The organism is Streptomyces lanatus (assembly GCF_014655715.1).
In the GTDB taxonomy this organism is placed as follows: domain Bacteria; phylum Actinomycetota; class Actinomycetes; order Streptomycetales; family Streptomycetaceae; genus Streptomyces; species Streptomyces lanatus.
On the sequence record NZ_BNBM01000011.1, the window covers coordinates 1 to 56,307 of the forward strand.

Sequence of the window (56,307 nt, forward strand, 5' to 3'; positions counted from 1 at the left end):
CGAGGCCGGACAGCTCCAGCTCAACGCCTTCGAGCCGATCATCCTGCACTCCCTCTCGGAGAGCATCACGCATCTGCGCAACGCCTGTGTGACCCTCGCCGAGCGCTGCGTGGTCGGCATCACCGCCAACACCGAGGCGCTGCGCCGGACCGTGGAGAACTCCATCGGCCTCGTCACCGCCCTCAACCCGCACATCGGGTACGAGGCCGCCACCGACATCGCCAAGGAGGCACTCTCCAGCGGCCGGGGCGTGGCCGAACTGGTCCTGGAGAAGGGCCTGTTGCCCGCCGAGGCCCTCGCCGACCTGCTGCGGCCCGAGGTCGTCGCGGGCAGCGGCCAGGCACTGGCCTGATCCGTCCCCCACATCCCTGAAGCGCACCGGGACCGGCCGGGAGGCACAATGGTGATCATGGCAGCGCCGACGTCGTCACTGACCTTCCAGCCGATCCTGGAGCGCATCGCGGAGGAGATCGGGCGGACCCCCGGCCGTGGCCGGCCCGCCGACTACATCCCGGCGCTCGCGGCCCGCGACCCTCGGGCCTTCGGCATGGCCGTCGCGGAACTCGACGGCACGGTGTACGGCGTGGGGGACTGGCGCGAGCCGTTCTCCACGCAGTCCATCACCAAGGTCTTCACCCTCGCGCTCGACCTGGCCCGCGAGGGCGACGCACTCTGGGAGCACGTGGGCCGCGAGCCCTCCGGCAACCCCTTCAACTCCCTGATCCAGCTGGAGTACGAGAACGGCATCCCGCGCAACCCGTTCATCAACGCGGGCGCCCTCGTCGTCACCGACCGCCTCCAGACCCGTACCGGAGACGCGGCCGGGGAACTGCTGGCCTTCCTCCGCGCGGAGAGCGGCAACCCGACCCTGGACTTCGACCAGGACATCGCCGCCTCCGAGTCGGCACACGGCGACCGCAACGCCGCCCTCGCCCATTTCATGGCGTCCTACGGCAACATCGACAACCCCGTGCCGGCCCTGCTCGACCAGTACTTCCGCCAGTGCTCCCTCACGGCATCCTGCGCCGACCTCGCCCTGGCCACCTCCTTCCTGGCCCGCCACGGCGTCCGAGCCGACGGCACCCGCCTCCTCACCAGAAGCCAGGCCAAACAGATCAACGCGGTGATGCTGACCTGCGGGACGTACGACGCGGCGGGCGACTTCGCGTATCGGGTGGGTCTGCCAGGTAAGAGCGGGGTGGGCGGCGGAATCATCGCGGTGGTACCGGGGCGGTGCACGCTGTGCGTATGGAGTCCGGGTTTGGATGAACGGGGCAATTCGGTGGCAGGGGTGGCGGCCCTGGACCGATTTACGACGTTGACGGGCCTGTCAGTGTTCTAGATGGGGGCGTTGAGGTGCCTTGAAGGGCACGCAGTCGATCACGCGCCGGACACACCAAGGACCCCCCTCAGAGAGACGGCCGTCAACTGACGGCCACCCGTCGTTGACACGCTGACCGAGTGTTGGCCATGGCTTTCCCCGTCGATCTCCGCCGCTGTCAGATTCTCGGTCTGGCCGGTACCGCCTTTCTCGCCCTGGGCGGTGAGACATCCGGCGCGCTGCCGGTCCGGGAACTCCTGGCTCCGAGCTCGGTGCACGCCGCCCTCGGCCTGGTCGGCGTGTACTTCGGCGTCGTCCTGCTGATAGCGGCGTGGCTGCTGCTGGGCCGGCTCGTGCGCAGCGCCGACCCGCCGTCCCCGCGTGCCCTGCTGCTGGTGCTGGCCGTCTGGGCCACCCCGCTGCTGATCGCGCCGCCGCTGTTCAGCCGGGACGTGTACAGCTACCTCGCGCAGGGCGCCATGGTCGACGCACACATCGACGTGTACGCGTACGGCCCCTCCCACCTCGGCGGCCCGCTCGCGGACGAGGTCGCCCCGCTCTGGCGGCACACGGCGGCCCCGTACGGCCCTGTGTTCCTCGGTGTCGCCTCCGTGCTGTCCGGCGCGACACGCGGCGAACTGCCCGCCGGGCTCCTCGGCATGCGGCTGATAGCGCTACTTGGGGTGGCGCTGATGGCGGCCGCGCTGCCGCGCCTGGCACGGCACAGCGGAGCCGACCCGTCCGCCGCGCTGTGGCTGGGCGCCCTGAACCCGCTCGTGCTGCTGCACCTGGTCGCGGGTGCCCACAACGACGCCATCATGCTGGGTCTGCTGGGCGCGGGCCTGGTGGCGGCACTCGGCCGGTGGCCCATGCTGGGGGCCGTACTGGTCACGCTGGCCGCGCTGGTCAAGGCGCCCGCCGCGCTGGGCCTCGTCGCCGTCGTCCTGCTTCAGATGCGCGCCGGCCACCACCCGGCGAAGGCGGTCCTGAGCACGGCCGCCGCGTCCGCCGCCACCACGGTCGCCGCCACGGCCGTGGCGGGCACGGGATACGGCTGGATAGGCGCCCTGGACACACCGGTCTCCGCGCAGAACTGGGCGCTCACCAGCCTGCTGGGCCGGGCCACCGCCTCGATGCTGGAGCGGGCCGGCAGCGATCTGGCGCCGCTGGCGGTCCCGGTGTGGCACACCTTCGGCCTTGTGCTCACGGCGGTCCTGGTGGCCCTCATATGGTGGCGCTGGCGTCCGCGCCCCGTGTACGCGCTCGGCCTGAGCCTCGCGGCCGTGGCCGCCTTCGGACCGGCGATCCGCCCCTGGTACGCCCTGTGGGGCCTGTTCCTGATCGCCGCCGCTGCCCCCAGCACCTCGGTACGGCACCGTGTGGCCGCCCTGACGGGAGTGCTCGCGCTGGCCGTGCTGCCCAGCGGCAGCTCCGCCGACGTCGGGCAGTTGGTGCTGGCGGTATCCGGTGGCGTGCTCGCGGTGGTCGTCCTGTGGCAGGCGCATCTGGCGGCGCAGGCCCCGGCGATGGAGCGCACGGCATGAGGCTTCCCCGCACCGACCGCGGCCGGCTGGCACTGGTCCTCGTCCTCGCCGCCGCCGTGACCGTCTTCACCGCCACCGTGCCGCTGCTGCGCGACTGGTTCGACCTGCGCGTCTACTACGGCACCATCGACAGCTGGATCCACCACGACGGCCGTATCTACGACTACCACGTGCCCGGCACGACCTACGGCTTCACCTACCCGCCCTTCGCCGCCGTCGTCATGCTGCCCATGGCGCTGGTGGACCTGCATGTCGCCATCGCGCTCGCGCTGCTGCTCAATGTGGCGGCGCTGGCCTTCGCGCTGCGGGTGCTGGCCGGGCAGGCCTGGCGGCGGTACGGCTGGTACGGCTGTGCGCTCGCCGTCTGCGGGCTTGCCCTGTTCGAACCGCTGCGGGACACCTTCAGCTTCGGGCAGGTGAACATCCTGCTGCTGGCCCTGGTGCTGCTCGACTGCTGGCTGCTGAGCACGGGGCGGGAACGCTGGGCCGGTGTGGGCATCGGCCTCGCCGCCGCGATCAAGCTGACCCCGGCCGCGTTCATCGGCCTGCTGCTGGTGGCCCGGCGCTGGCGTGCCGCCGGTGTGGCGACGGCCGTGGCCGCAGCGGCGACCGCGGTGGCGGCCTGGGTGGCGCCGGACGCGTCCCGGTTCTACTGGACGCACGCGATGTGGGACACCACCCGGGTGGGCCGCCTCGACTATGTCTCCAACCAGTCCCTGCAGGGCATCCTCGCCCGCCTCGACGTGACCAGCCGGGCCGTCTGGGCGGTCGTGGTCCTTGTCGTGCTGGGTGTCTGGGTGGCGCGCACCCGCCGTGCGGTCGTCGCGGGGGACTGGACGGCGGCGTTCGCACTGACCGGGCTGACCGCCTGCCTGGTCAGCCCGATCACCTGGGTCCACCATCTGGTGTGGCTGCTGCCGTCCTTCGCCGTCCTGGTCCGTCGCGGACACCGCCGCGTCGCCGCCGCTCTGTACGCGGTGCTGTGCACCAGTGTGGTGTGGCTGTGGTTCGACGATGCCTCCGGCGTCGACGGCTTCCTCGGCAGCAACATCTACGCCTGGATCACGCTCGGTCTGCTGCTGTGGCTGCCGGTCGGTCAGTCGGACTCCGACGGCTCGGTCCTGCCCCGGGTCACCAGCGACACCGCACCGGCCCCCACCCCCGCGGCACCCGCGATCGCGCAGGCTGCCGCCCAGCCGACCTCGCCCTCGGGCGCGACCGCAGCCGCCACCGGTACCGCCGCGGGCCCCGGCTTGGGCCTGGCCCGCAAACCGTCGAGCGACCCCACTGGATCCACCCGCCCGGCCGCCCCGAACCCCCAGTCGAGCAGCTCCCCGGCCTCCTCGTAGACGGCGAACCCGCCCGCCTGGGGGTTGAGCACCGTCACCACGAGGGTGCGACCACCCCGGCGGGCGGCGGCGACCAGGGTGTTGCCGGCCTCGCTGGTGTAGCCGTTCTTGACGCCGATCAGCCCCGGATAAGGCGTCACGCCGTCCGCACCGGTCAGCAGCCGGTTGGTGTTGCGGATCTCGTACTGCCAGCCGCCCCCGCCCGGGAACATCGCCTCGGCCGTGCCGCAGTACCGGGCGAACTCCGCGTTGCGCAGCCCCGCCCGGCCGAACACCGCCAGGTCGTACGCCGACGACACCTGGCCGGGCGTGTCGTAGCCGTCCGGCGACAGGACACGCGTGTCGAGGGCGCCCAGCGCACGCGCCTTGGTCTGCATACGCTCGGCCGTGGCACGCCAGCCGCCGTTGAGCGTGGCCAGCACCCGCACGGCGTCGTTGCCGGAACTGAGGAACACCCCGCGCCACAGATCGGCGATCCGGTACGTCCGTCCCTCGGCGACGCCGACCATGCTGCTGCCGGGCCCGATCCCGGCCAGGTCCTGCGCGCGCACGGTGTGCGGGACGCCGGCGGGCAGCGACGGCAGCAGGGTGAGGGCGAACAGCGTCTTCAGGGTGCTGGCGGGCGGCAGTCTGCGGTGCGCGTCGTACGCGGCGAGGACCTCACCCGAGTCGGCGTCCGCCACCAGCCACGACAGTGCGGAGAGCCGCGGAATCCGGGGCGCCCCGGAGTGCGGCCGAACCTGGAGGCCGGACCGGTACAGCAGCGAGGGCCGTGGGGTCGCCGCCGCCCGTGGTTCGCCGGGCGGTGCGGGGTCGTGCCCGGTGCGGACGGCCGCGGCGGCGGGCGCGATCGCCAGCAGCCCGGTCGCGCAGAGCGCGCAGACGGACACAAGGGCCCGGGAAGTAGATCCGATCTTCATATCGCCAACGTAGGAACGGACCCGCCCCGGGCCACGCCGGCCGGGCCGTTCGGGGCGCGTCGGCACCCGTACGGGCGATGCCCCGGCGTGTCACTCGCCGGGCAGCGTCGGCTGGATGCGTCGGAGGAAGGTGGCGTTGTCCGGTGTCTCGCGCATCCGCTCCAGCAGGGTTTCCAGGTTGGTCTGGCCGTCCCGGGTCTGCAGGGCCCGGCGCAGGCCGCGTACGGTGGTCAACTCGGCCGGGGGCAGCAGGAGTTCCTCGCGGCGGGTGCCGGAAGGGTTGATGTCGACGGCCGGGAACACTCGGCGGGAGGCCAGTTCCCGGTTCAGCCGCAGCTCCATGTTGCCGGTGCTCTTGAGCTCCTCGAAGTAGAAGTCGTCGGCGCGGGAGCCGGTCTCCACCAGAGCCGTGGCGAGGATGGTGAGCGAACCGCCCTCCTCGGCCAGGCGCGCGGCGCCGAAGAACCGCTTCGGCCCGTGCAGCGCGGCCGCGTCGACGCCGCCGCTGAGGGTGCGGCCACCGGACGCGGCCGCGTTGTTGTGGGCCCGGCACAGCCGGGTCAGGGAGTCGAGCAGGATCACGACGTCCTCGCCCGCCTCGACGAGCCGCTTGGCCCGTTCGATGACGAGCTCGGCCAGCGCGATGTGCTGCCTGGGCGCCCGGTCGAAGGTCGAGGCGTACACCTCGCCGCGCACCGAGCGCCGCATGTCGGTCACTTCCTCGGGGCGTTCGTCGAGGAGCACCACCATCAGGCGGCACTCGGGGTGGTTGCCGGCGACGGCGGCCGCGATCTGCTGCAGCAGGACCGTCTTGCCGGTCTTGGGCGGCGCCACGATCAGACCCCGCTGCCCCTTGCCGACGGGTGCGATCAGATCGGCGACCCGGCCGGTCAGACCGGACGCCGGGTGTTCGAGCCGGATGCGCTCACGCGGGTGAAGCGGCGTCAGATCGCCGAAGCGGCGCCGGTTCCGGTCGGGATTGCGGCCGTTGACGCGGGCCACTTCGGTGAGGGCGCGCTGGGTGCCGCGTACGCCGTCGACCAGGTCGCCCTTGCGCAGGCCGTGGCTGCGGATCAGCGCGGGGGAGACCTGAAGGTCGGTGGGCGAGGGCAGCAGGTTCTCGGCGCGCAGGTGCCCCTTTCCGTTCGCGTCGATGTCGAGGACACCGGTGACGGCGCGGACCGGGGGCTGCTGCTGGGCTGTGGGATGTTCGAGTGTGGTGGTCATGGTGCTGGGTCCTTTCAAGGACGGAAGGCATGAGACATGCGGAAGGAAGGGGAGTGCCGCGGACATCGGGAAGGCCGACAGAACGCCTTCGGGCGGCGGGAAACAGCACCTCGGGTACGGCGAAACCGCTGGTCACGAGGTGGTGAGGAGAAGCCGGTGCGACGACCGGCGAACTGAAGGAGAACTGGCACCGGCGCCCCGGAAGGGGCGTACACAAGTGCTGACGGGACCGTACCACGGCGATTCGGCGCGTGGCGAGTGGTCTCTCGGTAGGGGGAACGCGCCCGGGGCTTCCACTATTCCGTGCGTCCCGGGTGTCGAGTCCGGCCGGTCCTGTTCGTCGGTGGAGTGTAGGAAGCTCAGGACGACCGGGAGGAACCGATGAAGTACATGCTGTTGGTCTGCGGCGACGACACAGCCGACGCCTCGGGCATGGCCCCCGTCGAGCCGTGGGTGACGGACCTCGACGACCGCCGGGTACGCCTGCACGGCCACCGGCTGGCGCTCCCCGCCCAGGCTGTCACCGTGCGGGTGCGCGACGGCGAGGTGCTGCGCAGCGACGGTCCGTTCGCGGAGACGAAGGAGTATGTCGCGGGGTTCGACATCCTCGAGTGCGACAGCCTGGAGGAGGCGATCGAGGCGGCGGCCCGGCATCCCGTGGCCGCCATCGGGGCCATGGAGGTACGGCCGTTCTACGAGGACGAGGACGCCGAGGGGGAGATCCGCGCGCTCGACGCGGAACTGACGGCGGCAGCGGCCGAGGGGGACATCGACCGGATGGTGGCCTGCTACGCCCCGGACGCGGCGGTCTTCGTCAACGGCCGTGAACACCGAGGCGTCAGCGCCCTGCGCAAGCGGCTCAGCGATGTCACCGGCCCCGTCACCCGCGAGGTGCCGGACTTCCAGGTCCAGGTCGACGAGAGCATCGCCTTCGGCCACGCCCTCGTACGCGTCACCGGTTCGGACAACCTGTTGCACATCACCCGCGGCTACCGCAACATCGGCCTGCGCTGGCTGATCGCCCACGAGCACGTCTCTTCTGCCACCTCATCCGACACCGAGGAGCGGTCATGAAGTACGCCCTGTTCATCTGCACCCCCGTCGACGGCGAGGAGCTCAGCCCCGAGGAGATCGCCGCCGACCCGCGCTTCACCGCGTACATCGAAGAGGTCCGCAGCCGCGACATCGTCAAGGGCGGGGCCCGGCTGCGGCCCTACACCGACGCCACCACCGTCCGCGTCCAGGGCGATGAAGTCCTGCTCAGCGACGGGCCGTTCGTGGAGTCCAAGGAGTACGTCGCCGGCATCGACATCATCGAGGTCGCCGACCTCGACGAGGCCATCGCGCTCGCCTCCCGGCATCCGGCCGCGCTGGCCGGTGGCTCGGTGGAGGTGCGGCCGGTCTGGGAGTGAACGAAGTGAACGACGTGCAGGGCGTCGAGGAGGCCGTCGCAGCCGCCTTCCGCGCCGAATGGGGCCAAGTCGTCGCCACCCTCATCCGGGTGACCGGCGACTGGGACCTCGCCGAGGAGTGCGCCCAGGACGCCTTCGCCCAGGCCCTCGACCGGTGGCGGCGCGACGGAGTGCCGCGCCGCCCCGGCGCCTGGCTGACCACGACCGCCCGCAACCGCGCCCTGGACGTACTGCGCCGGGAGGCGGTGGGGGCGGCGAAGCTCCGGGAGGTGGCCGTGCGGACCCGCGACGAACCGTCGTACGACTCCGAGGACGACAGCGGCGTCCAGGACGACCGGCTGCGGCTGATCTTCACCTGCTGCCATCCCGCGCTGCCCATCGAGGCCAGGGTCGCGCTCACCCTGCGCACCCTCGCGGGCCTGACCACACCGGAGATCGCCCGCGCCTTCCTCGTCCCCGAGACGACGATGGCGCAGCGTCTGGTGCGGGCCAAGCGGAAGATCCGCAACGCCGGAATCCCGTACCGGGTACCGCCCGCGCACCTTCTGCCCGAGCGCACCACGGGGGTGCTCGGCGTGATCTACCTGCTGTTCAACGAGGGGTACGCGGCCACCGCGGGCGCCGATCTCGTCCGCACCGGCCTCTGTGCCGAGGCGATCCGGCTGGCCCGCGTCCTGGCCCGCCTGATGCCCGACGAGCCCGAAGTCCTCGGCCTGCTCGCGCTTCTGCTGCTGCACGACGCCCGCCGGGCCACCCGGGTCGACGCGGCGGGAGAGCTGGTCACCCTGGAGGAACAGGACCGCACGGCCTGGGACAGAGGGGAGGCCGAAGAGGGCAGTGCCCTCCTTCAGACCGCTCTGCGGCGCGGTCGCCCCGGGCCGTACCAGATCCAGGCCGCCATCGCCGCCTGTCACACCGAGGCTTCCAGCGCCGAGGACACCGACTGGGCCGACATCGCCGCCCTGTACGGCGAGTTGGCCCGTCTCGTGCCCTCCGCGGTGGTCCGCCTCAACCGCGCGGTGGCCGTCGGCAAGGCCGAGGGTACGGACGCGGGCCTCGCCCTGGTGGCGGAACTGGAGGACGAGGGCGAGCTGGCCGGGTACCACCTGCTGGCGGCCACCCGCGCCGACCTGCTGCGCCGCAGCGGCCGTACGAAGGAGGCCGCCGAGGCCTACCGGCGGGCACTGGAGCTGGTGGAGAACGACGCGGAACGGAGGTTTCTCGAAAGGCGGCTCGCGGAGTGTCGATCCGCGTAGCGGCCGTTCGTCGGTGGGGTGAACACGCCAAACACGCCCCTACGACACCGGAGGCCCCGATGGCCACGAACACCCTCACGCGCCGCCGACTGCACCAGCTCTTCGCCTCGCTGGTGTGGGCCCGCCGAACGCCGTCCGCCCCCGGCGACGAACCCACCACACCGGACGTCTGGCTCGCCGGGCTCCGCCTGGGCGGTTGAACCCGCGGTCGTCACACCGACCGTGCCTCCGCCTCCTTCGCGATCCGCTCGAACTGCGCCCCCATCGCCTCCGCCAGCGCTTGCAGGCCCGACAGCGGCCGGACCATCACCATGAAGTCCTCGATCAGGCCGTCCTCGTTCAGCCGCAGGAAGTCGCAGCCGGTGATCTGCCGGTCGCCCACCCGTGCGGTGAAGACGAGCGCGTGATCACGGCCGCCCGGGTCGTTGATCTCGCGCACATAGCGGAAGTCCTCGAAGACCCGCACGACCGCGCGCAGGATCGCCGCGGTGATGGCCTTCCCGGCGTACGGCTTGAACACGGCCGGGCTGGTGAAGACGACGTCCTCGGCCAGCAGCGCCTCGATGGCATCGGCGTCGCCTGCCTCGACTGCCTCGCGGAACGCGCGCATCGGATCACCTCATAGTCAATTAGTTGAGTAGGTGTGGATGAGAATAATCACCTGCTGTTACCGTGTCCACATGTCCCTCAAGTACGCTGTCCTCGCCGCACTCCTGGAGGGCGAGGCCTCGGGCTACGAGTTGTCCAAGGTCTTCGACATCTCGTTCGCCAACTTCTGGCCCGCGACCCCGCAGCAGCTCTACCGGGAGCTGGAGCGCCTCGCACAGGACGGCCTCGTCGAGGCCCGGTTCGTACAGCAGGAACGACGGCCCAACAAGCGGATGTTCACGCTCACCGCAGCTGGACGCGAGGACCTGCGTGCCTTCGCCGCCGAGCCGCCCAGGCGGCCCACCGCCATCCGTGACGAACTCCTGATCAAGCTCCAGGCGATGGAGGACCCCGAGGCCACCCGCGCCCTGATCGAGGAGCGCGTGACCTGGGCGCGAGGCAAACTCGGCCGCTACGAACGTGTTCGTGAGCGCCTGCTCGACGGCCGGACCGAGGACGAGTACCTGCGGGAGGCCGACCGTGTCGGGCCGTATCTGACGCTGCTGGCCGGAATCTCCTTCGAGGAGGAGATCCTGCGCTGGTGCGAGCGCGTCCTGACCGTGCTGAAGCAGCGCGTCGCCCAGGGGTGATCCGGATGTTCAGCCCCGAAGGCCCCTCCTTGCGCGAACTCGCCGTACAGGCCCTGTCGTCCGTCGAGCGCGGCTACGACCTGCTCGCCCCCAAGTTCGACCACACGCCCTTCCGTACGCCGGACTCGGTGCTCCACGCGGTCGCGGCGGCGCTCGCCCGGACCGGCCCGTATGACGACGGGCTCGACCTGTGCTGTGGCACGGGGGCGGGTGTGGAGGTGCTGGCGAAGGTGTGCCGGCGCAGCGTCACGGGCGTCGACTTCAGCGCCGGGATGCTGGACGTCGCCCGGCGGCGGGCTCCGGCGGGGGAGCCGCGCGTCGCATGGGTCCGCGCGGATGCCCGAGCGCTGCCCTTCGCGCCCGCCTTCGATCTCGTCGTGAGCTTCGGGGCGTTCGGGCACTTCCTGCCCCGCGAGCTGCCGGGCCTGTTCGCCCAGGTCCACTCCGTGCTCCGGCCCGGCGGGTGCTTCGCGTTCCCGGTCGTGGCGCCGCCGCGGCCGACGGACCTCGCCTACTGGATGCTGCTGGGCTTCGACACGGTCATGCGGGTGCGCAACGCCGTGTGGCGCCCGCCGTTCGTCATGTACTACCGGGCCTTCCGGCTGGGGGAGGTACGCGCCGAACTGGACCGTGCCGGGTTCGAGGTGGGACACCAGGCCCTGCCCGAGTTCGGGCTGCGGAGCGACGGGAGCCCGCGGGTGCGGATGGTCGTGGCGCGACGGCCGGACCAGGCGGGCGGGTCCGGCCGTCGCGGGTGACGCGTGTGCTCAGCCCGCTGCCGGGAGCGTGAACTCGTAGACCAGGGCGTCCTGTTGGGCGTCCACGACCAGGTCCGTGACCTCCAGGGGGCGGGCGTACTGGTCGCGGACCCAGCGGGTCACCCGCACCGTGGACGCCCCCGGGACCCGGGTGATGGCGTCGCGGTGGTGCAGGGTGAGGCCCGCCTTGCGCATCCAGTCGTAGGCGCGGCGCAGTTGGGCCGAGCCCGTGCCGTCGGTGCGGTCGCGATAGCGGGCCAGTTCCGCGACCTCGCTGAGGGCCACCGCGGAGAAGGAGGTCACCGCCGTACGCCGGCCGCCGCCGTCCGCGCCCGCCGACTCGTAGCGGTGCACCAGGGTCTGCCGGTGCGGGGCGAGTCCCAGGGCCTCGGCGTGCTCCGGCGGGGGAGCCTCCCAGGCGACCGTGGCCCGGTCCGCGGCGTCCGGGCCGGCGCTCCGGGCGCCGACCGGGAAGGTGAGCGACGCGGCCGTCTCGACCGGCAGACCGGGCAGCGTGGCATGACTGCCCCGCCGGTCGGTGGCGACCAGACCGCTGCGCCGCAGAACCTCCAGCGCCTGCCGTACCGTCTCCCTGCTGACCCCGAAGTGCTCCGCCAACTGCCGTTCCCCCGGCAGCCGTTCACCGGGCGGCACGGTCCCGTCGCGCAGCTCGTCGAGCAACTGGGTGGCGATCCTCCAGTACAGCGGCTGCCCTTCGGTGAGCGGGCGGTCGTGCGGGGTGGTGCGGGCCATGCCGCGCCTCCTGTGGTGACGTGTCGTAGTCGTGCGGGTTCTTTTGCGTCACCAGATCTAGCATTGGTCTAAACCAGCAGGGAAGGGTGGTCTGTCAGTTCGGCCGAAACAGTGCGCGCCGATCAGTGCCTCACAAGGCGCGGTACAGGGCGTCGATCAGCGCCATCTTCCGCGGGTCGTCCGCGATATGAGGCCCCATCCGGTTCATCGCATAGCCCAGCGACACCCCGGCCTCCGGGTCCGCCAGACCGCACGAGCCACCGAAGCCGTCGTGTCCGAAAGCCCGCGGGTTGGGCCCGTACGACCCGTTCGGCCCGCTGAGCCACAGGCCGAGGGCGACCTCGGTCTCGTTCTCGAACCCGGCCCCGAGCACCAGATCGCGGCAGCTGCCCTGCCCCTCGCGCACCCGCTCGGCCGCCTCCGGCGACAGGACGCGATGACCGTCGTACGACCCACGCCCGGCGAAGATCCCGTACAGCGCCGCCACCGCATGCGCCGTGCCATGCCCATTGGCGGCCGGGATCTCGGCGGCCTGCCACTCGGGCGAGTTGGCCTGGGCCGCGCCGAGGACCGGGTTGGTCAGCGCGGCGAGGGCGGCGGGCGCCAACTGGCTGAAGATCGCCGCCTGTTCACTGGTCCGCTCGACCGGCGGCTGCACCAGCTCGGCCACCCTCCCCGAATCCTTCTCCGGCAACCCGATCGAGAAGTCGATCCCGAGCGGCCCGGTCACCTCCCGCTCCAGGAACGCCCCCGGCAGCAGTCCCGACACCCGCCGCACGACCTCCCCGACCAGAAAGCCATAGGTGAACGCGTGGTACCCGGACCGCGTCCCCGGCGCCCACCACGGCTCCATCGCCGCCAGCCGCTGGGTTGTCAACTCCCAGTCGCAGAGCTGCTGGAAGGTGTGCGGCTCGCGCAGCCCGGACAGCCCTGCCCGGTGCGAGAGCAGATGCCGTACGAGTATCTGCTCCTTGCCCGCAGCGGCGAACTCCGGCCAGTACGTGGCCACCGGGGCGTCGAGGTCGAGCAGCCCCCGGTCGGCGAGGATGTGCGCGCACAGTGCCGTCGGGCCCTTGGTCGTCGACCACAGGTTGACCGGCGTGTCGTGCTCCCACGGGCGGGTGCGTGCCGCGTCGGCCCAGCCGCCCCACAGGTCCACCACCGTCCTGCCGTCCACGGTGACGGCGACCGCGGCGCCCAGTTCCCCGCGCTCCCGGAAGTTCGCCTCGAACGCCGTCCGCACCGCCGCGAACCGCGGATCGCACTGCCCGTGCACCTGTGCCTCGTGCTCTGCCATGGCCCACCCCTGGTCGTCGTCCGCCGGAAACCCGGGCCGCGTTCTCGCCCGGCCCGGGCTCCCTGAACGTACCGACTGGTCGGACTGGGCGAAAGGTGCCCAACGGAAAGCGCTCAGATGAAGAACAGCGCGCCCTCCGGCTCCCGGTGCCCCTCGACCGTGTGCCAGTAGTCCCGCGTCTCCACGGCCAGCCCCGCCGCGCCGAACCGGGCGAAGACACATCCGGCGAGCGTGGCCGGTACGCCTTCCTCCTCCGTCAGAACCCGGAACTCGGCCACGGCCACACCGTCCGCGCCGACGACCGGGGCCGAGAAACGCACATCGGTCACCCGCTCGTCGGCGAACGACCAGCGCAGATACGCGGCCAACTCGGCACGCCCCCGATGCGGCTCGCGGAACGGCATCGAGCGGTGGATGCAGTCCTCGGCGTACAGCTCCAGCAACGCGTCCACGTCATGCTCCGCCCAGGCTCGCTGCCACACACGGACGAACCGCTCCGCGGCCGCACGCGTCTCCATCCGCATCGCCCCTCAGGCGCGCGTGCGCAGCCAGTCCAGCTTGGTCGCCTCGTGGTACGGGCCGCCGCCCTCGTGGTCGTTGAAGTCGTACACCTCGATGGCCTTGTCGTCGTGGGACCAGGCGTTGAAGGCCGCGAAGACCGTGGACGGCGGGCAGGTCTGGTCCTCCAGGGCCGCCGAGAAGAGGGCGGGCGCACGGCCACGGGACGCGAAGTGGACACCGTCGAAGTAGGACAGGGTGCGCAGGACGTCCTCGGAGCGGCCCCGGTGCGTCTTGAGGTAGAGGCCGATCTCGCGGTACGGGTGACGGTCCGTGAGGGTGGCCGCGCGCGGGTAGTCGAGCAGGAACGGTACGTCCGGTGCGATCGCCGCGAGGTCGGGCACCAGGCCGCCGACCGCGATGGTGATGCCGCCGCCCTGACTCGCGCCCAGGGCGACCGTGCGCGAGGCGTCGGTCAGGGGGTGCGAGCGGGCGGCCTCGACGGCCCGTACGGCGTCCGTGAACACCCGGCGGTAGTAGTAGTTCTCGGGTGCGTCGACGCCGCGCGTCATGAACCCCGGGAACGCGGGCGCGGCGCCCACCGGGTCCGGCGTCCCACCGCCACCGCCCCAAGCGCTGCCCTGGCCGCGCGTGTCCATCATGAAGTGCGCCCGGCCCGTGGAGGCCCACAACAGGTTCTCATGCGGCAGGCCGCGCCCGCCGCCGTAGCCGATGAACTCCACGACCAGCGGCAGCGGCTCCGTGGCCCCGGCCGGCAGCCGCAGCCAGCCCTTCACCGGGTGCCCGCCGAACCCGGCGAACGTCACGTCGTACACCTCGACCGTGGACAGGCCCGTGTCGACCGGCTCGAAACGGGCGTCCAGGTCGTGCCCGCGCGCTTCCTCAAGGGTCTTGGACCAGAACGAGTCGAAGTCCTCGGGCTCGACGGACTCGCTGTGGTACTCGCGCAGTTCGTCAAGCGGAAGGTCGAACAGGGCCATGGAGAACCGCCTTTGCGATGAGTGACCGCGGATGATCACACCGTACGTGGATGATCGGAGCACTCGCCAGATCCCCGCCGTGCCGAGCACCTACGATGGCGCCATGACGACTGCCGTCGAACCCCCGACCGGGCCCGCGGAGCTGCTGGTCAGGGACGCCGAACTGCTGGTCGTGGACGGAGAGCGGGAGATCCCGGGCGGCTGGCTGGCCGTCAGCGGTGGTCGGGTGACCGGTGTCGGCGCCGCGGGGAGCGAGCCGGAGGCCCGTACCACCCTCTCGGCGGCCGGGCGACTGGTCACCCCCGGCCTGATCAACACCCACCATCACATTTACCAGAACCTCACCCGCTCCTACGCGCCTGCCGTGAACGGCTCCCTGTTCGACTGGCTCACCACTCTCTACCCGCTCTGGGCGCGCCTGGACGAGGAAGCCGCCTATGTGTCGGCGTACGTCGGCATGGCCGAACTGCTCATGGGCGGCTGCACCACCTCCTCCGACCACCTCTACGTCCACCCCCGCCCGCACCTGGTCGACGCCGAGATCCGCGCCGCCCGCGACATCGGCTTCCGCTTCCATGCCACGCGGGGATCGATGACCCGCTCGGTGGAGGACGGAGGGCTGCCGCCGAGGAGCGTCACACAGACCGAGGACGAGGTCCTCGCCGACAGCGAACGGCTGATCAGGGCCCATCACGACCCCTCGCCGGGCGCGCTCGTGCGCGTCGCCCTCGCCCCCTGCTCGCCGTTCTCGGTGACCAAGTCGCTGATGACGGCCACCGCCGAACTCGCCGAGCGCCATGACGTACGTCTGCATACGCATCTCGCCGAGGACCACGACGAGGACACGTACTGCCTGGAGACCTACGGCTGTCGTCCCGTCGAGTACTTCGAGGCGACGGGGTGGATGAGCGACCGCAGTTGGGTCGCGCACTGCATCTACCCGACCGGCGACGAGTTGCGCCGCCTGGCCGCCGCGGGCGTCGGCGTGGCGCACTGCCCGAGCTCCAACATGCTGATCGGCGGCGGCACCGCGCGCGTGAAGGAGATGCGTGAGCTGGGACTGCCCGTCGGTATCGGCTGCGACGGTTCCGCGTCCACCGACCACGCCTCCCTCTGGCTGGAGACCAGGACCGCGCTGCTGCTCGGCCGCTACCGGGGCGGCCCCGGCGCCATGACCGCCCGCGACGCCCTCGACATCGCCACCCGAGGCTCGGCACGCTGCCTCGGCCGGGACGACGAACTGGGCCATCTACGGCCCGGCGCCTGCGCAGACCTGGTCGTCTGGGACCAGCACGAGGTCGCGCTCGCGGGGGCGTTCAGCGACCTGGTGGAGGCGTGGCTGCGCTGCGGGCCCGCCCGGGCGTGGACGACGGTGGTCGGGGGGCGGGTGCTGGTCGATCGCGGGGAGCCGCGGCTTAGCGCCCTTGCGGATGCCTTGCGGGTGCATGGCGGGATCGCTCGCCGGATGCAGCGGGACGCGTAGCCGAGGCCTGGGCTTGTCCTGGTACCTCGATACTCGGTGACCGCGGAATGGGCGATCGTCAGCCCGCCGTCGCCGCGGTTGTGGTTCCCCTGATGACGAGGTGAGGCGCGACGATGTCCTGTCCGGTCGGGGTGTCGCTTGCTTCCAGGCGTTCGGTGACGCGGGTGACGGCGAGTTCGGCCATGCGGGCGATGTCCTGGGCCATGGTGGTGAGGTCGACGTGGGGGAGGCGGGCCAGGCGGCTGTCGTCGAAGCCGACCACGGAGATCTCCTCGGGAACCGATACACGAGAGCGGAAGAGGGTGCTGAGGGCACCGGTGGCGCAGGCGTCGTTGAACGCCAGGACCGCACTGGGCCGGGCGCCGGCGGCAAGGAGGGCGTCGGCTGCCGTGGCGCCGTCCTGTGCGGTGAGTCCTCCGGGCAGGACGCGGATTCTGTCGGCCAGGCCATGGCGGTTCATGGCGGTGCGGTAGCCGCGGCGCCGGTCGGCGGCGCCGGGCGCCTTGCCGCCGTCGATATGGGCGATGTCGCGGTGGCCGAGGGACACGAGGTGGTCGACGGCCTGGCGGGCGCCTTCGTCGTCGGCCGTGCGGATGACGTGGACGCCGGGGACGGGCGGTCGCAGTCGCCGGGCCACGGATACGACGGGCAGAAGTGCGGCGAGTTCCGCGAGGCGAGCGGCGGGTGCCTGAGGGCCGAGCAGGATCAGGGCTTCGCAGCGGTCGCCGAGAAGTGATTCGACGGCCTGGCGCTCACTGCGGCTGGCGGCGACGGCGCTGAGGGCGATCTGGTAGCCGACGGATTCGGCGGCGGCGTAGAGGTGTTCCACCAGATCGGTGTGGAACGGCTCCTGGATCTCGAACTGCACGCCGAGCAGGTGGGTGCGGTTGCTGCGCAGCATTCTGGCCCGGGAGTCGGGGCGGTAGCCGATCGCGCGGGCGGCCTCCAGGACGCGTTCGCGGGTGGCGGGGCTCGCGCCCTTGGCGCCGCGCATCACGATGGAGACCAGCGCGACCGAGACGCCGGCCTGCGCGGCGACATCGGCGAGGGTCGCCCTCCGGCCGTCGGGAACCGCGGGGGTCGGTGGCACGGCGGCCCTCCCTGCTCATCGAGTGTGCTGTCCGCCGACGATCGTAGTCGAGGGATGAACTCTCAGGTCAGACCTACTGCAACGTTCTAGCCCGGATGTCTTGACATGCGGGGCCGAGGCCTGGCGTACTGACGGCGTGCTTCTAGAACGTTCTAGTACCCGAGAAGGGCGGACGACGATGTTCACACTGGCGGTCTGCGCCGAAATGGTCTTCCGTGACCTGTCCATCGACGAGCGGGCACGACGCCTGCATGACGAGGGCTTCCAGGTCGAGATCTGGGACTGGACCCGGCACGATCTCGACGCCCTGGCCCGTACCCCGGCCGAGTTCTCCTCGATGACCGGCTACGTCCGCGGCGACCTCACCGACCCGGACGGGGTTGCCGAACTGCTGCGCACCGCCAGAGTGTCGATCGACGCGGCCGACCGGCTCGGCTGTCCCCGGCTCAACCTGCACGGCACCGGTCTGGACGGGGACGGCCTCCCGGTGGCGCCGGTGAAGGGCGAGCCCACGCGGGAGATGTGGGCCGCCGCCCGCGACACGCTCGGCCGCATCGCGGAGCTGGGCGAGAACGCCCAGGTCACCTTCACCCTGGAAAACCTCAACACGGCCGTCGACCACCCCGGGGTGCCGTTCGCGAAGGCGGCCGACACCCTGGCCCTCGTCGCCGCCGCCGTGGACCGGCCTGGCCTGCGGATGAACCTGGACCTCTACCACGCCCAGATCGGCGAGGGGAACCTGATCGAACTCGTCCGCCGGGCCCACGGTCAGGGGCTGATCGGCGAGATCCAGGTCGCCGACGTGCCGGGCCGCTGCGAACCCGGCACCGGAGAGATCAACCACCCGGCCATCGCCCGCGCCCTCGCCGATCTCGGCTACGACGGCACCGTCGCCATGGAGGCATGGGCCTCCAAGGACAGCGACAGCGCACTGGACCGCTTCCGCGCCGCCTTCACCCTCTGACCCTCACTTTTCGCCCCCGACCATCGGTACGGAGAACCCGAATGACCACCTCGCGCCCCGTGACCATCGGCCTGATCGGAACCGGCCGGATGGGCTCCTTCCACGCCGAGACCCTCGCCCGCCGACTGCCCGGCGTCCGCCTCGGCGCCCTCGCCGACCCGGCCCCGGGTGCCGCCCGGGCTCTCGGTGACCGGCTCGGCTGCCCCATCGCTTACACCGACGTCGCCGATCTCCTCGCCGATCCGCACATCGACGCGGTCGTCATCGCGACCCCGGCCCGCACCCACGCGGACCTGGTGCAAGCCGCGGCCCGGGCGGGCAAGGCGGTCTACTGCGAGAAGCCCATGGCGATCACTCTCGCCGACGCCGACCGGGCCATCACCGCCGCCCGGAAAGCGGGTGTGCCGCTCCAGGTGGGCTTCAACCGCCGCTACGACAGCGCATTCCGCACAGCCCACGACAAGATCGCCGCCGGCGGTATAGGCACCCCTCAGCTGCTGCGCTCGCTCACCCGTGACCCCAAGCTGGCCGACCCCTCGCGCATCCCGCCCTGGACGATTTTCCTGGAGACCCTCATCCATGACTTCGACGCCCTGCGCTACCTCAATCCCGGCGCTGAACCCGTCGAGGTCTTCGCCATGGCCGACGCCCTGGTCCGCCCCGACTTCAAGGACCAGGGCCTGCTCGACACCGCCGTGGTCACCGTCCGCTTCGACAACGGCGCCCTGGCCACCGCCGAGGCCAACTTCCAGGCCGTATACGGCTACGACGTCCGCGCGGAGGTCTTCGGCTCCAACGGCATGCTCACCATGGGAGACATCCGCCGCACCCATCTGACCTCATACGGCCCCGACGGCATCCACGCCGAGGCCACCACCTACGACCAGGACCTCTTCCGCGACGCCTACATCGCTGAACTGGCCGACTTCGCCGACAGCGTCCGCACCGGACGCACCCCGCACGCCACCGGCCAGGACGCCCGCGCCGCACTGTCCATCGCTCTCGCCGCGGTCCGATCGGTCACGACGGGCGCACCCGTGCGCATCGACGAGGTTGACGACGACCGTCTGTCGTCCCTGGGTTGATTGCCGGAGCACCGCGCACGGCGCACCACACCCGCCTGCCGCTGCCCGCTCCGCCCGGCGTCGGTCCGCAGCCCCACGAGACGCCGCGTTTCAGGCCCGACGGCCCGTCCACTGCGGCTCCGTGCGCGCCCACTCCCGGTCCCACTCGGCGAGCCGACGCCGCATCGCCGAATGCCGTACGACGCCATGGCCGAGCAGGATGAGAGCGACCGTGCCGCCCGTCGCGCACATGCCGCTGATGACCGTGTGCTGCCAGACCGCTGTGTCGTCCGGTGGGGGAGGGACGCTGCGGTTCCGGGAGTTGAGCCAGATGTCGATCGTCTCGCCGGTCCGGGTGTCGGCGGGGACGTGTGCCGTCGTCGTGCGTGGGCCGTGCAGCGGATCATTCCAGCGGACCGTCACCTCGGTGGACGGCTGTCGTCCGGTCGGCGTCAAGGGAGCCGTGCCGGAGGTGCCGCCGACCACCTCGGCCCGTATATGACGGCGATCGGCGCGCTGCTCTTGGACCGTGTCGAGGGCGTCGTCATGGGCCCACCAGGCTGCCATCACCCCGACCGACGGAGCGACCACGAACAGCAGGACGGCCACCGCCAGCATCGTCCACATCTCCACGACATCCGACCGGCGCCGCAGCGGACTCGGCCGCGGGCGCCGGTAACGCACCCGATTTCGCATGGCGTCCAGGTACCCCGCAAATCGGACACCGTGCCTGAAGCCGGCCTTCCGATTCGGCGGTGAGCGTGGAGGTACCCCTGAGCCGAGCAGGGACCGCAGGTCAGCCGAAGCGCTCGATCCGGATGCGGTCCACGGGCTGCCCCGCCGCCACGAGCAACCGCGAGGCATGCTCGGCGAACCCGTTGGAGCCGCACACATAGGCCTCCCACCCACCGGGAGGCTGCTCGGCCAGTAGCGGCGCCACATGTGCGGCGGCCATACGTCCCACCGGCACACCCTGCGGCGCCCTCCGCGTGAACACGGGCGTCGTCTCGGCGCCGTACTCCCGCGCGTAGATCAGCTCCTCGGGGCCGCGCGCCGACACCAGCAGCCGCAGCGGCACGTCCAGGCCCCGCGCCCGGTGGTGCCGCACCATCGACATCAGCGGCACGACACCGGAACCGGCGCCGACCAGCAGCGCCGGCCGGTCCCCGGGCCAGGCGAAGAAGCCGCTGACCGGTCCGCGCACCTCCACGGTGTCACCGGGCCGGGCGACGGTGTGGAACCAGCCCGACACCTCGCCGCCCTCGACATGGTCCAGGGTGAGCTCGATGTGCCCGGAGTCGTCCGGCGCGGACGCGATCGAGTAGTGGCGCTGGGCCACATAGCCGTCCGCCGCCGTCAGCCGCAGCATCAGGTGCTGGCCGGGCAGATGGCCCACCCAGCCGGGCACCGCCAGCCGGAAGGTGGCGGCGAGCGGGGTCTCACGGCGGACCTCGGTGATCGTGGCCGGCTGCCACACCGCGGCGGCCTGCTCGCCGACCGCGATCCGCCCGGGCACGGCGAACCGCGTCGGCGGAGTGAATCGTTCGGTCACCTCAGTCACCGGAGTACCTCTGCTCCTCCCACGGATTGCCCCGCGCGTGGTAGCCGTTCCGCTCCCAGAACCCCGGCTCGTCGTGGTCGAGGATCCGCAGACCGGCGATCCACTTGGCGCTCTTCCAGAAGTACAGATGCGGCACCAGCAGCCGTGCCGGGCCACCGTGCTCCGGCGCGAGCGGCCGCCCGTCGTACTCCCAGGCGATCCAGGCCCGGCCCCCGGTCAGGTCGGCGAGCGGAAGGTTGGTGGTGTATCCGCTGTGCGAGTAGGCGACGACATGTGTGGCGGACACATGGGGCCGGACCATATGGAGAAAGGCGTCCAGCGACACGCCACCGAAACGGACCCCGAACTTCGACCAGCTCGTCACACAGTGGATGTCGCCCTCGTACACCGACGCGGGCAGCTCGTGCGCCTCGTCCCAGCTCCAGCCGCGCGGCTCCTCGACCAGCCCGTCGATGCGGAACGACCACTCGGCGAGCGTCAGCTCGGGCGTGACCTCGGCGGACAGGACGGGCCAGTCGTCGCCCGCGTCGTACTGACCGGGCGGCAGCGCGGCGTTCCGGACACGTGGGCGTCCGGTGAAGCCTCGGGTGACATTCATGCGGGAGGTGCCTCCAGGCCGTGGTGAGCGACGGCCCGCGGTCGAGCGTGATCGGTACGTGCTTCGTACAACCGTACGCGTTCCGGTGGCGTCGGCCGTCCAGGGGGCGCCGTGATCATTGGGGTAAGGTTGGCCGTCCGGCCGGGACAGTCCCGGTGCTGCGGAGACCAGGGAGGTGAGACCCATTACCGCTGTGTCAGGTCGGGTGCTCGCTCCTCGGATCGGCGCGGATCACCGCCAGTAGGCGACCGCGAGAGCACCCTTCGGATTCCGAAAGGCTCTCGGCTTCCATGCCCCCTCTGTCTCCTCCCTCGCCGTCCTCCCCACCGCCGCTCTCACGGGACGCCGTCGTGGCCGCGCTTCGCGCCGCCGGCTGTGTCTTCGCCGAGGACGAGGCCCGGCTGATCCTGGCCACCGCCCGCACCCCGGACGAACTGGCCGCCATGGTGGACCGGCGCGTCACAGGCGTGCCCCTCGAACTCGTCCTCGGCTGGGCCGAGTTCCGCGGGCTGCGCATATCCGTCGAGCCGGGCGTCTTCGTGCCCCGCCGCCGTACCGAATTCCTGGTCGAACAGGCCCTGGCCCTCGCGCCAGACGCCTCCGTGGTCGTGGACTTGTGCTGCGGCTCGGGCGCGGTCGGCGCGGCACTGGCCGCCGGACTCGGCGCACCAGGGCGGGTCGAGCTGCACGCCGCCGACATCGACCCGGCGGCGGTGCGCTGCGCTCGCCGCAACGTGGCGCCCTACGGCGGCCGGGTGCACGCGGGCGATCTGTTCGAGGCGCTCCCCGGCAGCCTGCGCGGACGTGTCGGCATCCTCGCGGCGAACGTGCCGTACGTACCCACCGACGAGGTCGGACTCCTGCCCGCGGAGGCCCGTGACCACGAACCCCGTGTCGCCCTCGACGGCGGCTCGGACGGCCTGGACCTGCTGCGCCGGGTCGCCGCCGAGGCGCCCGGCTGGCTGGTGCCGGGCGGCTGCCTGCTCGTCGAGACGAGCGAACGCCAGGCGCCCACGGCCCTGGAAGCCTTCTCCGCCAGTGGGCTGTCGGCCCGTCTGGCGCGCTCCGAGGAGCTGTACGCGACGGTCGTGGTCGGGCGGGTCCTCAACCGGCTCTGATCAGGTCGCCGCGCCGCTCTTTGAAGGGCTCTCGGAGGGGTCGGGGTTCCGCCAGTCCCAGTGGCGCGGCCCGCCGAACTTGTCCCGCCACTCGCCCGGCCCCCCGTCCCTGCCCTTCCCCTTCTTCCATTCCTGCCAGTCGCCCGCCAGCACCCGGGAGGCAGTCCTGGTGTCGTCGTCGGACCGCGTGCCGACTACGAAGATGTCCTCGCCCTTCTTGAGGGCCTCGGTACCGGAACTCTTGTCGCCCTCATGCCGGACGGTGGTGTCCGAGCCGACGGTCCAGGTCCACTCGGCGCCGTCCTCGCTCCTGACCGTGACCTGGTCGCCGTCCACCTTCTCGATGGTGCCGCGCTGCCAGATCCGTACGACCCACTTGCCGCTGTCCGGGTCCTTGACGGTCGACTCGCCGTGCACCCCGCCACCGCCGAGGCCGAATCGCGGGCCGGGCCCATGCCGTTCACCGGGGGTGTCCGGCAAAGGCGACCCGGAGGCCGCGGGCGAGGCTCCGCCGCCGGAGCCCGATGACGTCGCGGCGTAGGCGACCGTACCGCCGAGGGCCAGGACGGCGGCCGTTGCCACCACGGTCACGGTCCGGGCGCGGACGGGCCGCCGCCCGGTCAGGACCTCGAAGTCGCTGTCGGTGTCATGTGTGTGATCCGGATCGTGTGTCACCGCTCGCTCCCATCGGTCACGGCACCGGGCATCCGCCTGCCATGCCTTGCTGTGATTGTGGGTTGCGGGCAGTAAAGAGCGAGTAATCAGTTCCTGTGAAAAACGGACGCCCCTCGCATGGTCAACCCGGCGGCAGCACACGCGCGATGAGCAGCGCCACGTCGTCGGAGTTGTCGGGCTGGTGAAGGGTGCGCAGGAGGAGGTCGCAGCACTCCTCCAGGGGGCGGTCGGGGTCGTCGAGGAGTTCGAGGAGCGCGTCGAGGCGTTCGTCGAGCGGGTGTTGGCGGGTCTCGACGAGCCCGTCGGTGTAGAAGACGAGCTGGTCACCGGGTTCGAGGTCGAGGGTCGTCGTCGAGAAGGCGACGCCGCCCACGCCCAGGGGCGCTCCTGTGGGCAGTTCGAGGAGTTCCGGGCTGACGCCATGGCGGACGCGGACGGGCGGCAGATGGCCGGCGTTGGCGATCCGGACCTGCCGCAGCTTGGGGTCGTGCACGGCGTAGACGCAGGTGGCGATGGAGTGGTCGAGGCCCTCGGTGATCTTGTCGAGGTGTTCCAGGAGCCGCGTCGGTTCCAGGTCGAGGGAGGCCAGGGTGTGTGTCGCGGTGCGCAGTCGGCCCATCGTGGTGGCGGCGTCGATGCCGCTGCCCATGACGTCGCCGACGACGAGCGCGGTCTTGCCGTCCTCCAGCGGGATCACGTCGAACCAGTCGCCGCCGACCTCGGCGCTGGCGCCCGCCGGTTGGTAGCGGGAGGCGACCTCCAGGCCGCCGGTCACCGCGGGATGGCTGGGCAGCAGGCTGCGCTGGAGGGTGAGGGCGGTGTCACGGGCGTTCTGGTACCAGCGGGCGTTGTCGATCTGCACGGCCGCCCGCGCGGCCAGCTCCCGGGCGAGCAGCAGGTCGTCGTCGCTGAACGGCAGCGGATTGCGGGTGCGCTTGAGGTCGAGGGCGCCGAGCACCTCGCCGCGCGCGATCAGCGGCACCGCCAGATAGGAGTGCACGCCCGCGCGGCCCAGCTGCACGGCGGCCTCGGGGGAGCGGGCGATACGGGGCAGGTCCTTCTCCTCGACCCGGGCGACCAGGACGGGGCTGCCGGTGCGTACGCACTCGGTGACCAGGCGGTCCGGGCCGTAGCGGGCGACCTCGCCGGGCTGGTCGGCGGCGGCCAGCGCCACCGTGACATGGTCGGCCTGGACGGCCAGGGAGCGCAGCACCGCGGGCTCGGCGGGGCCGAGGGTGCTGCGTCTGCCCTCCACCACCGCCTCCAGCAGGTCCACGGCCGCGATATCGGCGAGCTCCGGCACGGCGACGTCGGCCAGCTCGTGCGCCGTGATCTCCAGCTCCAGCGTGGTGCCGATCCGCGCGGAGGCGTCGGCGATGAGTGCCAGGCGGCGCCGTGCCGTCTCGGCCTCGATCGCGGCCCGGTGCTGATCGGTGATGTCCACGGCCATCCCGGCCACGCCCAGTACCGTCCCGGCCGTGTCCTCAAGGCGGTAGAGCGAGATGGACCAGAAGTGCTCCTGGTCCGGGTCGGCCGGCGTACGGCCCACGATGCGCTGGTTGACGATCGGCTCCCCCGTCCCCAGCACCGTGCGCAGGGCCGCCTCGATGCCGTCGGCGTCCATGCCCGGCAGCAGTTCGCGCGGGGTGTGGCCGATGTGGTCCTCGGCGGGGATGCCGTTGAGCCGGGCCAGCGCCGGGTTGGCCGAGACATAGCGCAGCTCGGTGTCGAGGACGGCGAGGCCCACCGGGGCCTGCGCGATCGTACGCGTGGACAGGGCGACGTCCCGCTCAAGGCGGCGGACCGTCGTCTGGTCGGCGCACAGGCCCAGCGCGTAGACATCGCCCTGGTCGTCGAGGAGGCGCATGTTGCGGAACTCCACCAGGCGCGTACTGCCGTCCTTGCGCCGGATGGGGAACGCGCCCGCCCAGCCCTCACCGGTCTCCATGACGTCGGAGAACAGCTTCACGACCAGGTCCAGATGCTGCTCGTGGACCATGATCCGGGCGGCGTACTCGCCCAGCGCCTCCTGCGCCGAATAGCCGAACAGTTCCTCGGCCTGGGGGCTCCACAGCACGATGCGCCCCTCGACGTCCAGCACGACCGAGGCCACGCCGAGCACATCGAGGAGCCCGCTCGGACCCACGGGCCCGCGCACCGGCTCGTCGCCCCCGGCGACGGGGGATTCGGCTGGAGACATGCCACGCACCGCCTTCGCCCTTCCTCGCGGCACGCCGTTCCCCCGTGCCGACTCCCCTTGTTCTACCGCGTTCAACCGTCTCCCGGCCCCCTCGGTCGTTCACCTCCACCATCCCTCAACACGACGGCGGGCGTCCGCCGAAGTCAGGACCGGGGCACGTGACTGTGGCCGATCAGACAGCGGAGGTTCGTCTGCTTGGTCTGTACATGACCACCTGACCCCGCCAGACTGTGCGCCGACACGCCCCCACCCCCCGAGGAGCCCTCCCATGGCCCTGCGCGCCCGGCAACGTTGTCATGCCGCTCTCACCGGCCTCGTCGCCCTCGCCTCCGCCGCCGTGCTGTCCACCGCGGCGCCCGCGCAGGCCGCCGACACCTGGACGGAGACGGGCTCCGACCGCGCCGACCCGCTGACCGAGAGCCAGGGTCTGACCTCCGTCGAGGTCCCGGCGAACAGCCCCAACCGCTACACCGGCATCGGCACCATCCCCGTCTCGGTCTCCAGCCGGGGCTGGAACCATGTGGGCGACCCCGACGCCTCGTACAACGGCTACTACATCGAGCCGTACCAGGCGGACTCCGGCACCGCGAAGATGTTCCGGGTGCAGGCACCGAACGGGACCTGGTCGGAATACGTGCACACGCTGGGCTCAGGCGAGGCTCTCAACAACTCCTTCGTAGCCATCGCCCCCGCCGGCCAGTGGATGGTCTCCGGCGAGTGGGGCACGATGACCCGTCTGCTGGTCCACCCGACTCCCGGCGTCAACCCGAGCACCTCCCCCTCGGCGAACCTCCCCTGGACCTCCAGCATCCGGCTCGACCACGCCGTACGGGACGTACAGGGCTGCGACTTCCTCAGCGCGACGACGCTGCTCTGCTCCTCCGACGACCCTGCCGGCACCCTCTTCGGCATGACGAAGCCGCTGCTCCAGATCGACCTGTCCGCCGAGCCCGGCGCGACCGACGTGACCGGCCATGTCACAGCCCTGCGCCAGCTCCCGCTGCGCAGCGGCTGCTCCGGCGAGTTCGAGACGGAGGGGATCGACTACGACCGCCGTAGCGGCACGTTGCGCGTGATCGTGATCTCGCCCGGCTTCTGTGTGCTGACGGACAGCAAGACGTACAAGTTCACGCGGGGCTGAGGGGGGGGCGGACCGAACGGCTCCGCCGGTAGTGCTCCGGCACGGGTGGTGCTTTTCTTGGGTTGGGGTCCGGTTCCGCGGGCTACTCGTGGTTCCGCGGTGCGGCCACTCGGCCACTCGGCCACGAGAGGAGCGATCACGATGGATCGTGTACGACTGCACGAGGAGCCCGTGTCCGTCGAGATCAGCGGATGCAGCAAGGAAGACGCCCGGATCGTGTTCGACGCACTGTGCACGTGCTTCGAGTCCGACCGGAGCCCCGAAGACGTGCCGCAGCAGCTCCACGAGACCCGCCCGATGGTGTGGCTCGGCACGTTCGAGGTGACGGACGCGCATGAGTGCCCGGCACCCGCCCGGCTCTCGGCGTCCGTCGAAGCCGACGCACAGGGCGGCTACTGGGCCATCGAACGGCTCCGTACGACCCTGGACTCCCTGTTCACGGTCCACGACCTCACCTCGGCCTCGGGCGACCAGGAACGGGAACTGCACGTGGTGCTGGAGAGCCGACCTGGGCTCTGACGGCCGAGTCGATTCGGGCAAGGGCGGGGGGCTGGGTCGCTCGGTTGTGACGAGCCCAGCGGGGTGAGTACGGCGCGCGGATCGGCGGCGTGGACGGCGAGCGGGTCAGCGTGACAGGCCTGCTCGTCCACGCCGTGCAGCCCGGGTACGGCTCCCTTCCGAAAGCCCGCCGTCGCGGGGATGCCCCCCGCCCGCCAGCAGCGCCGCCGCGGGCTGCCCCTGCTCTCCGAGCCGATACGGCGGCCAGGCGGCCCTCACGGACCAGCCGCGCGGGAGACGGCCCGGCGGCGCCGCCGGGGACCCCGAGTGACCCGAAGGCCGCGTACACCGCGACCGTGGCCCGCCACAAACCCCGGCCGTCGACCACGACCTCGCCGAGCCCCGGGTAGCCGATCATCACCCGGCCGGGCGGGCCGCCTCCAGGTCGGCCAGGCACGGGCCCTGCCGAAGCCACCCATGTGCTCATCGACGTAGAACAGCATCGCGAGCCCGCCGCGCAGGTCATGGGCCCGGCCGTGCAGCCAGCCGTCCACGACCTCGCTGCCTCGCCCCCCCCGTAGCCGCCGGTCCCGCGCCCCCAAAGCGGGCGTGCAGCGGATGTACCCAAGGGGCGCGGGGAACTGCGCGACCCGCCCCCACGCACCCGCACCCGCTCACCAGCCCCACGCACCCGCACTCGCTCACCAGCCCCCACGCACCCGCACCCGCTCACCAGCCCCCACTCACCCGCACCCGCCCACTCGCCGGAGGCCTCCGTGGCCCGTCTCACCCCACCCTCCTTGTGCAACTAGTTGCATAAAGCCGACCGGGTCCTCTACAACTACGTCAGGCACGACACCGCACGGAGGGCCCCCGATGAGCCGATACCCGCACCTGCTGAGCCCGCTGGACCTGGGCTTCACCACGCTGCCCAACCGCGTCCTCATGGGCTCCATGCACGTCGGTCTGGAGGAGGCCGAGCACGGCTTCGAGCGCATGGCCGCCTTCTATGCCGAGCGGGCCCGCGGGGGAGTGGGGCTCATCGTTACCGGGGGCATCGCGCCCAACGACGAGGGGCGACCCTACGAGGGTGGCGCCAAGCTCACCACCGACGCGGAGGCCGAGCAGCACCGGGTCATCACCGACGCCGTGCACCGCGAGGGCGGGCGGATCGCGATGCAGATCCTGCACTTCGGGCGGTACGCCTATCACCAGGACCTCGTAGCCCCGAGCCCGCTCCAGGCGCCGATCAGCCCCTTCCCGCCCCGCGAGCTCACCGACGCCGAGGTCGAGCGGACCATCGACGACTACGCGCGTGCCGCCCGCCTCGCCCGGCAGGCCGGGTACGACGGCGTGGAGATCATGGGCTCCGAGGGCTACCTCATCAACGAGTTCATCGCCACCCAGACCAACCACCGCACCGACCGCTGGGGCGGCTCGTACGAGAACCGCATGCGCTTCCCGGTGGAGATCGTGCGGCGGGTCCGCGAGGCCGTCGGCGAGGACTTCATCATCGTCTACCGGCTGTCGATGCTGGACCTCGTCCCGGGCGGCTCCACGCTGGACGAGGTGATCACGCTGGCGAAGGCCGTCGAGGCCGCCGGCGCGACCATCATCAACACCGGCATCGGCTGGCACGAGGCGCGCATCCCGACCATCGCCACGTCCGTGCCGCGCGGCGCCTACACCTGGGTCACCAAGCGGCTGATGGGCGAGGTGTCGGTCCCGCTCGTCACCACCAACCGGATCAACACCCCCGAGCTGGCCGAGGAGTTGCTGGCGGGCGGCTCCGCGGACATGGTCTCGATGGCCCGCCCGATGCTCGCCGACCCCGACTTCGTCGCCAAGGCCGCCGCGGGGAAGCCCGAGGCCATCAACACCTGCATCGGCTGCAACCAGGCCTGCCTCGACCACACCTTCAGCGGCAAGATCACCTCCTGTCTGGTCAACCCGCGCGCCTGCCACGAGACCGAGCTGACGCTGTCCCCGACCCGGCTGCGCAAGCGCGTCGCGGTCGTCGGCGCCGGGCCCGCCGGCCTCGCCTGCGCCGTCAGCGCCGCCGAACGCGGCCATGACGTCACGCTGTTCGACGCCGCCGGCGAGATCGGCGGCCAGCTGAACGTCGCCCGCAAGGTCCCCGGCAAGCAGGAGTTCGACGAGACCCTGCGCTACTTCCGCCACCAACTCGACTGGCAGGGCGTCGACATACGCCTGAACACCTGGGTGTCGGCCGAGGACCTCGCCGCCTACGACGAGGTTGTCGTCGCCACCGGCGTCACCCCGCGCACCCCGGAGATCCCCGGCATCGACCACCCGAGCGTGGTGGGCTACCTCGACGTGCTCCGCGACGGCGCACCCGTCGGCGACCGCGTCGCCGTCCTCGGCGCGGGCGGCATCGGCTTCGACGTCGCCGAGTTCCTCACCGACGGCGGCGACAAGGCGAGCGAGGATCCCGAGACGTACTTCCGGAACTGGGGCGTCGACATGGACTACACGGCACCCGGCGGCCTCGCCGCCCCCGAGCGCCCCGCCCCGCCGCGCACCGTCTACCTGCTCCAGCGCAAGACCACCAAGGTCGGCGCGGGCCTCGGCAAGACCACCGGTTGGATCCACCGCACCGAGCTCAAGCACCGGGGCGTCACCATGGTCCCGGGCGTGCGCTACGACCGTATCGACGACGCCGGACTGCATGTCACCGCCGGTGAGGAGAGCACGGTCCTCCCCGTCGACACCGTCGTGCTGTGCACCGGCCAGGAGCCGCGTCGCGGGCTGTACGAGGAGCTGATCGCCGCCGGGCGCAGCGCGCACCTCATCGGCGGCGCCGACGTGGCCGCCGAACTGGACGCCAAGCGGGCCATCAAGCAGGGCACCGAGCTGGCGGCGAGCCTCTAGGGGCACCCGAGCGCGTCCCTAGGATGAGCCCATGTCCCTCCCCTACGCGATTCTCACCGCCCTGCTCGAAAAGCCGTCCTCGGGGCTGGAGCTGACCCGTCGCTTCGACAAGTCGATCGGCTACTTCTGGTCGGCGACGCATCAGCAGATCTATCGCGAGCTGGGAAAACTGGAGGCCGAGGGGTTCATCCGGACGCTGCCGTCGCAGCAGCCGGCCCGTGGGCAGAAGAAGAGCTACGAGGTCCTGCCCGCGGGCCGCGCCGAACTGGCCCGCTGGACCGGCACGTCCCAGGACCCGAGGCCGCACCGCGACACGCTGCTACTGCGGATGCGCGCCGCGGCCGTCGTGGGGACCGAGGGCATCGAGGCGGATCTGCGCCGCCATCTCGACCTGCACCAGCGGCAGCTGGCCGAGTACGAGGAGATCGACAAGCGCGACTTTCCGCCCGGCAAGGACAGCTCACAGGACCGGCTGCGGCATCTGGTGCTGCGCGCGGGCATCGATCTGGAGACCTTCTGGATCCAGTGGCTCACGCACGCACTGGAGGAGTTCGAAACGGTGTGAGCCGACGGCCGCTCGGACGTCCTCAGAGCCGGTGCGGACTCGACTTGCGGCGCAGATACATGACCGTGCCCACGGCAGCCGTACCCACCAACACGCCGCCGCCCACCAGGGTCAGGGGGCCGAAGTCCGTCGAGGAACCTCCGACACCGCCCATGACACCGCGTGACGGCGAGGCCGTGGCGGAGATCGTACGGGTGGGGGTGGCGCCCGCCACGACCACGGACTGCGTGCCCGCCGTCGCGCCGTTGGAGCACACGACGATGACGGTATAGGTGCCGGGGCTCACGTTCGCCCAGGCGGCCGACTGCAGCTTTTCCGACCCCGACAGGGAGACCTGGCGGCCCTGGGCGAAGTTCGCCTGCCGGCTGTTGAGCAGCGAGGCGGTGCCCCAGCTGCCGTTGACGTTCGTGCAGGTGCTGGTCGTGACGGAGACCGTGGACCCGGTGGTGCTCACGGAGATCCCCGACACCGCGGCGGCCGGTCCGGCGGCCACGAAGAGGGGAAGTGAGGCGGCTGCCACGGTCAGGCCCGAGCGGAGGAAGAGCGATGAGTTGCGCATGTGGGTTCCCTCCGGCGGCACGGTCGGCGGTACGTCCGTTGCGCCGCCGAGGGTCGGGAACACCCGTGCTGCCTCAACGGCAGCCAACGCGCCCCAGGACCGGCCCGCATGCGGGCGTCCCCCGGACAGGTGATGTGCCGCCGCATCCGGGGGAAAACGGGCCGGCTCTCAGCCCCGTGCCCCGCCCTTCACTCCTGCGCTCCGGTCGTCACGCCCGAGGTCCCGTCGTCACCGTCCGCTCCGTCGAGAAGCCGCCCCAGGTGCCGTCCGGCAGCCGCCCTCGGATCCGCACCCGATGGCTCACTCCGCTCTCCGGGGTGAGATAGAAGCTGTACGTGGCCTTGTCCCTGGGTGCGCTCCCGCCGTACACCAGCGAGGTCGCCGCACGTCCGTCGAGCTGGATCTGATACTCCGTGACGACCCCGTCGGCGCGCGGTGGCACCCAGCTCAGATCGAGGTAGTAAGCCCCGTCCGCGCGATGGGTCGTGACCTGGAAGCCGGTCGGAGCGGTGCCGCGGCCGTCATCGGTGCCCGGCGTGGTGATGCGTACGGCCGCCGTGGCCGGGGAGAGATTGTCGGCCGCGTCGCGGGCCCGGACGCTGAAGGAGTATCGGGTGCCGGGCCTGAGCCCGGTGACCACGGTCGCCGTCTGGTTCCCGCCCACACTGTGGATCTTCGTGTCGCCCTGATAGATGTCGTACGACACCACATCCCGGTCGTCCGTCGCACCCGACCACGACAGCTGAACCGCCCGGCTGCCCACTGCCCGTCCCGTGGCCTTCCCCGGCCGCGTCGGCGCCTTGTCGTCGGTTGCCACGGCCGACGGAGTGGTCGCCCGGACCACCTTGCTCGGCGGCCCGAGACGCCCGTCCGTGTCACGGGCCCGCACGGTGAACGCATAGGGGGTGGACGGCTTGAGCATGGTGACATCCACCATGTGCTCCGCCCCTGGCACTTCCTTGACCTTTGTGGGGCCGCGATACACCTCGTAGTGCCGGATGCCGCGATCCGCCGAGACCGCGTTCCACATGACGTGCACGCTGGTCGCGCTGCCCGCGTCGGCGGTGACCCCCGTCGGCGCCCCGGGCAGCCGTCCGCCGCCGTCTCCGTCCGGCTCGCCCCACGCACAGGAGGAGAGCAGCGCGAGCGCCGTGCAGACGGCGGATACGAGTACGAGAACGCGACGCACGACTCTGCCTCCCGGGGGCGGCCTCGCGGCGATGGTACGGACCAATATGACTCGGCTGACGCGATCACATCAAGAGGGCGTCGGTCAGAGGGCGTCGGTCGGTGAACCCGCCGGTCCCCGGTGCAGCGCCGCCCGTTGGTGACCCGCCCCGGAGATTACGTATGCTGAAGCCCCTCGCGGCCGAACTCTCCATGGGGGATGGGGAGTTCATGCCGCCCGGCGCAGGCCGCTGTCGTCGCTGATCCGGCGCCGGACGCGGGTGGCCGGGGGCCGGAGCCCGTCGCGGGCCCGGGTCCCCGGTCCCTGGCGGACAGTTCGGGCGCCGATTTCGTGTCGCCGGGGTGTGCGGCGTACGGGCCCCGCGGTGGCAGCATGATCCGCACGCCAACAGATCGGGCCGAGTGTTCATCGGTGCCCCGCCGTGTGTCTGTCGGCGTCCCCGGCGGAGGGTTCCTCATCGTGCGTTTCCAGTCGCTGACGCTGGCCGCGGCAGGCGCCGCGCTGCTCGCCCCGACGCTGCCGCCCCCCGCTCCACCCACGGTCCAGGACTGGCCCGAGGTGCGCCGGGAGGACGATGTCGGCGCGGCCGACCTGCTGTCCAGGGTCCGCGACTGCACCCCCGTGTCGCAGGGCCGCTATCGCAGCGACGGCGGGCTGCCCGCGACGATCCCGGTGTGCGGGACCGGCGATGCCGTGTTCTGGAAGGCCGACATGGACATCGACTGCGACGGACAGCCCACCGATCACTGCAACCGCGACACGGATCCGTACTTCTCCGAGACGACGGCCTTCCAACAGTCCGACGGCAGGCACCTGAGCGCCGAACACCTGCCGTACATCGTCGTGCCCACCCCCAGCGACATCTGGGACTACGCCGCCCACGGCATCCGTGGCGGCACGCTCGCGGCCGTCGTGTACCAGGACCGCGTGCGGTACGCCGTCGTCGGCGACGTCGGCCCGCAGGACATCATCGGCGAGGCCTCGTACGCCACCGCCGAGGCCCTCGGCATCCCGCCCGACCCCCGGACCGGCGGCACGGCCTCCGGCGTCACCTACATCGTCTTCAAGGACACACGGGTCACGCCGATCGAGGACACCGCGGCCGCGGTGACGGCCGGGGAGGAGGCGGCGAGGAAGTTCGTGAAGGGCGGCTGAGAGCCTCAATTCGCGGACAGGGCGGGCGGGTAGACGCGTGTCCAGACGCATGTGTCCAGGCGTGTGTCCCGGCGTCAGACCGCCGCCCAGCCGTCGTCGACCGGCAGGATCGCGCCGTTGATGTTGCTCGCCGCGTCCGAGGCGAGGAACACGATCGCGGCGGCCTGCTCCTCCGGCTGTGCCACCCGGCCGAGGTTGACGAAGTGCGGGCCCAGCACCGCGGGCCCGTGCGCGTCCTGTGCGGCGTCCACCACGATCCCCGTCTGGGTGCCGCCGGGTGCTATCGCGTTCGCGCGGATGCCCTGCTTGCGGTACATCACCGCGAGGGACTTCGTCAGCCCCACCACGCCGTGCTTCGACGCCGTGTAGGCCGCACCCGCCGCGCTGCCGCGCAGACCCGCCTCCGACGCCGTGTTCACGACGGCTCCTCCGCCTGCCTTCAGCATGTGCGGCAGCACCGCGCGCGTGAGCAGGAACGGGGCGGTCAGATTGACCCGGACGACCCGCTCCCACTCGGCGTCCGTGACGTCCGCCAGAGCCGACATACGGTCCATGATCCCGGCGTTGTTCACCAGGACGTCCACTCCGCCGAAGCGCTCGACGGCGGTCCCGACGACCTGGTCGACGACCGCCTGGTCACTCAGGTCGCCCACCACCGCGACAGCGGCGCCGCCCGCCTCCTCGATCTCCTCGACGACCTTCTTCGCGCCCTCGGCGTTGAGGTCCGCCACCACCACTCTGTCGCCCTGTGCCGCAAAGGCCAGGGCTGCCGCGCGCCCGATGCCCGAGCCCGCTCCGGTGACGATGACACTGCGTCCGTCCAGTCCGCCGGCCATGTGGTTCTCCTATCCATGTGTGAGTGGGGCGGCGTGTCGAACGCGCCCGGGGAGCCTCACCCTACGACTTAATGTCTCTGAGTGACATAAAGTCCTGGGAGAGAATTCCGGGAGAGTGATCACCACCGACCGGAGGGGCACATGACCGCAGCCCGTGGACGTACGAGCCGCCCTACGGGCCGACCGCCCCTGACCGAGGAACGCAAGGCCGAGATCCGGCTGGGGATCGCGCGGGCCGCGGTGGACCTGTTCGTCACGCAGGGCGTGGCGGCGACGACGGGCGAGCAGATCGGAGAGGCGGTCGGCGTCTCCGCGCGGACCGTCTGGCGCTACTTCCCGAGCAAGGAGAGCTGTGTACGGCCGCTGTTCTCGGCGGGAATCGATCTGATCGCCGACTTTCTGCGACGTTGGCGCCCCGAGCAGCCCCTTGAGGAGCTCTTCGACCAGGAGCTCGCGAACGACGAACTCGCTCTCGCCGGGCCAGACCGCGCGACCGTCGGCGCACTGGTACGGCTGACCCGCACCGAGCCCGGCCTGCGCGCGATCTGGCTCCAGACCTATGACGAGGCCGAACCGGCGTTCGCCCGCGTCCTCGCCGAACGCGCCGGCCTGCCCGCCGACGACCTGCGCCCGACGATCCAGGCGGCGACCTTCAACGCGGCCCTGCGCGCGGCGGTCGAGCACTATGCGTGGCACACCGCCGACACCAGCCCCGACCGGGCGACGGCACAGGCGGAACTGACGGCGACACTGCGTGTGGCGTTGGGAGTGGTGGCGGAGGGGGTTGTGTAGGGGCGGGCTGGGGAGGGGTGGGGCCCCCACGTGTGTGGGGGCCCTATGTGCGGAGGCGCTATATGCGGGCCGAGGAGCCATGGCGAGGGCGACGACGCCTACCCCGGCACCCTCACACCTTCCGGTACGTATACGCCTCCGAGGCCGCCGCCTCCACCGCCGCCAGATCGGCGCCCGCCGCCGCGGTGACCACCGCGGCCACCGCGCCCTCGACGAACGGCGCGTCCACCAGGCGTGTGTTGTCCGGGAGTTCATCGCCCTCGGCGAGCAGCGCCTTGACCGTGAGGACCGCGCTGCCCAGGTCGGTGAGCACCGCGACCCCGGCCCCGCGGTCCACGGACGCGGCCGCCGCCGCGATCAGTTCGGCGCTGGTGCCGAGCTCGCCGCCCTCGGTGCCGCCCGCCGGGGCCACCGGCACCGCCGTGGCGCCGCCCGCGAGCCCTCGGGCCAGCTCGGCCACCGACGCCGCCACCTGAGCGCTGTGCGAGACCAGCACGATGCCGACGAGTCGCTCGCCCTTGTCGTCACTCACCGGCAGCCTCCGTGAGGGCCGCGATCAGCAGTGCCGAGGACGTGGCGCCGGGATCCTGGTGCCCGATGCTGCGTTCCCCGAGATAGCTCGCCCGCCCCTTGCGGGCCTGCAACGGCGTCGTCGCCAGGGCGCCCTCCTCGGCGGCGGCCCGCGCTGCCGTAAACCCGTCACTGAGCGCGTCCACGGCCGGCACCAGCGAGTCGATCATGGTCTTGTCACCCGGCGCCGCGCCGCCGAGGGTCATCACCGCGTCCACCCCCGCCCGCAGCGCCTGGGCGAACTCGGCCTCGCTCACCTCACCGGCATCCCCGAGCGCCTTACCGGTACGGCGCAGCAACGTCCCGTACAGCGGCCCGGACGCCCCGCCGACCGTCGAAATCAGATGCCTGCCCGCGAGTGTCAGGACCGCGCCGGGCGTCTGCGGGTCCTCCTTCTCCAGTTCCGCGGTGACGGCGTGGAAGCCGCGTTGGAGGTTGCTGCCGTGGTCGGCGTCCCCGATGGGGGAGTCGAGAGCGGTGAGCCGCTCCGCCTCACGGTCGACGGAGGCGGCGGTGGCCGTCATCCAACGGCGGAAGAATGCGGCGTCGAGCACTGGATCTCCTTGCGTGTCAGGTCAGTTGGGTCGATGCGACTCCGGATCACATTCCCCACCGCAGCCCGGGCGTCTTCACCGGCGCGTCCCACAACCGCAGCAGCTCCTCATCGACCTGGCACAGGGTGACGGAGGCGCCGGCCATGTCGAGTGAGGTGACGTAGTTGCCGACCAGGGTGCGGGCCACGGCGACACCACGCTCGGAGAGCACCCGCTGGACCTCGGCGTTGAAGCCGTACAGCTCCAACAGCGGTGTTCCGCCCATGCTGTTGACCAGGACGAGGACGGGGTTGCGCGGCGTCATGTCGTCCAGGATGGCGCCCACCGAGAAGTCGGCGATCTCGCCCGAAGTCATCATCGCCCGCCGCTCGCGGCCGGGCTCGCCGTGGATGCCGATGCCCAACTCCAGCTCGCCGGGCGGCAGATCGAAGGTGGGGCTGCCCTTGGCGGGCGTGGTGCAGGCGCTGAGGGCCACGCCGAAGCTGCGGGAGTTCTCGTTGACCTGCCGCCCGATCGCCTCCACCTGCCCCAGCGGCTGCCCCTCGTCCGCCGCGGCGCCCGCGATCTTCTCCACGAACAGGGTCGCGCCCGTGCCGCGCCGTCCGGCCGTGTAGAGGCTGTCGGTCACCGCCACGTCGTCGTTGACCAGCACCTTCGCGACCTGGATGCCCTCGTCCTCGGCGAGCTCGGCGGCCATGTCGAAGTTCAGCACGTCACCCGTGTAGTTCTTCACGATGAACAGCACCCCGGCCCCGCTGTCCACGGCGGCGGCTGCGGCCCGCGCCATCTGGTCGGGCACCGGCGATGTGAACACCTCACCGGGACAGGCCGCCGACAGCATCCCCGGACCCACGAACCCGCCGTGCAACGGCTCGTGCCCCGACCCGCCACCGGAGATCAGGGCGACCTTCCCTTCCACGGGGGCGTCACGCCGGACGATCACCCGATGGTCCACATCGACGACCAGCTCGGGGTGCGCGGCGGCCATTCCGCGCAGCGCGTCCGCGACCACGGTCTCCGCGACGTTGATCAGCATCTTCATGGGTGCCTCCTGGTGGGGCCGGCGGATGGGCTCATGAGCAGTATCGACCTTGTGGCGGCGAAGGTCACGTGCGTGAGCTGCGTCCCCGACGCATCGCCGGTATTGCCTTCACCATCGCTCATTGCAACGCTCCGTTGCATTTGATCCAGGCGTCATTGCACCGATTTACCGTTGTCCACCTGGGAGAACGTCCTTCATTCGATTGACCAAATCATGAACGCAACGTAGCTTTCATCTCGATTCAAACACGTACTATCGCGAGATGAGGAATGGTCATGACCGAGTCCCTCCACACCGTCGCGACGCTGCCGACGACGCGTCAGCCCGGCTGTCCCTTCGACCCGCCGAAAGAGCTGATCGAGGCCCGTCGGCACGGCCCCATCAGTCGCTTCACCCACCCCGGCGGCAAACCCGGCTGGCTGATCACCGGATATGACCTGGTGAGGTCGGTCCTGGCCGACCCGCGGTTCAGCTCGCGCAAGGACCTGCTGAACGTGGTCGACTTCGAGCTTCCCCCTGCCCCGCCCGGCGAGTTCCTGCTCATGGACGAGCCGCAGCACGGGCGCTACCGGAAGCCGCTGGTGGGCAAGTTCACTGTGCGCCGGATGCGCCTGCTCACCGAACGGGTCGAGCAGATCACCGCCGCTTGCCTGGACGCCATGGAGAAGGCCGGACCGCCGACGGACCTGGTCGGCTCGTTCGCCAGGCCCATTCCCGCGATCATCATCTGTGAGCTGCTCGGAGTGCCGTACGACGACCGGGACTCCTTCCAGGAACAGATCGAGAAGTTCATGAACGGGGAGACGAGCGACGAGGACCTGATAGAGGCCTACACCGCGACCCAGGACTATGTCGCACAGCTGGTGGCCGCCAAGCGCGCGCACCCCACCGACGATGTGCTCAGTGAACTCGTCGACAGCGATCTGAGCGACGAGGAACTCCAGGGGATCGGCCTCATCCTGCTGGCGGCCGGACTCGACACCACGGCGAACATGCTGTCCCTCGGCACCTTCGCGCTGCTGCGGAACCCGGCACAACTGGCCGCGCTGCGCGCCGATCCCGCGCTCGCCGACCGAGCCGTGGAGGAGCTGCTGCGGTATCTGAGCGTCGCCAAGTCGTTCATGAGGACGGCGCTGGAGGACGTCGAGCTGGGCGGCCAGATCATCGAGGCCGGCACGACGGTCGTCCTGTCGTACCACACCGCCAACCGCGACCCCGAGCGTTTCGCCGACCCGCATACGCTCGACATCACGAGGCAGGGCGTCGGGCACCTGGCCTTCGGCCACGGCATCCACCAGTGCCTGGGCCAGCAACTGGCCCGCGTCGAACTGCGGGCCGCGCTGCCCGCGCTGATCGAGCGCTTCCCCACACTGCGACTGGCCGTACCCGCCGAGGAGGTCGACCTGCGCCCGGAGACCGCGGACATCTACGGGGTCAAGAGCCTCCCCGTCACCTGGGACAAGGCGGGGTCGTGACGACGACACACCTGCGGGTCGACCGTGAGCGCTGCATCGGCGCCGGGATGTGCGCGCTGACCGCCCCCGAGGTCTTCGACCAGGACCCCGAGGACGGTCGTGTGCTCCTGCTGCACGCCGAGCCACCCACCGCCCAGCGCGCGGCCGCGAGGATGGCCGCCGGCGTCTGCCCCTCCGGGGCGATCACCCTTAATGAGCCGGCATCGAGCGACTCCTGACGTACAACCTCCCGTCGACTCACTGGTCTGACTCACCGGGGTGTTCATGGGATCGCAACAACAGATCGCCTTCTTCCTGCGGGAGTTGGCGGAAGGCGACACCTGGCGGCGCGCGGCCGCGGCGAAGGGGCTGGGCCGGATCGGGCGGGACGAGCACGCGTGGGTGCTCGCCGGAGCGGTGGACGATCCGGCCCCCGAGGTGCGTGAGGCCGCGGCCTCGGGGCTGGGGCGGCTCGGCGTGCCCGAGGCGGGGCACGCGGTCCTGACCGCCCTCATGGGCGACGAGGATCCATGGGTACGGCGCCGGGCCTCGCGCGCCGCGATCCGGCTCGGGCTCGACAGCCCCGAGGTCGTGGACGCCTTCTCGCGTCTGCTGGGCGACCCCGACTACCACCTGCGCATCAACGCCCTGGACGGCCTACGGGCCCTGGGCGTGCCGGGCGACCGGCGAGGGCTCATGGCACTGCTGGGCGACCCGGACTGGGCCGTGTGGGGACGTGCCCGCAGCCTGGTGTACGACTTCCGGGACGACCCCGCCGTCGGCGCGGAACTCGTCCGTACGGCGGAGCGGGGCACACCGGAAGCTCGTGTGCAGGCAATCGAACTGCTCCCGAATCTCTGGACGGAACCCATCCTTGATGCGCTCGTGGCCGGGCTGCGGGCGGAGTCCGCCCAGGTGCGGATCACAGCGGCCGCCCGGCTGATCGACGTGGAGGACGCGCGGGGTCAGGAAGCCCTGGCACACGCCCTGGAGGCCGAGCAGGACGCCGAGGTCGCGGAGTCGTTGCTGTGGCGGCTCGGCCGGCGGGGCGACGAGCGGGTGACCGGTCCGGCAACGCGCTGGCTGGGCGACGCCTACGCCGGTGCGGCGGCCGCGGCCGCGCTGGGAGCCGCGGGGACACGGGGCGCCGCCCAGGCGCTGCGTACGGCCGTCACCGACGGTTCGCTTCCCGGTAGTACGCGCGCGGCCGCCGCGAAGGCCATGGGGGAGGCGGGGCGTTGGGACGCCGTATGGCTGCTGCTCCAGCTGCTGGACGACCCCGACGGTGATGTGCGCGCGGGCGCGGTGGAGGGACTGGACGCGCGGGTGACCGACGGGCTGTGGCTCTGGGAACGCCGTTCCGTGGCCCGGGCGTTGGTGGCCCATCTCGCCGCCGATCCGAACACGGTCTGGCTGACGCACGACGCGCTCATCGGCCTGGAGGAAGCCCTGCCCGGGCTGCGGCGGATCGTGGACCGTACGCCTTCCGCCGAAGTGCGGGCCGCCGCGCTCTCGCTTCTCGACACGCACAGCGCCACCGACGAACACACCCCTCAGGACCTGCCGCGCTTCGTCCGCGCCCTGGACGACCCGGACGAAACGGTGCGCCACCATGCCGCGGAGGGCCTGGCCCACTGGCTGGTGACCACCGGCACCCGGCCGGGGGACGAACTACGACTGCGCGCCCGGCTCACCGCCCTCGCCTCGGACGCCTCGAAGGCGGACACCCGCGCGGTGGCCGAGGAGGCGCTCCGGGCGCTGGACGGGTGTGCTCCCGCCTCATGACCGTGATGAATGAGCTGATGCTTGCGCGAAACGCGTAGACCAGGCATCCATACGCCTGGGTCATCCATCCGCCTGCGCCCGGTCGGCGCTCGGTCGGCACACAGGGCGGGAAGGGCCCCATCCACTTCTCGCGGATCCTGATTGCGCGGTGCGCGGCTGTGAGCCGCTTCTCCGCGTCTTCCCGGGTCCTTCCCGTCACCTCCAGCACACCACGAGCGTGGCGACAGCGCCAGGGCCGGTCGGCCCCTCAAAAGCTCACGTAGGTGACAAGGCGGGCCCTGCGGGTACCCATGAGCGGATCCCGCCGGTCGCGGGACGAGGCCCGAACGGAGGTGAGGAGGCCCGTGCGGTTCATGTACCGGAGTCCCGGCCAGGACGGATGTCCCCTGGATGCCGTAAGCACACGACCCGGCCCCGCGCATCACCCGACCTGGCGGCTGTGACCATGCCACAGCCCGAGGACTCCCTCGCCCCGGCCCTGCGCGATGTGCGCGCCGTCGTCTTCGACACCGACGGAGTGATCACCGACTCTGCCAGGGTGCACGCCGCCGCCTGGAAGGTGGCCTTCGACGATTTCCTGCGTGCCCACCCACCCGAGGACCCGGATCAGCGGCGCCCCTTCGACGTGCGGGACGACTATCTGCGCCACGTGGACGGCAAGTCCCGCCTCGACGGAGCGGCGGCCTTCCTCGCGGCACGCGGCATCGAGTCGTCGCCCGAGACGGTGCGTGCCGTGGCCGCGGACAAGGAGCGGCTCTTCACGGAGCGGCTTCGCGAGCAGGGCGTCGACGCCTACCCGGGCACGGTACGGCTGGTCGAGGTACTGCGTGCCGCGGGAGTGCCCCGCGCGGCGGCCTCCGCGTCCCGGCACGCGGGCGAGCTGCTCAGCAGGGCCGGAGTGCTCGAACTGTTCGACGCCCTGGTGGACGGCGGTGAGGCGGCCCGGCTGGGGCTCGCGGGCAAGCCGGCGCCCGACCTGTTCCTGGAGGCCGTGCGCCGACTCGGTGTGCCTGCGGACCGGGCCGCGGTCGTCGAGGACGCCCTCGCGGGCGTGGAGGCGGGCCGGCGCGGTGGATTCGCCCTCGTCGTCGGCGTGGACCGGGCCGCCGGTGCGGACACCGGGGAGCGGCTGCTGCGACACGGCGCCGACATCGTCGTACGAGATCTCGGAGAACTCTGCAGGGGAGGAGGGCCGCAGTGACGGACGACCTGAGCCCGGAGGCCGAGGCCGCGGGCTGGAGCTGGGAGTACGAGGGCTACACGCCCGCCGACGAGCGGCTCAGGGAGTCGTTGTGCACCCTGGGCAACGGCTACTTCGCGACCCGGGGCGCGCTCCCCGAGTGCGCGGCCGACGAGATCCACTATCCGGGGACCTATGTGGCCGGCATCTACAACCGGCTCACCTCCAATGTCGCGGGCCGCAGTGTGGAGAACGAGGACATCGTCAACGTCCCCAACTGGCTGCCCCTGCGCTTCCGCCTCCCCGAGGGGCACTGGATCGACCCCGACACCACGACCGTGCTCGAACACCGGCAGCTGCTGCACCTGGCCGACGGGCTGATGGAGCGTCGCACGCGCTACGACCTGGGCGATGACCGTGTGTTGGCGGTACGCCAGCTGCGGATGGTGCATATGGCCGACCCACATATGGCCGCGCTACGCACCGAGTTCACCTCCGAGGGTTTCGAGGGACCGCTGGAGGTGGAGGCGGCCCTGGACGGTGGTGTCACCAACTCCGGTGTGGCGCGCTACCGGGACCTGGACGGCCGTCATCTCACCCACATCCACACCGGTACCTCCGCCCCGGACACGGTCTGGCTGCGCTGCCGCACCCGCACCTCCGACATCCGGATCGGCCTCGCGGCCCGGCTCACCACCGAGGCGCCCTCGACGGTCCGCCATGAACTGCCGTACGTCATCCAGCGGTTGCGGCTCGACCTGGCCCCCGGCCGCACCGCCACCGTCGACAAGACCGTCGCCCTGCACACCTCCCGCGACCCGGCGATCAGCGACCCCCTGCACGCCGCCGTCGACCGGGTCGGCCGGTCCCCGGACTTCGACGCGCTCGCCGCGTCGCACCGCGCGGCCTGGGGCCAGCTCTGGCGCCGTGCCGAACTCGACGTCCCCGGAGAGTCGGGCCGGATCCTGCGCCTGCACCTCTTCCACGTACTGCAGACCCTCTCCCCGCACACCGCCGACCTCGACGTCGGCGTGCCCGCCAGGGGACTGCACGGCGAGGCCTACCGCGGCCATGTCTTCTGGGACGAACTGTTCGTCCTGCCCTACCTCAACCTGCACTTCCCGGAGGTCTCCCGCGCCCTGATCCGCTACCGCCACCGCCGCCTCGAACAGGCCCGCACCACCGCCGCGGCGGCCGGCCGACGGGGCGCGATGTACCCCTGGCAGAGCGGCAGCGACGGCCGCGAGGAGACCCAGCAGCTCCACCTCAATCCACGCTCGGGACGCTGGCTGCCCGACCACTCCCACCTCCAGCACCACGTCGGTTCGGCCATCGCCTACAACGTGTGGCAGTACTGCGAGGCGAGCGGCGACATGGAGTTCCGGCACACCAAGGGCGCCGAGACGCTGTTGCAGATCGCCCGCTTCTGGGCCGACAAGGCCGTCCACGACGACAGCCTGGGCCGGCACCGCATCAAGGGCGTCGTCGGCCCCGACGAGTACCACGAGGCGTACCCGGACGCCGCCGAGCCGGGCCTGGACGACAACGCCTACACCAACGTCACCGCGGCCTGGGTGCTGGCGCGCACACTGGAGCTCCTTGACACCCTGCCCGAGCCCCGCCGACGCGAACTCGTCGAACGCACCGGTCTGGACAGCGGCGAGCTCGAGCTGTGGGAGGACGTCTCGCACACGCTGCACGTGCCCTTCCACGACGACGTCATCAGCCAGTTCGCGGGCTACGGCGACCTCGCCGAGCTCGACTGGCACGGCTACCGCGAGCGGTACGGCGACATCCGGCGCCTCGACCGGATCCTGGAGGCGGAGGGCGACACCGTCAACCGCTACAAGGCCTCCAAGCAGGCCGATGTCCTGATGCTCGGCTACCTGTTCGCCCCGGCCGAACTCGGCGGACTGTTCCGCCGGTTGGGCCACCGCCTCGACGAGGACATGTGGCGGCGCACCGTCGAGTACTACATGCACCGCACCAGCCACGGCTCCACCCTCAGCGGCCTGGTCCACGGCTGGGTGCTGGCCCGCTGCCGACGCAGCGAGGCGTGGACGTTCGTCCAGGAGGCGCTCCAGGGCGACATCGCCGACGTCCAGGGCGGCACCACCGGCGAGGGCATCCACCTGGGCGCCATGGCCGGCACCCTCGACCTCGTCCAGCGCGGACTGACCGGCCTGGAGACCCGGGGCGGCGCGCTCTGGCTCGACCCGGTGCCCCTGCCCGAACTGTCCACGTACGGGTTCGCCCTGCGCTACCAGGAGAACTGGGGCGTACGGCTGCGCCTGGAGCGGGGACTGCTGGAGATCGAGGTCCCCTCCTCCGACGCCTCACCGATCGACGTACGGCTCCCCGAGCACGAGGTGACCCTCCAGCCGGGGGAGAAGGGGCGGCTGGTCCTGCCGGACTGACCTGGTTCGGGCCGGTCCGGTGCGGAACGGGGCCGGTGGAGGGAGGCTGGGAGGACAAGGGGCACCGCGGTGGAGCCCAGCAGCAGCGCGCTCGCGGATCCTGCCCGGAAAGGGGAACGCGATGACGGGCCCGGTGGTCGTAGGGGTGGACGGTTCGCCGTCGAGCATGGCGGCCGTGGAGGTCGCCGCGCGCGAGGCGGGGCTGCGGGGCGTGGGGCTCCGGCTGGTGCACGCGTTCGGCTGGCCGGCCGCGCACATACCGCCCGGCGGGCGGCCGTGGGAGACGAGCAGCGCCGGGGTGCGCCAGCTCCTCGACGGCACCCTCACCGAGGCCGAGCGGCGCGCCCACGACACCGCCCCGGGTGTCGAGGTGACGCGCGAGGTCGTCGTCGGTGAACCGGTGACGGTGCTGGAGATCGAGTCGCGCACCGCGTCCATGGCCGTGGTCGGCAGCCGGGGCCTGAGCCGGTTCGGCGCCATGCTGCTGGGCTCCACCGCGGGCCACCTCGCCGCCCACGCCGCCTGCCCGGTGCTGGTGGTGCGGGGCAGGCCCAACCCGGCCGGCCCCGTCCTCCTCGCCGTGGACGGCTCGCCCGCGGCGCGCGGTGCCGTCGAGTTCGCCTTCGCCCACGCCTCCCTGCACGGAGTGCGCCTCCAGGCACTGCACGCCTGGAGCACCCGCAGCGAACGGGCCTACGAGGCTCCCGCCGACCCGCCCTTCGTGACGTACGACGAGGGGCGGCTGCGCGACGAGGAGGAGCGGGTGATGGCCGAGGCGCTGGGCGGGCTGCGCGACCGGTATCCCGACGTCACCGTGGACCGCGTGCTGGTGCGCGGCAGGGTCCGGCACTCCCTCATCGAGGCCAGCGCCGACGCCGGGCTCGTGGTGGTCGGGGCGCGCGGTCGGGGCGGCTTCGCGGGGCTGCTCCTGGGCTCGGTCAGCCAGGCGGTGCTGCATCACGCCGAGTGCCCGGTCGCCGTGGTGCGGACCGGGGAGAGCTGAGGCTCACAGGCTCGCCGCGTGGTCCGGGACGTAGTTCTGCAGCTCGCGCGGCGGCCGCCGGTAGCCGGTCGAATCCGGCCGTTCCGGCAGCTCGAGGACCGGCGGCTCCGTGTCCTGGTAGGACACGGAGCCGAGCAGATGGGCGATCATGTTCAGCCGGGCCCGGCGCTTGTCGTCGCTCTCGACCACGTACCAGGGCGCCTCGGTGATGTCGGTGTGCACCATCATCTCGTCCTTCGCCCGGGAGTAGTCCTCCCAGTGGGTGATCGACTCCAGGTCCATCGGGGACAGCTTCCAGCGGCGCAGCGGGTCCTCCAGACGGCGACGGAAACGGTCCTGCTGTTCCTCGTCGCTCACCGAGAACCAGTACTTGCGCAGCAGGATCCCGTCCTCCACCAGCATCCGCTCGAAGAGGGGGCACTGCCGCAGGAAGCGCTGGTACTCCTCCTTGGTGCAGAAGCCCATGACATGCTCGACGCCGGCCCGGTTGTACCAGCTGCGGTCGAACAGCACGATCTCCCCGGCGGCCGGCAGATGCTCGACGTACCGCTGGAAGTACCACTGGGTGCGCTGGCGCTCGGTCGGTTTGGGCAGGGCCGCGATCCGGGCCACGCGCGGGTTGAGGTGCTCCGTGACCCGCTTGATGGTGCCGCCCTTGCCCGCCGCGTCCCGTCCCTCGAAGACCACGACCAGCCGGGCGCTCGACGCACGCACCCACTCCTGAAGCCGCACCAGTTCCGTCTGGAGGCGCAGCAGTTCCTTCTCGTACGCCTTGCGCGGCAGCTTCGCCGCCTTGTCGCCGGCCATGCCGCCTCCCGCAACCGCACCCGAACACCGGAACACCAGAACTGCACCGTAGCGACGGGCGACGAGCGGCGCACCCCGGACATCGACCCACGACCCGGAAATGGGCAGGATGGGCCCATGGACGGTGCCGACCCACATATCCACGTCGAACAGAGTGTGACCCGCGACGACGCTCGTGTGCGCAACCTGCTGGCCGGCACGTTCGGCCTGGTCGGGGACCTGCCCGGGACGGTCACCACCGGCTGCGGGCTCAGCGTGCCGTACGCGATGACCTCGGGACGGCCGGAGAGCGTCACCTGCCTGACCTGCCGCGAGCACGGCCGCACCCAGCACCTCGGCCTCGCCGAGCAGATCGAGCGGCTCGGATCCATGCCGGGCACCGTCATCACCGGCGCTCAGATGAGCCAGGTGGCGGAGCACCATCGGGATCTCGCGCGGAGGTTCGCCGGCGAGTGTGGTCCCACCACGTAGCCGCAATGTCCGGCAGTACGGGGTTTGACACCGTCGGCTCCGGCTACCCGCACCTTGTGACAGCGACGACTTCCCAGCAGCAGCTCGTCCAGTTCCTGGAGGACCGCTTCGCCTGCGCCCAGGCCTGTACCGACTGCGCCCGCGCCTGCGCCCTGCGCGCGAGCCTGGTGGATCCGGACGGGGCGATGGAACAGGAGATCCTTCGGCGCAGGGGCATCATGTGCGCGGAGGTCTGCGACGCGACCTGCCAGGTGCTGTCCGAGCAGAACCTCCTCGACGAGGCCGCGATCCGCGCCCAGCTGGAGTGGTGCCGGTCGGTGTGCATGGAGTGCGCGCACACCTTCGACGGCCATTCCGGTGGTGAGAAGGCCGCCGAGGCGTGCTGGCGGTGCGCCCGGGCGTGCACCGACTTCATCGGGACCCTCGCCTGACCGTTCCCAATTTCTGGAACACGTTCTACGGTGTGCGCCGTCAGGACCGCCCTTGGGGAGCCTGGAGGCGCCGTGCATCTCGAATACACGCCCGAGCAACAGCGACTGCGCAGCGAACTGCGCGACTACTTCGCCGAACTGGTGCCGGACCTCGCCCAGACCCGTTTCACCGACCCGGCAGCCCAGAAACGCCACTACCGCAAGACCATCCGACGGCTCGGCACCGACGGCTGGCTCGGCGTGGGCTGGCCCAAGGAGTACGGCGGACGCGGCCTGACCGCGATGGAACAGTTCCTCTTCTTCGACGAGGCCGCCCAGGCGGGCGTACCGCTGCCCCTGATGGCGCTCAACACCGTCGGCCCGACGATCATGCAGTACGGCACGGACGAGCAGAAGGCGTACTTCCTGCCGAGGATCCTCTCCGGCGAGATCGACTTCGCGATCGGCTACAGCGAGCCCGAAGCGGGCACCGACCTCGCGTCCCTCAAGACGCGCGCGGTACGCGACGGCGACGAATACGTCGTCAACGGCCAGAAGATCTGGACCACCAACGGCGACACCGCCGACTGGGTCTGGCTGGCCACCCGCACCGACCCCGACGCCCCGCCCCACAAGGGCATCACCATGCTCCTCGTCCCCACGACCGACCCTGGTTACTCCTGCACCCTCATCAACACCCTCGCCTCCCATGACACCACCGCCAGCTACTACGAGAACATCCGCGTCCCCGTCTCCCGCCGAGTCGGCGCCGAGAATCAGGGCTGGCGGCTGATCACCAACCAGCTCAACCACGAGCGCGTCACCCTCGCCGCCCACGGCACCATGGCCATCCGCGCCCTGCACGACGTCCAGCGCTGGGCCATGGAGACCAAGCTCGCCGACGGCCGCCGGGTGATCGACCTGCCCTGGGTACGCCGCCGCCTCGCCCAGACCCACACCAAGCTCGACGCCCTCAAGCTCCTCAACTGGCAGATGGTCGGCGCCGTCCAGGACGGCACCCTCACCCCGCAGGACGCCTCAGCCGTCAAGGTCTACGGCTCCGAGGCGCGCCGGGACGCCTACGCCTGGCTGATGGAGATCGTCGCCGCACCGGGGGCGCTCAAGGAGGGCTCGGCGGGCGCCGTGCTACACGGTGAGCTGGAGCGCGGCTACCGCTCGGCCGTCATCTTCACCTTCGGCGGCGGCAACAACGAGATCCAGCGGGAGATCATCTCGTGGATCGGTCTGGGGATGCCGCGGGTACGGCGTTAGCCTGCGGGCATGGGAGATCCCGGGCTGTTCACCCCGAACTCGGTGACCTGGCAGATGCACGGCGACCCCATGATGTGGGTCGCCGGAATCCGCGCGCTCTACCTCCAGGCACTGCACCCGCGCGCGGTGCGCGGCGTCATGCAGAACTCCGACTTCCGCAAGGACGCCTGGGGCCGGCTGCTGCGCACCGCCAACTTCGTCGGCACCATCACCTACGGCACCACCGAGGCCGCCGAGAAGGCCGGGGCCCGGGTCCGCAAGATCCACAGCATGCTGGGCGCCACCGACCCGGACACGGGGGAGCGATACGGAGTGGACGAACCCGAGCTGCTGCTGTGGGTGCACTGCGCCGAGATCGACTCCTACCTCCATGTCGCACGCCGCTCCGGCCTCCGTCTCACCGACGAGCTCGCCGACCGCTACATAGCCGAACAGCGGGTCAGCGCCCGCCTGGTGGGCCTCGACCCCGACGCCGTACCGGCGAACCAGGCCGAGATGGCGGCGTACTTCGAGAAGGTCCGCCCCGAGCTGGCCTGCGGACCCGGGGCACGCGCCGTGGACGACTTCCTGCTCCGTCCGCCGACGCATCCCCTTCTCGTCCCGGCGCGTGAGGTGCTGTGGCGGCGCGTGGCGCACCTGGCGTACGCCGCTCTGCCGCCGTACGCCCACGAGCTGTACGGCAGACCGGCCCCGAAACCCGCCACCGTCACCCGTCAATTGCGTGTCACGGGCACCCTGCTGCGCGGTGTTCCCGCACGTCTGCGCTGGCAACTCCCGCCCAAACACATCCTGCGCGCCATGGCACGACTCGGCCCCGGCTCGCGCCCGGCACCGTACAAACTCGGACGATAGCTCGCCATACTGGACGAGCCGGGGGAGGGCGGGCGGACCATCACGGGGGGCGAGCGCGGGAGATGGGGGACAGCAGGCTGATCCAGGGCCGGTACCGGCTGCTCGAACTGATCGGGCGCGGCGGTATGGGCGAGGTGTGGCGTGCGCGCGACGAGTCACTGGGCCGGCATGTCGCCGTCAAGTGCCTCAAACCGCTGGGGCCCCACCACGACCACTCCTTCACCCGTGTCCTGCGGGAACGGTTTCGCCGCGAGGCCCGGGTGGCCGCCGCCCTCCAGCACCGCGGAGTGACCGTCGTCCATGACTTCGGCGAGTCCGACGGCATCCTCTTCCTGGTCATGGAGCTGCTCCAGGGCCGCAACCTCAGCCAGCTCCTGGAGGACAACAAACACCACCCGCTGCCCGTCCCGGACGTCGTCGAGATCGCCGACCAGGTCGCCGCCGCCCTCGCCTACACCCACCAGCAGGGCATCGTGCACCGCGACCTGAAGCCGGCGAACATCATGCGGCTCCCCGACGGCACCGTGAAGATCTGCGACTTCGGCATAGCGCGCCTCGCCCACGACATCGGCTTCACCTCCCGGCTGACCGGCACCGGCATCGCCATGGGCACACCGCACTACATGTCACCGGAACAGATCGGCGGCGAGGAGGTGGACCAGCGCAGCGACCTCTACTCGCTGGGCTGCGTGCTGTACGAGATCGCCACCGGGGTACCGCCGTTCGATCTCGACGACCCCTGGGCGATCCTCGTCGGCCACCGCGACACCCCGCCCCGCCCGCCACGCAGCCACCGCGCCGAACTGCCCGCCTACTTCGAGCAGGTCATCCTCGACCTGCTGGCCAAACGCCCCGAGGAACGCCCGCACGACGGACGCGAGTTGGGCCGCCGGATCGGGGCGGGCCGTACGACACCGGAGTACGTGCCCACCGTCGTCACCCCGCAGCCGGCCCTGACACCCGCCGAACCCGTGGCCCGCCAGCCCCGCATGCCGTCCTGGACCCGTGGCATGACCACCGGCCACAAGGCCACCGGCGCCGGACTGCGCACCACACCCCCGGACGCCGGAGCCGGCCTGACCGGCGAGTGGATCCCGCGGTCCGCCACCGGACGCCGCGACGAGAGAGCCGTATCCGAGGAGCCGCCCGCGCCGTCCGCGGCGACGCTCACCGCGCTCGCCGCCCGCCACAACGCCGGGCTCAGCCTCGGCCGGCTCGGCCGCTGGACGGAGGCGGGCGAGGTGCACCGGGCCGTCGCCGCCGAGCGCGAGCACCTGCTCGGCCCGGACCACCCCGACACCCTCGCCAGCCGCTACGAGCTCGCCTTCACGCTCAGCCGCACCGGCCGCGCCGCCGACGCCCTGCGCGAGTACAAGCACGTCGCCCGCGCCCGCAGCCTCGCCCTCGGCCCCGACCACCCCGACACACTCGCCGCCCGCCAGGAAATGGCGTACGTACTGGGCCAGTTGGGCCGCCACTTCGACGCGCACCAGGTCTACACATCGGTGCTCGTGGCTCGCGAGCGCGCCATGGGCGCCGACCACCCCGACACCCTCCGCTGCCGCCACAACCTCGCCTTCAACCTCAGCAGGCTGGGCCGCCTGGAGGACTCGTACCGTATGGCCGACGAGGTAGCGGTGGCCCGCGCCCGCATCCTCGGCCCGCACCATCCCGACACGCTGGTCACGCGCTACGAAGTCGCCTACGCGCTCGGCCAGTTGGGCCGCTGGGCGGAAGCCCTGCAGACCTACGGCGAGGTCGCCGAGGCCCGTGCCCAGGCCCTCGGCCCCGATCACCCGGACACGCTCGCCGCCCGCTACGAGGTCGGCATCAGCCTCGGCCGCCTGGGCCGCAGCGCGGAGGCGCTCCGGCTCTACCGCGACCTCGTCGACGACCGGACCCGTGTCCACGGCACCGCCCACCCCGAGACCCTGCGCGCCCGCCACGGCCTCGGCGTCAACCTCGGCCGCCTCGGCCGCTGGGAGGAGGCCCTCGCCGAGTCCCGCGACGTGTGCGCGATCCGTGAGCGAGTACTGGGCGCCGACCACCCGGACACCCTGGTCAGCCGCCGCGAGGTCGCCGTGAGCCTCGGCTGGCTGGGCCGCTGGCCCGACGCGCTCACCGAGTACCGCACGGTGGCCGCCGCCCGCGAACGCGTCCTCGGCGCCGACCACCCCGACACCCTCGCCAGCCGCAACGACGAGGCCCACTGCCTCCAGCAGCTGGGGCGGGAGGCGGAGGCGGTCGAGCTGTACCGGAGGGTGGCGGTGCTGCGGCAGCAGCGGGCGACGGGCGGCCCCTGACTCCGGACGCGCGCGCATCTCTGGCCCACCTAGATCATCACGTGTTACGAAGAACCATGCCTGCACACGAGGGAACCCCGGGACACCGTACGTACGACGCCGTCATCGTCGGCGGAGGGCACAACGGCCTGGTCGCCGCCGCCTACCTGGCCCGGGCCGGGCGGTCCGTGCTGGTGCTTGAGCGGCTGGACCACACGGGCGGTGCCGCCGTCTCCACCCGGCCGTTCGCCGGGATCGACGCACGGCTGTCCCGTTACTCCTACCTGGTCAGCCTGCTGCCGAAGAAGATCGTCCGGGACCTCGGCCTGGATTTCCGGATCCGCACCCGCGATGTGTCCTCCTACACGCCCGTGGAACGCGACGGGCACTCAACCGGACTACTGGTGGGCGGCGGCGAACGGCGTACCCGGGAGGCCTTCGAACGACTGACCGGCGGCGAGCGCGAGTACGCGGCCTGGCAGCGCTTCTACGGCATGACAGGCGAGGTCGCCCGCCGAGTCTTCCCGACGCTCACCGAACCCCTGCCCAGCCGCGAGGAACTGCGCCGCCGGGTGGACGACGAGGACGCCTGGCGCATCCTCTTCGAGGAGCCGATCGGCGTCGCGATCGAGGACCGCTTCACCGACGACCTGGTGCGGGGCGTGGTCCTCACGGACGCCCTGATCGGCACCTTCGCCGACGCCCATGACACCTCGCTCAAGCAGAACCGTTGCTTCCTGTACCACGTGATCGGCGGTGGCACCGGCGACTGGGACGTCCCCGTCGGCGGCATGGGCGCCCTCACCGACGCCCTCGCCACGGCCGCGCGCGACGCGGGGGCCGTGATCGTCACCGGGCACGAGGCGGTACGGATCGACACCGACGGCCGTACGGCGGAGGTCAGCTTCCGTACGGCGGACGGCGAGGGCGTCGCCGCCGCCCGGCACGTCCTGGTGAACGCCTCCCCGCAGGACCTGGCCGCCCTCACCGGCGACACGCCCCCGGCCCCGGCCGAGGGCGCCCAGCTCAAGGTGAACATGCTGCTCAAGCGCCTGCCCCGATTGCGCGACAGCTCCGTCGACCCGCGCGAGGCGTTCTCCGGCACCTTCCACATCGCCGAGGGCTATGACCAGCTGGCCGCCGCCCACGCCCAGGCCGCCGCCGGCGAACTCCCCGCCGCGCCCCCGTCCGAGATCTACTGCCACTCGCTGACCGACCCGACCATCCTCGCCCCCGACCTGGTCGAACAGGGCTACCAGACCCTCACCCTCTTCGGCCTGCACACCCCGGCGAGGCTCTTCGCGCACGACAACGACGCCGTACGCGAGGAACTCCTGAAGTCGACCCTCGCCCAGCTCGACGCCCACCTCGCCGAGCCGATCGCCGACTGCCTGGCGACCGACGCCGACGGCCGGCCTTGCATCGAGGCGAAGACCCCGCTCGACCTGGAGCGCGACCTGCGCCTGCCCGGTGGCAACATCTTCCACCGCGACCTCGCCTGGCCGTACGCCCAGGAAGGCACGGGCCGTTGGGGCGTGGAGACCCCGCACGCGAACGTGCTGCTGTGCGGGGCCGGCGCGGTGCGCGGAGGAGGGGTGAGCGGGGTGCCCGGACACAACGCGGCGATGGCGGTGCTGGAGGCGGAACAGAGCTGAGCCGTCAGTCCGCCGACGCCGTCCAGCCACTCGCGCTGATCCGCGCCGCGTCCGCCGGCCGGGCCTCGTCGAAGAGGACGGTGTCCGCTCTCTCCACGCGCAGCCCGTCGACGTACCCGCCCCGGCCCACGTACAGCCGGTCGGTGCTGTACCTCCAGCGGAGCGTCAGCTGCCGATGCTCGGGCAGCCGTGCCGTGAGCCGGTGCCAAACGCGGCCGGACCAGCCGGTGACCGTGCCGGTCGGGTGGGCCTGCGGCGGCTCGCCGTGGCGGCTCGTCGTGAACGGCAGCGGTTGCCAGGTGGTGCCGTCGGTCGTCGCCTCCAGGGTGAGCCCGTCCGCTTGGGGTTCGGTGTCCCACCAAAGTGCGCAGCACAGCCGCGCGTCGCCACCGAACGTGTCGAGCGCGGGGAGCGCGAGGGTCGCGGTCGTGGCGGTCGCCATGCCCGAGAACCATGCCGTACGACCGTGTCGTGGGCGTACGGGCACGGCGCGCGCCATGTTGTTGGCGGCGGCGACCCGGGGCGCCGAGCCGGTCCGCCAACTGCGCACCGGGTGGACCGAGTTGCCCAGCACGATCAGGAACGAGTCGGTCGTGGGGTCGAGGACGAGCGAGGTGCCGGTGAAGCCGGTGTGTCCGGCGGTGCGCGGGGTCGCCATCGCGCCCATGTACCAGTGCTGGTAGAGCTCGAAACCGAGGCCGTGCTCGTCGCCGGGGAAGTTGGTGTTGAAGTCGGTGAACATCAGGTCGACCGACTCCGGCTCGAGGATGCGGGAGCGGCCGTAGGCACCGCCGTTGAGCAGCGTCCTGCCGAGGACCGCGAGGTCCCACGCGTTCGAGAACACGCCCGCGTGGCCCGCGACCCCGCCGAGGCTGAAGGCGTTCTCGTCGTGCACATCGCCCCAGACGAGACCCCGGTCAAGGCCTGACCAGGGTTTGCGGGCGTCCTCGGTGGCGGCGATCCTCGGCTTCCAGGCGGCGGGCGGGTTGTAGCGGGTGCGGCGCATGCCGAGCGGGCCGGTGATGTCCTCGTGGAGGAGCGTGTCCAGGCTGCGGCCGGTGATCTCCTCCAGGACCAGCTGGAGGGAGATCAGGTTCAGGTCCGAGTAGAGGTACGCGGTCCCCGGCGGGTTCAGCGGCGCCTCGTTCCAGATGAGCTGGAGCTTTTCCTCGTACGTCGGCGCTGCGTACAGCGGGATCCAGGGGCGGAACCCCGAGGTGTGGGTGAGGAGCTGACGGATCGTGATGTCCTGCTTGCCCGCGCGACCGAAGTCGGGGAGGTACGAGGCGACCTTCGCCTCCAGCCCCAGGTTGCCCCGCTCGATCTGCTGTACGGCGAGGATCGAGGTGAACAGCTTGGAGACCGAGGCCAGATCGAAGACGGTGTCCTGAGACATGGGCAGCTGCTGGTCGGCCGGGAACTCGACGCCGGTGTCGGTCTTCTCGTCGTACGCCGCATAGCGCACCGCCATGCCGATCGGCTCGTGCAGCGCCACGGTGCCGCCACGGCCGGCGAGCAGCACGGCGCCCGCGTACCAGGGGTACTTGGGGGAGGGGCCCAGGAACGCCTCAGCGTCGGTGACGAGTTGGCGGAGGTGAGAGGGGAGGAGGCCTGCACGTTCGGGGGAGCCGTGGCGCAAGGTGGTACGGCGGGCGTTCTCGGTGGCGGCCGCCGGTCCTGCGGGTAAGGGGGCGATGGCCAGGGCGCCGCCCAGGGCCAGGGTTCCCAGCTGACGGCGGGTAAGTCTCGGGATCACCTCATCGGTCATCGTGAAACCTTGCTGTCGGGGGGTGGCCGTGTCAATGAGGCGTGCGTGCCCCGTCCCAGGGGCGGCAGAAAACTGACGGAGCATCAGAAAGCCCCTTCCCTCCTCCGGAGGACTCCGGCATCCTGCGCCCATGCAGACGGAGCTGAGCAACAAACTGGGAATCGAGCACGCCCTTTTCGGCTTCACGCCGTTCCCCGCCGTCGCCGCGGCCATCAGCCGGGCCGGCGGTTTCGGAGTGCTCGGCGCGGTCCGCTACACCGCCCCCGACGACCTCAAACGCGACCTCGACTGGATCGAGGCACATGTCGACGGGCGGCCCTACGGCCTGGACGTCGTCATGCCGGCGAAGAAGGTGGAGGGCGTCACCGAGGCCGACGTGGAGGCGATGATCCCTGAGGGGCACCGGCAGTTCGTCCAGGACACTCTCGCCAAGTACGGCGTGCCCGAACTCGCCGAGGGGGAGGCCTCCGGCTGGCGTATCACCGGCTGGATGGAGCAGGTCGCCCGCACCCAGCTCGACGTCGCCTTCGACTACCCCATCAAGCTGCTCGCCAACGCCCTCGGCTCACCGCCCGCTGACGTCGTGGAGCGCGCCCATGACCGCGGTGTCCTCGTCGCCGCGCTCGCGGGCAGCGCCCGGCATGCCCGCAAGCACAAGGAGGCGGGCATCGACATCGTCGTCGCCCAGGGATACGAGGCCGGCGGCCACACCGGTGAGATCGCCTCCATGGTGCTCACCCCCGAAGTGGTGGAAGCGGTCGACCCGCTGCCCGTGCTCGCGGCCGGGGGCATCGGCAGCGGCCAACAGGTGGCTGCCGCGCTCAGTCTCGGCGCCCAGGGTGTGTGGTTGGGCTCCATATGGCTGACCACCACAGAAGCCGATATGCACTCACCCGGCCTGACGGCGAAGCTGCTCGCCGCCGGCTCCGGCGACACCGTCCGCTCCCGGGCCCTGACCGGGAAGCCCGCACGCCAGCTGCGCACCGAGTGGACCGACGCCTGGGACGACCCGAACGGACCCGGCACCCTCCCCATGCCCCTCCAGGGACTCCTCGTGGCCGACGCCGTCTCCCGGATCCAGAAGTACGAGGTCGCACCGCTGCTCGGCACACCCGTCGGCCAGATCGTCGGCCGTATGAACAGCGAACGCACCGTCCAGGCCGTCGTCGACGACCTCACCCGGGGCTTCGAGCAGGCCGTCGACCGCATCAACCGCATCGCCGGAAGGAGCGGCCAGTGACCAGCACCTCCGCCGCACACGCCGTCAGCACCCCGCCCGTGGGCTTCTGGGCCCAGGCCACCGCCGACCCCGACCGCACGGTCCTCGTCGCGCCCGACGGAGAGGCCTGGACCGCAGGACGCCTGCACGAGGCCACCAACCGCCTAGTGCACGGCCTGCGCACGGCGGGCCTGCGGCGCGGCGACGCCTTCGCGGTCGTCCTCCCCAACGGCGTCGAGTTCTTCACGGCCTACCTGGCCGCGTCCCAGGCCGGCTTCTACCTGGTCCCCGTCAACCATCACTTCGTAGGCCCCGAGATCGCCTGGATCGTCGCCGACTCCGGCGCCAAGGTGCTCATCGCCCATGAGCGCTACGCCGAGCCCGCCCGCCAGGCCGCCGAGGAAGCGGGCCTTCCGGCCGACCACCGGTACGCGGTCGGCGAGGTCGAGGGCTTCCGGCCGTACGCCGAACTCCTCGAAGGACAACCGGAGTCGGCGCCCGACGACCGCACCCTCGGCTGGGTCATGAACTACACCTCCGGCACCACAGGGCGCCCCCGCGGCATCCGCCGCCCGCTGTCCGGCAAACTCCCCGAAGAGGCCTACCTGGGCG

The 56,307-nt window shown here is 71.6% G+C and carries 53 protein-coding genes and 2 pseudogenes (1 of these 55 only partly in view); 34 read left to right on the forward strand and 21 right to left on the reverse strand.

Annotated elements, in window-relative coordinates:
• The 4 genes and pseudogenes from aspA to IE325_RS46855 all read left to right on the forward strand — a co-directional run.
• Positions 1–352 (forward strand): annotated as a pseudogene (gene aspA, locus IE325_RS26670) (aspartate ammonia-lyase); the annotation flags it as partial.
• 48 nt (positions 353–400) lie between these two features.
• Positions 401–1,342, forward strand: coding sequence for a glutaminase (locus IE325_RS26675; RefSeq protein WP_190072615.1), 942 nt, complete (start codon positions 401–403; stop codon positions 1,340–1,342).
• Between the two features lie 128 nt (positions 1,343–1,470).
• Positions 1,471–2,865, forward strand: a complete 1,395-nt coding sequence (mptB, locus tag IE325_RS26680) for a polyprenol phosphomannose-dependent alpha 1,6 mannosyltransferase MptB (protein WP_190072616.1) — start codon at positions 1,471–1,473, stop codon at positions 2,863–2,865.
• Entirely contained in the window at positions 2,862–4,214 is a 1,353-nt protein-coding gene (locus tag IE325_RS46855) for a glycosyltransferase 87 family protein (protein ID WP_308437684.1), read from the forward strand. Before mptB ends, IE325_RS46855 begins: the two co-directional genes overlap by 4 nt.
• 80 nt (positions 4,215–4,294) lie before the next feature.
• Here IE325_RS46855 and IE325_RS26685 read toward each other — a convergent pair.
• Together IE325_RS26685 and rho are read right to left on the reverse strand one after the other, a co-directional pair.
• Positions 4,295–5,134 (reverse strand): annotated as a pseudogene (locus IE325_RS26685) (D-alanyl-D-alanine carboxypeptidase family protein); the annotation flags it as partial.
• 90 nt (positions 5,135–5,224) lie between these two features.
• Positions 5,225–6,361 (reverse strand): transcription termination factor Rho, encoded by a 1,137-nt coding sequence (gene rho / locus IE325_RS26690; RefSeq protein ID WP_190072618.1) that lies wholly within the window; start codon positions 6,359–6,361, stop codon positions 5,225–5,227.
• Between the two features lie 381 nt (positions 6,362–6,742).
• On the opposite strand from rho, the gene IE325_RS26695 reads away from it, so the two are divergent.
• Genes IE325_RS26695 through IE325_RS26710 form a run of 4 tightly spaced genes read left to right on the forward strand, consistent with a single transcriptional unit; the run spans position 6,743 to position 9,229 of the window.
• Positions 6,743–7,435, forward strand: a complete 693-nt coding sequence (locus tag IE325_RS26695) for a YciI family protein (protein ID WP_190072619.1) — start codon at positions 6,743–6,745, stop codon at positions 7,433–7,435.
• Complete coding sequence (locus tag IE325_RS26700; RefSeq protein WP_190072620.1) at positions 7,432–7,773, forward strand: YciI family protein; 342 nt, start codon at positions 7,432–7,434, stop codon at positions 7,771–7,773. The genes IE325_RS26695 and IE325_RS26700 overlap by 4 nt, the downstream gene beginning before the upstream one ends.
• Positions 7,770–9,029: an RNA polymerase sigma factor gene (locus IE325_RS26705; RefSeq protein WP_373315225.1), complete on the forward strand. Its 1,260-nt coding sequence runs from the start codon at positions 7,770–7,772 to the stop codon at positions 9,027–9,029. Before IE325_RS26700 ends, IE325_RS26705 begins: the two co-directional genes overlap by 4 nt.
• A gap of 59 nt (positions 9,030–9,088) precedes the next feature.
• Positions 9,089–9,229 (forward strand): hypothetical protein, encoded by a 141-nt coding sequence (locus IE325_RS26710; protein WP_190072621.1) that lies wholly within the window; start codon positions 9,089–9,091, stop codon positions 9,227–9,229.
• Positions 9,230–9,240: 11 nt separating this feature from the next.
• Here the strand turns inward: IE325_RS26710 and IE325_RS26715 are convergent, their stop codons facing one another.
• Positions 9,241–9,639, reverse strand: coding sequence for a nuclear transport factor 2 family protein (locus tag IE325_RS26715; protein WP_190072622.1), 399 nt, complete (start codon positions 9,637–9,639; stop codon positions 9,241–9,243).
• A 70-nt stretch (positions 9,640–9,709) separates the two neighbouring features.
• Here IE325_RS26715 and IE325_RS26720 point away from each other — a divergent pair, with 70 nt between their 5' ends.
• Both IE325_RS26720 and IE325_RS26725 read left to right on the forward strand, forming a co-directional pair.
• Positions 9,710–10,267, forward strand: a complete 558-nt coding sequence (locus tag IE325_RS26720; RefSeq protein WP_190072623.1) for a PadR family transcriptional regulator — start codon at positions 9,710–9,712, stop codon at positions 10,265–10,267.
• Positions 10,268–10,272: 5 nt separating this feature from the next.
• On the forward strand, positions 10,273–11,025 hold the full coding sequence (locus tag IE325_RS26725) for a class I SAM-dependent methyltransferase (protein ID WP_190072624.1): 753 nt from the start codon (positions 10,273–10,275) through the stop codon (positions 11,023–11,025).
• Positions 11,026–11,034: 9 nt separating this feature from the next.
• Here IE325_RS26725 and IE325_RS26730 read toward each other — a convergent pair whose 3' ends face one another.
• The 4 genes from IE325_RS26730 to IE325_RS26745 all read right to left on the reverse strand — a co-directional run bounded on the left by IE325_RS26730 (position 11,035) and on the right by IE325_RS26745 (position 14,574).
• Positions 11,035–11,778, reverse strand: a complete 744-nt coding sequence (locus IE325_RS26730; RefSeq protein ID WP_190072625.1) for a GntR family transcriptional regulator — start codon at positions 11,776–11,778, stop codon at positions 11,035–11,037.
• Positions 11,779–11,908: 130 nt separating this feature from the next.
• Positions 11,909–13,075 carry a serine hydrolase domain-containing protein gene (locus IE325_RS26735; protein WP_190072626.1) on the reverse strand — a complete coding sequence of 389 codons (1,167 nt, stop codon included), beginning with the start codon at positions 13,073–13,075 and terminating at the stop codon, positions 11,909–11,911.
• Positions 13,076–13,188: 113 nt separating this feature from the next.
• Positions 13,189–13,593, reverse strand: coding sequence for a nuclear transport factor 2 family protein (locus IE325_RS26740; RefSeq protein ID WP_190072627.1), 405 nt, complete (start codon positions 13,591–13,593; stop codon positions 13,189–13,191).
• Positions 13,594–13,605: 12 nt separating this feature from the next.
• Positions 13,606–14,574, reverse strand: coding sequence for an acetylxylan esterase (locus IE325_RS26745; RefSeq protein WP_190072628.1), 969 nt, complete (start codon positions 14,572–14,574; stop codon positions 13,606–13,608).
• A gap of 103 nt (positions 14,575–14,677) precedes the next feature.
• Here IE325_RS26745 and IE325_RS26750 point away from each other — a divergent pair, with 103 nt between their 5' ends.
• Positions 14,678–16,057 (forward strand): 8-oxoguanine deaminase, encoded by a 1,380-nt coding sequence (locus tag IE325_RS26750; protein WP_190072629.1) that lies wholly within the window; start codon positions 14,678–14,680, stop codon positions 16,055–16,057.
• 58 nt (positions 16,058–16,115) lie between these two features.
• Here IE325_RS26750 and IE325_RS26755 read toward each other — a convergent pair whose 3' ends face one another.
• Positions 16,116–17,147 carry a LacI family DNA-binding transcriptional regulator gene (locus IE325_RS26755; RefSeq protein WP_190072630.1) on the reverse strand — a complete coding sequence of 344 codons (1,032 nt, stop codon included), beginning with the start codon at positions 17,145–17,147 and terminating at the stop codon, positions 16,116–16,118.
• Positions 17,148–17,325: 178 nt separating this feature from the next.
• Between IE325_RS26755 and IE325_RS26760 the strand changes: the two genes are divergently transcribed.
• Positions 17,326–18,111 carry a TIM barrel protein gene (locus IE325_RS26760; protein WP_190072631.1) on the forward strand — a complete coding sequence of 262 codons (786 nt, stop codon included), beginning with the start codon at positions 17,326–17,328 and terminating at the stop codon, positions 18,109–18,111.
• Positions 18,112–18,152: 41 nt separating this feature from the next.
• Entirely contained in the window at positions 18,153–19,196 is a 1,044-nt protein-coding gene (locus tag IE325_RS26765) for a Gfo/Idh/MocA family oxidoreductase (protein WP_190072632.1), read from the forward strand.
• A 90-nt stretch (positions 19,197–19,286) separates the two neighbouring features.
• On the opposite strand, the gene IE325_RS26770 is transcribed toward IE325_RS26765, so the two are convergent.
• From IE325_RS26770 to IE325_RS26780, 3 genes are all read right to left on the reverse strand, one after another.
• Positions 19,287–19,871, reverse strand: coding sequence for an Rv1733c family protein (locus IE325_RS26770; protein ID WP_190072633.1), 585 nt, complete (start codon positions 19,869–19,871; stop codon positions 19,287–19,289).
• A gap of 100 nt (positions 19,872–19,971) precedes the next feature.
• Entirely contained in the window at positions 19,972–20,727 is a 756-nt protein-coding gene (locus IE325_RS26775) for a ferredoxin reductase (protein WP_190072858.1), read from the reverse strand.
• Position 20,728: 1 nt separating this feature from the next.
• On the reverse strand, positions 20,729–21,334 hold the full coding sequence (locus IE325_RS26780) for a sulfite oxidase-like oxidoreductase (protein ID WP_190072634.1): 606 nt from the start codon (positions 21,332–21,334) through the stop codon (positions 20,729–20,731).
• 290 nt (positions 21,335–21,624) lie between these two features.
• Here IE325_RS26780 and IE325_RS26785 point away from each other — a divergent pair, with 290 nt between their 5' ends.
• Positions 21,625–22,452 carry a putative protein N(5)-glutamine methyltransferase gene (locus IE325_RS26785; protein ID WP_190072635.1) on the forward strand — a complete coding sequence of 276 codons (828 nt, stop codon included), beginning with the start codon at positions 21,625–21,627 and terminating at the stop codon, positions 22,450–22,452.
• Here IE325_RS26785 and IE325_RS26790 read toward each other — a convergent pair whose 3' ends face one another.
• Both IE325_RS26790 and IE325_RS26795 read right to left on the reverse strand, forming a co-directional pair.
• The gene (locus IE325_RS26790) at positions 22,453–23,127 is read right to left on the reverse strand and encodes a hypothetical protein (protein WP_190072636.1); all 675 of its coding nucleotides are present in this window, start codon (positions 23,125–23,127) and stop codon (positions 22,453–22,455) included. It lies immediately after the preceding gene.
• A gap of 121 nt (positions 23,128–23,248) precedes the next feature.
• Positions 23,249–25,327 carry a SpoIIE family protein phosphatase gene (locus IE325_RS26795; protein ID WP_190072637.1) on the reverse strand — a complete coding sequence of 693 codons (2,079 nt, stop codon included), beginning with the start codon at positions 25,325–25,327 and terminating at the stop codon, positions 23,249–23,251.
• 268 nt (positions 25,328–25,595) lie between these two features.
• On the opposite strand from IE325_RS26795, the gene IE325_RS26800 reads away from it, so the two are divergent.
• From IE325_RS26800 to IE325_RS26815, 4 genes are all read left to right on the forward strand, one after another.
• Positions 25,596–26,468: a hypothetical protein gene (locus IE325_RS26800; protein ID WP_190072638.1), complete on the forward strand. Its 873-nt coding sequence runs from the start codon at positions 25,596–25,598 to the stop codon at positions 26,466–26,468.
• Between the two features lie 141 nt (positions 26,469–26,609).
• Positions 26,610–26,987 carry a hypothetical protein gene (locus IE325_RS26805; RefSeq protein WP_190072639.1) on the forward strand — a complete coding sequence of 126 codons (378 nt, stop codon included), beginning with the start codon at positions 26,610–26,612 and terminating at the stop codon, positions 26,985–26,987.
• Positions 26,988–27,842: 855 nt separating this feature from the next.
• The gene (locus IE325_RS26810; protein ID WP_190072640.1) at positions 27,843–29,858 is read left to right on the forward strand and encodes an NADPH-dependent 2,4-dienoyl-CoA reductase; all 2,016 of its coding nucleotides are present in this window, start codon (positions 27,843–27,845) and stop codon (positions 29,856–29,858) included.
• Between the two features lie 31 nt (positions 29,859–29,889).
• Positions 29,890–30,423, forward strand: coding sequence for a PadR family transcriptional regulator (locus tag IE325_RS26815; RefSeq protein WP_190072641.1), 534 nt, complete (start codon positions 29,890–29,892; stop codon positions 30,421–30,423).
• Positions 30,424–30,445: 22 nt separating this feature from the next.
• On the opposite strand, the gene IE325_RS26820 is transcribed toward IE325_RS26815, so the two are convergent.
• Both IE325_RS26820 and IE325_RS26825 read right to left on the reverse strand, forming a co-directional pair.
• Positions 30,446–30,982: a hypothetical protein gene (locus IE325_RS26820; protein WP_190072642.1), complete on the reverse strand. Its 537-nt coding sequence runs from the start codon at positions 30,980–30,982 to the stop codon at positions 30,446–30,448.
• A 208-nt stretch (positions 30,983–31,190) separates the two neighbouring features.
• On the reverse strand, positions 31,191–32,171 hold the full coding sequence (locus IE325_RS26825) for a fibronectin type III domain-containing protein (protein WP_190072643.1): 981 nt from the start codon (positions 32,169–32,171) through the stop codon (positions 31,191–31,193).
• A 459-nt stretch (positions 32,172–32,630) separates the two neighbouring features.
• On the opposite strand from IE325_RS26825, the gene IE325_RS26830 reads away from it, so the two are divergent.
• Positions 32,631–33,326, forward strand: a complete 696-nt coding sequence (locus tag IE325_RS26830) for a glycoside hydrolase family 75 protein (RefSeq protein WP_190072644.1) — start codon at positions 32,631–32,633, stop codon at positions 33,324–33,326.
• Positions 33,327–33,400: 74 nt separating this feature from the next.
• Here the strand turns inward: IE325_RS26830 and IE325_RS26835 are convergent, their stop codons facing one another.
• Positions 33,401–34,162, reverse strand: a complete 762-nt coding sequence (locus IE325_RS26835) for an SDR family NAD(P)-dependent oxidoreductase (protein ID WP_190072645.1) — start codon at positions 34,160–34,162, stop codon at positions 33,401–33,403.
• Between the two features lie 141 nt (positions 34,163–34,303).
• Here IE325_RS26835 and IE325_RS26840 point away from each other — a divergent pair, with 141 nt between their 5' ends.
• A complete protein-coding gene (locus IE325_RS26840) occupies positions 34,304–34,954 on the forward strand; it encodes a TetR/AcrR family transcriptional regulator (RefSeq protein WP_190072646.1) in 651 nt (216 codons plus the stop codon).
• 112 nt (positions 34,955–35,066) lie between these two features.
• On the opposite strand, the gene IE325_RS26845 is transcribed toward IE325_RS26840, so the two are convergent.
• From IE325_RS26845 to dhaK, 3 genes are read right to left on the reverse strand one after another with little or no spacing between them, the layout of a single operon-like run.
• On the reverse strand, positions 35,067–35,486 hold the full coding sequence (locus tag IE325_RS26845) for a PTS-dependent dihydroxyacetone kinase phosphotransferase subunit DhaM (protein WP_190072647.1): 420 nt from the start codon (positions 35,484–35,486) through the stop codon (positions 35,067–35,069).
• A complete protein-coding gene (gene dhaL / locus IE325_RS26850) occupies positions 35,479–36,078 on the reverse strand; it encodes a dihydroxyacetone kinase subunit DhaL (RefSeq protein ID WP_190072648.1) in 600 nt (199 codons plus the stop codon). The genes IE325_RS26845 and dhaL overlap by 8 nt, the downstream gene beginning before the upstream one ends.
• A gap of 46 nt (positions 36,079–36,124) precedes the next feature.
• On the reverse strand, positions 36,125–37,120 hold the full coding sequence (gene dhaK / locus IE325_RS26855; RefSeq protein WP_190072649.1) for a dihydroxyacetone kinase subunit DhaK: 996 nt from the start codon (positions 37,118–37,120) through the stop codon (positions 36,125–36,127).
• A gap of 275 nt (positions 37,121–37,395) precedes the next feature.
• Between dhaK and IE325_RS26860 the strand changes: the two genes are divergently transcribed.
• From IE325_RS26860 to IE325_RS26885, 6 genes are all read left to right on the forward strand, one after another.
• Positions 37,396–38,595 carry a cytochrome P450 gene (locus tag IE325_RS26860; protein ID WP_190072650.1) on the forward strand — a complete coding sequence of 400 codons (1,200 nt, stop codon included), beginning with the start codon at positions 37,396–37,398 and terminating at the stop codon, positions 38,593–38,595.
• Positions 38,592–38,813, forward strand: coding sequence for a ferredoxin (locus IE325_RS26865; protein ID WP_190072651.1), 222 nt, complete (start codon positions 38,592–38,594; stop codon positions 38,811–38,813). Before IE325_RS26860 ends, IE325_RS26865 begins: the two co-directional genes overlap by 4 nt.
• A 46-nt stretch (positions 38,814–38,859) precedes the next feature.
• Entirely contained in the window at positions 38,860–40,359 is a 1,500-nt protein-coding gene (locus tag IE325_RS26870; RefSeq protein ID WP_190072652.1) for a HEAT repeat domain-containing protein, read from the forward strand.
• A gap of 445 nt (positions 40,360–40,804) precedes the next feature.
• Positions 40,805–41,560, forward strand: coding sequence for an HAD family hydrolase (locus tag IE325_RS26875; RefSeq protein WP_190072859.1), 756 nt, complete (start codon positions 40,805–40,807; stop codon positions 41,558–41,560).
• Positions 41,557–43,956, forward strand: a complete 2,400-nt coding sequence (locus IE325_RS26880; RefSeq protein ID WP_229912059.1) for a glycoside hydrolase family 65 protein — start codon at positions 41,557–41,559, stop codon at positions 43,954–43,956. The genes IE325_RS26875 and IE325_RS26880 overlap by 4 nt, the downstream gene beginning before the upstream one ends.
• 121 nt (positions 43,957–44,077) lie before the next feature.
• Entirely contained in the window at positions 44,078–44,959 is an 882-nt protein-coding gene (locus tag IE325_RS26885; RefSeq protein WP_190072653.1) for a universal stress protein, read from the forward strand.
• Between the two features lie 3 nt (positions 44,960–44,962).
• Here the strand turns inward: IE325_RS26885 and ppk2 are convergent, their stop codons facing one another.
• A complete protein-coding gene (gene ppk2, locus IE325_RS26890; RefSeq protein WP_190072654.1) occupies positions 44,963–45,766 on the reverse strand; it encodes a polyphosphate kinase 2 in 804 nt (267 codons plus the stop codon).
• 117 nt (positions 45,767–45,883) lie between these two features.
• On the opposite strand from ppk2, the gene IE325_RS26895 reads away from it, so the two are divergent.
• The 6 genes from IE325_RS26895 (at position 45,884) to IE325_RS26920 (ending at position 52,708) form a co-directional block, all read left to right on the forward strand.
• Positions 45,884–46,237, forward strand: a complete 354-nt coding sequence (locus IE325_RS26895) for a hypothetical protein (protein ID WP_190072655.1) — start codon at positions 45,884–45,886, stop codon at positions 46,235–46,237.
• A gap of 56 nt (positions 46,238–46,293) precedes the next feature.
• Entirely contained in the window at positions 46,294–46,668 is a 375-nt protein-coding gene (locus IE325_RS26900; protein ID WP_229912060.1) for a four-helix bundle copper-binding protein, read from the forward strand.
• A 72-nt stretch (positions 46,669–46,740) separates the two neighbouring features.
• A complete protein-coding gene (locus tag IE325_RS26905; RefSeq protein WP_190072657.1) occupies positions 46,741–47,919 on the forward strand; it encodes an acyl-CoA dehydrogenase family protein in 1,179 nt (392 codons plus the stop codon).
• 9 nt (positions 47,920–47,928) lie between these two features.
• Positions 47,929–48,771 (forward strand): oxygenase MpaB family protein, encoded by an 843-nt coding sequence (locus tag IE325_RS26910; RefSeq protein ID WP_190072658.1) that lies wholly within the window; start codon positions 47,929–47,931, stop codon positions 48,769–48,771.
• Between the two features lie 62 nt (positions 48,772–48,833).
• Entirely contained in the window at positions 48,834–51,074 is a 2,241-nt protein-coding gene (locus IE325_RS26915; RefSeq protein ID WP_190072659.1) for a serine/threonine-protein kinase, read from the forward strand.
• 56 nt (positions 51,075–51,130) lie between these two features.
• On the forward strand, positions 51,131–52,708 hold the full coding sequence (locus IE325_RS26920) for a phytoene desaturase family protein (protein WP_190072660.1): 1,578 nt from the start codon (positions 51,131–51,133) through the stop codon (positions 52,706–52,708).
• Positions 52,709–52,712: 4 nt separating this feature from the next.
• On the opposite strand, the gene IE325_RS26925 is transcribed toward IE325_RS26920, so the two are convergent.
• A complete protein-coding gene (locus IE325_RS26925; RefSeq protein WP_190072661.1) occupies positions 52,713–54,476 on the reverse strand; it encodes a serine hydrolase domain-containing protein in 1,764 nt (587 codons plus the stop codon).
• Positions 54,477–54,606: 130 nt separating this feature from the next.
• On the opposite strand from IE325_RS26925, the gene IE325_RS26930 reads away from it, so the two are divergent.
• Positions 54,607–55,716: an NAD(P)H-dependent flavin oxidoreductase gene (locus IE325_RS26930; RefSeq protein ID WP_190072662.1), complete on the forward strand. Its 1,110-nt coding sequence runs from the start codon at positions 54,607–54,609 to the stop codon at positions 55,714–55,716.
• Positions 55,713–56,307: the 5' end (the start) of an acyl-CoA synthetase gene (locus IE325_RS26935; RefSeq protein WP_190072663.1), read on the forward strand. 983 nt of this gene lie beyond the right edge of the window; only the first 595 of its 1,578 coding nucleotides appear in the window; its start codon is at positions 55,713–55,715; its stop codon lies off the right edge, out of view. The genes IE325_RS26930 and IE325_RS26935 overlap by 4 nt, the downstream gene beginning before the upstream one ends.

Bases quoted from the DNA above. Each gene is read 5' to 3' on its own strand.
- IE325_RS26675 (WP_190072615.1), top strand. From the start codon at position 401: ATGGTGATCATGGCAGCGCCGACGTCGTCACTGACCTTCCAGCCGATC.
- mptB (WP_190072616.1), top strand. From the start codon at position 1,471: ATGGCTTTCCCCGTCGATCTCCGCCGCTGTCAGATTCTCGGTCTGGCC.
- IE325_RS46855 (WP_308437684.1), top strand. From the start codon at position 2,862: ATGAGGCTTCCCCGCACCGACCGCGGCCGGCTGGCACTGGTCCTCGTC.
- rho (WP_190072618.1), bottom strand. From the start codon at position 6,361: ATGACCACCACACTCGAACATCCCACAGCCCAGCAGCAGCCCCCGGTC.
- IE325_RS26695 (WP_190072619.1), top strand. From the start codon at position 6,743: ATGAAGTACATGCTGTTGGTCTGCGGCGACGACACAGCCGACGCCTCG.
- IE325_RS26700 (WP_190072620.1), top strand. From the start codon at position 7,432: ATGAAGTACGCCCTGTTCATCTGCACCCCCGTCGACGGCGAGGAGCTC.
- IE325_RS26710 (WP_190072621.1), top strand. From the start codon at position 9,089: ATGGCCACGAACACCCTCACGCGCCGCCGACTGCACCAGCTCTTCGCC.
- IE325_RS26715 (WP_190072622.1), bottom strand. From the start codon at position 9,639: ATGCGCGCGTTCCGCGAGGCAGTCGAGGCAGGCGACGCCGATGCCATC.
- IE325_RS26720 (WP_190072623.1), top strand. From the start codon at position 9,710: ATGTCCCTCAAGTACGCTGTCCTCGCCGCACTCCTGGAGGGCGAGGCC.
- IE325_RS26725 (WP_190072624.1), top strand. From the start codon at position 10,273: ATGTTCAGCCCCGAAGGCCCCTCCTTGCGCGAACTCGCCGTACAGGCC.
- IE325_RS26730 (WP_190072625.1), bottom strand. From the start codon at position 11,778: ATGGCCCGCACCACCCCGCACGACCGCCCGCTCACCGAAGGGCAGCCG.
- IE325_RS26735 (WP_190072626.1), bottom strand. From the start codon at position 13,075: ATGGCAGAGCACGAGGCACAGGTGCACGGGCAGTGCGATCCGCGGTTC.
- IE325_RS26740 (WP_190072627.1), bottom strand. From the start codon at position 13,593: ATGGAGACGCGTGCGGCCGCGGAGCGGTTCGTCCGTGTGTGGCAGCGA.
- IE325_RS26745 (WP_190072628.1), bottom strand. From the start codon at position 14,574: ATGGCCCTGTTCGACCTTCCGCTTGACGAACTGCGCGAGTACCACAGC.
- IE325_RS26750 (WP_190072629.1), top strand. From the start codon at position 14,678: ATGACGACTGCCGTCGAACCCCCGACCGGGCCCGCGGAGCTGCTGGTC.
- IE325_RS26760 (WP_190072631.1), top strand. From the start codon at position 17,326: ATGTTCACACTGGCGGTCTGCGCCGAAATGGTCTTCCGTGACCTGTCC.
- IE325_RS26765 (WP_190072632.1), top strand. From the start codon at position 18,153: ATGACCACCTCGCGCCCCGTGACCATCGGCCTGATCGGAACCGGCCGG.
- IE325_RS26770 (WP_190072633.1), bottom strand. From the start codon at position 19,871: ATGCGAAATCGGGTGCGTTACCGGCGCCCGCGGCCGAGTCCGCTGCGG.
- IE325_RS26780 (WP_190072634.1), bottom strand. From the start codon at position 21,334: ATGAATGTCACCCGAGGCTTCACCGGACGCCCACGTGTCCGGAACGCC.
- IE325_RS26785 (WP_190072635.1), top strand. From the start codon at position 21,625: ATGCCCCCTCTGTCTCCTCCCTCGCCGTCCTCCCCACCGCCGCTCTCA.
- IE325_RS26795 (WP_190072637.1), bottom strand. From the start codon at position 25,327: ATGTCTCCAGCCGAATCCCCCGTCGCCGGGGGCGACGAGCCGGTGCGC.
- IE325_RS26800 (WP_190072638.1), top strand. From the start codon at position 25,596: ATGGCCCTGCGCGCCCGGCAACGTTGTCATGCCGCTCTCACCGGCCTC.
- IE325_RS26805 (WP_190072639.1), top strand. From the start codon at position 26,610: ATGGATCGTGTACGACTGCACGAGGAGCCCGTGTCCGTCGAGATCAGC.
- IE325_RS26810 (WP_190072640.1), top strand. From the start codon at position 27,843: ATGAGCCGATACCCGCACCTGCTGAGCCCGCTGGACCTGGGCTTCACC.
- IE325_RS26815 (WP_190072641.1), top strand. From the start codon at position 29,890: ATGTCCCTCCCCTACGCGATTCTCACCGCCCTGCTCGAAAAGCCGTCC.
- IE325_RS26820 (WP_190072642.1), bottom strand. From the start codon at position 30,982: ATGCGCAACTCATCGCTCTTCCTCCGCTCGGGCCTGACCGTGGCAGCC.
- IE325_RS26835 (WP_190072645.1), bottom strand. From the start codon at position 34,162: ATGGCCGGCGGACTGGACGGACGCAGTGTCATCGTCACCGGAGCGGGC.
- IE325_RS26840 (WP_190072646.1), top strand. From the start codon at position 34,304: ATGACCGCAGCCCGTGGACGTACGAGCCGCCCTACGGGCCGACCGCCC.
- dhaK (WP_190072649.1), bottom strand. From the start codon at position 37,120: ATGAAGATGCTGATCAACGTCGCGGAGACCGTGGTCGCGGACGCGCTG.
- IE325_RS26860 (WP_190072650.1), top strand. From the start codon at position 37,396: ATGACCGAGTCCCTCCACACCGTCGCGACGCTGCCGACGACGCGTCAG.
- IE325_RS26870 (WP_190072652.1), top strand. From the start codon at position 38,860: ATGGGATCGCAACAACAGATCGCCTTCTTCCTGCGGGAGTTGGCGGAA.
- IE325_RS26875 (WP_190072859.1), top strand. From the start codon at position 40,805: ATGCCACAGCCCGAGGACTCCCTCGCCCCGGCCCTGCGCGATGTGCGC.
- IE325_RS26885 (WP_190072653.1), top strand. From the start codon at position 44,078: ATGACGGGCCCGGTGGTCGTAGGGGTGGACGGTTCGCCGTCGAGCATG.
- ppk2 (WP_190072654.1), bottom strand. From the start codon at position 45,766: ATGGCCGGCGACAAGGCGGCGAAGCTGCCGCGCAAGGCGTACGAGAAG.
- IE325_RS26895 (WP_190072655.1), top strand. From the start codon at position 45,884: ATGGACGGTGCCGACCCACATATCCACGTCGAACAGAGTGTGACCCGC.
- IE325_RS26910 (WP_190072658.1), top strand. From the start codon at position 47,929: ATGGGAGATCCCGGGCTGTTCACCCCGAACTCGGTGACCTGGCAGATG.
- IE325_RS26915 (WP_190072659.1), top strand. From the start codon at position 48,834: ATGGGGGACAGCAGGCTGATCCAGGGCCGGTACCGGCTGCTCGAACTG.
- IE325_RS26920 (WP_190072660.1), top strand. From the start codon at position 51,131: ATGCCTGCACACGAGGGAACCCCGGGACACCGTACGTACGACGCCGTC.
- IE325_RS26925 (WP_190072661.1), bottom strand. From the start codon at position 54,476: ATGACCGATGAGGTGATCCCGAGACTTACCCGCCGTCAGCTGGGAACC.
- IE325_RS26930 (WP_190072662.1), top strand. From the start codon at position 54,607: ATGCAGACGGAGCTGAGCAACAAACTGGGAATCGAGCACGCCCTTTTC.